Below are 57,671 nucleotides of genomic sequence, written 5' to 3'. Positions count from 1 at the left end.
TGCTGCAACTGTGGATAAATCACCAGCAGCAGGGTATCTGAATGAAGGGGTGAGTGTTCAGAAGGGCGCTACTTTTGACAATAATGGCACGGTCTATATTGGCCGCCAAGCCCAGCGTTCGCTAACTGATGTGGTTACCGATCTGGCCATCAAAACAGAGTCTTATGCGGTTAAATTAGTTCAAGACACCGTCAATTTGAGCAATATCGCCACTTTTATCAATAATGCGAGCGGTAAAATTATTATTGGCAGCAAAACTGAAAACTCCACTGCGATTATTGCACAAGGGGTCAGAACCGCTGTTAATCAAAACGGTACCATTGAGTTGAATGGTGCCGGGGCAACGCCAGGGCAAAACGCCGCGCAGAATGTGGGTATTTCTTCCAGTTCGAATGCCACTAATGTCTTCAATAACGGCGATATTATTATCAATGGTATTAATACCGTTGGGATGAAAGTGCTGACTAACAGTGCCGCGACGAATGCGGGCAACATTTATGTCAATAAAGGACTTGATGCTGCGACTAATCTGGCCAACTACGGTATTCAGGCGGTAGGGGCGGGGGCAGTCGCTAATCTTTCCGGTCGGGTTAATCTTACTGGCGACGGTGCTATCGGGGTGGTTGCGGAAGATAAAGGTACCATTAATGTCAGCGGTAGTGGTCAGGTTGAGTTCGTCTCTGGCACCAAACAAGTCGGATACCTGATTTACGGTGCAGGGGCGAGTGTGAATAAGACCACGGTGGGCGCTGAAACCGTTTCAACCGAAGGTTCTACTTTATATCGCGTTGATAAAGGGGCGTCTTTCGCAGGGACCACGGCTTCAACCATGAATGCCACCGGTAAGAACTCCTCTCTTATTCAAGTGACTGGCGCGGGCAGCAGCTTTAGCTCTGGCGCGTTAGATATGGTTCTCTCTGGTGAAGGTGCTACGGGGGTGAAAGTTGAAGGTGGAGCCACCGGCACCATAACAGCCGATGCCAGTTTGGAATTGAGCGGTGTCGGGGCTACTGCCGGTATCGTTGACGGTAATTACTACGGCCTTGATGGTGTTGCAACCGGTGTTACGGGCAACTCCGTTTTGACCAGTTCAGCGGTATTGACCACCGGTAACACCGCTTCTGGTGCTTATGGCTATATCGCCCGTAATGGCGGCGAGCTTATTCATAAAGGTTCCATTGACTTTACCCAAGCTGGCAGCACCGGTGTGTTGGTCAATGGCGGGATCTTGACCAACGAAAATAATATCTCTGTGAATGGCACTGCGGTGAATATTCAGGGCGCTAATTCGACAGTCAATAACTCGGGGACTGTCACTGCAACTGATGGTACGGCCGCTTATCTGCTGGGCGCTGGAGCCAGTTTGACCCTGTCCGGCAACGGTGAAACCAAAGCGGGCGGCACGGCCCATGGCGTGTTGCTCGATACCGGCGCTACTGCGCTGACGGTCAATGACGCGGCTATTACTATGACTGCCGGTGGCAGCGGAAATGCCATTGAAAACAAAGCAGAAATCTCAGGTATTCAGTTAAGCAATACCATACTGACAGTCGGCAATGGCGCAGGTGTGCGTACCGGTGCGTCCATGGCGGCGACCAACTCGGGCGTGATTAACGTCAATGGCAGCGGCACCGGTATTCTGTTTGCCAACAGCGGCGACACCATTACTGATAACACGCTGGACATGTCCAACTCTGCGAATCTGGTCATTAATGTGAATTCTGCTGCGGGCAAAGGGATCGTCACTAACTCCCGTCAGGATCTGAAAACCGGCGCTAGCGTCAATGTGAATGATGTTGCAGGCGGCGCTGCCCTGATTGTTAAAGGCACCACCGGCCGTGTTGAGCAGTCCGGTATATTGATATCAAAATCATTGACCAGCCCGGTGGTTGATATCAATAACGGTTATGTCACCAGCTTCGTCAACAGCGGTACCATTCAAGCCAACAGCGCCGCACAACAAGCGGTATTGACTAATACCGGAAACGGCGTGGCATTTACTAATGCCACCGGCGGTGAAATTGTTGGCCACGTCGATCTGTTGGCGGGCAACAACACTGTGACCCTGATGCAAGGGAGTAAAGGCACTGACTTCACCACCGGCAGCGGCGATGATGCCTTCATTCTGAAAGGGCTGACATTAGCCGATACCGGCGTGTTCAGTTCACTTAACGGCGGTACCGGCAGTGACGCCCTGACATTTGATAACTCGGTGTATGCGCTGAGCGATGCAGATGCTATCCAGAATATGGATTACATCAACCTTATCAATAACTCCACACTGACACTGGACAATGTCCTGTTGGCGCTGGGCAACGCGAAAGACGACAATGCCAACACCGGCTTTAATTTGGGTGACGGCAGCCTGTTGCAGGTTAAAAACCTGAATGCAGTGAATTTTAACAGCAAACTCAATGGCCTTGGCACTGTTGCGGTCAATACGACGGGTAACGCGTTTAACTTTACGGCTAACGCGGCACAGAATGCTTTTAACGGTGTACTGGCGTTAGGTCATGCGACCTTTGAATTGGCGGCGGATAACACCGCAGCATTAGTCAATGCCACCTTGAAACTGGGCGCGGACAGCATCACTACAGTCGGTGACGGCGTACAAACCATCGGTGGATTAATCTTTGACGGCGGGACTGCAAAATTTGACACCGGAACCCCGGGTGAGACGGTGGCGAAAAGTACCATTCATACCACCCAAGAGATGAATCTGCTGGGTACCGGGACTGTGCAAGTGAATATCGGCAGCATTGATAATACTAAGACTCAAGTCAATAGCAGCTTGCCCATTTTGCAACAAGACGACACCAACACCCAGTTACAACTGGCGGTCAGTGATGTGGTCGTACAAGGTGATGGCGGCAATCTGGTACTGAAAGACCAAAATGGCAATATTATTACTGATGCCACCACGGCAGATATTGCACAGAACGGCAGCACGGTGGCCAAAGGCACTTACGACTATCGCCTGACGAATGGCATCAATGATGACGGCTTGTATGTGGGTTACGGTCTGACTCAGGTTGAGTTGCTGGGCAGCGGCGCGGATGCGCTGGCACTGCATGCGGTCAATCAAACCGGTTCGGCGGCGGATTTGAGTGCCAAAGTGACCGGCAGCGGTGATTTGGCGATTGATACCGGCGCGGGACATACCGTGACGCTGTCCAATCTGGACAATGATTACACCGGTTCTACCGACGTCCGTAGCGGCACCTTAAAGATGCTGAATGATAATGTGCTGGGGCAGACCTCGCTGTTATCACTGGCGGCGAATACCGCCGTTGACATGAATGGTCACAGCCAGACTGTGGGCGAGCTAAATAGCACGGCAAATTCATTATTAGACCTCAAGGGCGGCAACCTGACCCTGAGTCAGGGCGGTGTTTCTGATGGAGAACTGACGGGCAGCGGTGCGCTGACAATTGCTGCTGATGTATTGACCGTGAATGGCGCGAATACTGGCCTGAGCGCCGTGACTACCATTGCCAGCGGGGCGCAAGCCTTACTGAACAATGCGGCGGGTTTGGGGAATGGCAATATTGTCAACGCCGGTCTGTTGACCCTGACAGGGGCTGCCGGCCAACTGGCAAATGCTATCAGTGATGCAGGGAATGTGGTGTTGCAGGATAACAGCGACATCACGGCCAGCGGTAATAACAGCCTGTTTAGCGGCCTATTTGACATCAACAATGGTAGCCAGTTGACGGTGTCCCTGGCAGAGAATCTGGGCAGCGCTGCGGTCACTAACAATGGTTCGCTAATCCTGAATTCCGCGTCTAATTGGGCGCTGGCAAACAGTGTTACCGGCACCGGCAGTCTGACCAAAAATGGCGCAGGCACTGTATCGTTAACACCATCAGCGGCCTATACCGGTCAAACCGACATTAATGCGGGTGGGATTATATTGGGCAGCAGTGCAGACCCAATGACGCTGGCTAGCCAGCAGGTGAATATTGCCAGCGGTGCCTTTATGGGCGGCTTTGGTGGCGTAGCCGGGGCGATTGATAACAACGGAACACTGTTTGTCGGCAACCCTGTGGCACCGGTGACTTCAGTGCTGAGCCGTTTGGCACCTGCCAGCAACGTGTTTACCGTCGGGACGGATTTAACCAACAGCGGCACAGTCTTTATTGGCAATAAAACCAGCAATGGCACTGGCACCACCGGCAATCAATTAGTGGTGAATGGCAACTATATTGGTAACAACGGTTTACTGCATTTCAACACCGCGCTGGGGGATGACAACTCCGCCACGGACAGCATGATAGTCAACGGCAACACCAGCGGCACCACCAATGTGAGTGTGGACAATGCGGGTGGTCTGGGGGCTAAAACGCTGAATGGTATTGAACTGATTCAGGTCAACGGCCAGTCAGACGGTGATTTCAAAAGTGGCCGTATTGTGGCGGGGGCGTATGACTATTCTCTGGTTCGTGGTGTAGGGCAAAATGCCACTAACTGGTATCTGACCAGCTTGAGTAATTTGCCGGTTGACCCAGAGAATCCGGTTGATCCAGAAAATCCGGTCAATCCAGGTGAAGAAACCAAACGTCCTGAAGCGGGAAGTTACACGGCTAACCTCGCGGCAGCTAACACCATGTTTGTCACCCGTCTGCACGATCGTTTAGGGGAAACTCAATATATCGACGCACTGACCGGCGAGCAGAAAGTGACCAGCATGTGGTTGCGAAATGAAGGCGGACATAACCGCTCACGTGATACCAGCGGGCAGTTGAAGACCCAAAGTAACCGCTATGTCATGCAACTGGGCGGCGATATCGCGCAGTGGAGCAATAATGACCTGAATCGCCTACATTTAGGGGTTATGGCCGGTTACGGTAACAGCAAGAGCAATACGCGCTCGACATCCGGTTACCAGTCAGACGGTTCTGTTGATGGCTACACCGCCGGTGTGTACAGCACCTGGTATGCCAACGATGAAGACAAATCCGGATTGTATGTTGACGGTTGGGCGCAATATAGCTGGTTCAACAACACCGTGAAGGGCGAAGGTCTGGCGACGGAAGAGTACAAATCGAAAGGGATAACCGCTTCGGTCGAGAGTGGCTACACCTTCAAAATCGGTGAAAATAAAGCGAAGAACGAAAGCTACTTTATCCAGCCCAAAGCGCAGATAACCTGGATGGGAGTGAAGGCAGACGAGCACCGTGAAGCCAATGGCACTCAGGTGAGCGGTCAGGGCGACGGCAATATTCAGACCCGTCTGGGTGTGCGTTCTTATATGAAAGGTCACCACGAAAGTGATAATGGCAAGGATCGCGAGTTCCAGCCGTTTGTGGAAGCGAACTGGATCCACAATACCAAAGACTTCGGCACCAATATGAACGCGGTGGATGTAAAGCAGGCCGGCGCGAAAAATATCGGAGAGTTGAAACTGGGTGTTGAGGGGCAATTGAACAAGCAACTGAATGTCTGGGGCAATGTTGGCCAACAATTGGGCGACAAAGGCTACAGTGACACCGCCGTCATGTTAGGGGTGAAATACAACTTCTAATCGTCATAACGTTTCATTAATAACGGTGCTTCGGCACCGTTATTAATGTACGACACATTAAATAGAATCCCATTCTGAATAAATTAAAACCACAGATAAGGAAAGATATAACGTCATGAGAGTTATTGTAATTAGTGATTGTGGCTTAACTAAATTATCCTTCGAGATCATTATCAAGGGAATAAAACTTGTTGTAGATAAAGGAAGAAATATCGATGTTGAGTTATATTACTCAGTCGATAATCAAAATGTATACAATCAATCAAATACACGAGATATTATTATTCTGGATGTTGATAGTATTCCTCCAATTAAAATTTTTAACACTATTAGTCAGGTAAGGGAATCAAACCCACTGGCATTTATTATGGTGTTTTGTCGTAAAGATGAACAAACTGAAGATTTTATTTATTTGTCCATCATATCTGATGGGATATTATGTAAAACAGCGTCTATTGATAGAATTGAAGGTTTGATCATTAAGTTATTATCATCACGTAAGATACCAAAGGAATTTAATCAGTCAGATTTAACCCGCAAGATAAAACGACAATTAACAAAAAGAGAAAATGAAGTGCTAGAATATATATTGCTCGGATTAACGAATGGGGATATTTCAAAGGCGCTTAATATGAAGAATAAAACAGCCAGTGCGCACCGGAGAAATATATACAGCAAGTTAGGGGTTAAAGCCATTAATGAAACCCTTAAAAACCTGCTGATTTTGAAATGAATCATGTTGATTCTTGTGGGGCGATATTTCCCAGCAGGATAAACATCCCTGATAACCAAGATAATTCTCAATTCCCACTTTTCTCATATATCCATTCTTGAAAAACCCCCTCATTATATCTTGTTGTCAACTTGCTGATGAAATGTTTTATTTGTGACGGAAAAAAATAATTAACCTTTCATTTTTTTGCACTGCGTCAATTTATCTAAATAAATTTAGGTTTTTTTGCTTTAAATTTCATTAGGTTGATCAACTGATTTATACAAATAATTTGAAATATAAAACCATTAATTCATAGAAATACGATCTATCCCGCCATTTCAACAACTTCGCATAGCATATTCAACTGGCATGACTAGTTATATCAGTGTTTAGATCTGACATATCGCAATTTGACAGCATAAAAGATCGCGATGTACAGTGTCCCTGCTACAAACGGTGGATTGCATTCTATTGAACAAATACCTCGGGTATCGCTATGCAAAAACGGCATGAATGATATCAGTATTAGGGGTCGCATATCCAATAGAAGGTTGAGTACTTATAAAGGATTAATGAGGGCATTTTATGAAAGCAGTGGCGATAGCAATATTGGTGGCAAGTGCGGTATTGGGAGGGTGCAGCACAAAAGCAAAGGTTGATTCCGAGCAACAAACCGCAGCCATTATTAAAAAAAGCACCAATGATCAGTGTGTCAATAATTTCTCTATGGTGAAAAAGCTGAATGAGAATGAATTCGGCGTATTTAGAGGGCAGTTCGATAAAATTAATGATATGTATGCATTCTTAGAACAAAATAGAAACATTTTAGATAATGACCCTAAGCAGCTTATCTCTCTTGAATTAGATTCAAAACTTAAAATGGTGTGTGCCAGAGTTAGAAATACTGCGTTTAATGAAGTCCAAAACAAAGTGAATTATCTCTCACGGATCTAATCAGCGATTGACTAGAGTGCCGTGGGTTCACTGTATAAAAATATGATAACAACGCCATGTGATAATACTTGTGGCTTGTATTTTATATTATATTTCTCATTTTCCGTGAAAACGAAAAGTGTATGATAATAATATATCTTCAGTATAGCCATTAGAATTAGGGCAGTTTAGTTAGCTAAATTGCTCATTTCTTTTCGTTAGTATGCTTTATTTCACCATTAATAAACTGAGTTTATTGGCGAGATAAAGAAAAACATTATTAATATTAATAAATGATGATTTTTCGGATATCTGTCAATAATAAAACGGCTTGTATCTATGCGATAACGGATATCGCCATTCAAAATCGGAACTTTGAATTCACTATGAACGGTTTCCATTCAAATAAATCACTTATGCGAGCGATTGCAATTAATACGTTATTAATGCAATTACTGCTCCCTATATCTATAGCATTCACACCGCTGATTTCGCTGTCTGTTCGGGCTGATGAACTAGACGAAATAATGACGAAAATGCGTTCGGCTGAGATATTAGTTGAGCCTACAACAGCGCCAGCCCCACTATATTCAGAGCAGCCAAATAGCCCTGTTGAGAAAACCGCGGCCCCGGACAGATATCAACAATCTAATCCCTTCATAGAGAAACAAGAGTCATCCCTTTTACCACCGGGAAATGCGCTACCTGATCTGGGTTCTACCGACCAGACATCAGATATTTCTGGCGGCAATAAATTTAATCTTACGGAAGATAATGTTGCCAATACGGCGACCCAATTTTGGGGCGTGATGGGCAGTGATAATTCAGCTAAAGCGGCGGAAAGTGCAGTAAGAGGCGTATCTTCTGGCCTGGCCTCACAGGCCGCTTCGGACTGGCTTAATCAATTTGGTCATGCCCGGGTTCAGCTCAACTCAGCTGGCACGGCTAATGCAGATATTTTGCTACCACTGGTTGAATCGACAGATAACCTGTTATTTGGTCAGTTAGGCGTGCGTTATGACGGATATCGGACGACAAATAATGCCGGTTTGGGTGTTCGTCAATTTACCGACAACTGGATGTTCGGGCTTAACAGTTTTTATGACTATGATCTGACAGGTAAAAATAGCCGTCTGGGGGTAGGGGCGGAAGCCTGGACTGATAATCTCAAGTTTTCTGCTAATGGCTACTTCCGTTTGACCGATTGGCACCAATCAGTGCTGTCGAACATGGAAGATTATAATGAACGGCCAGCCAATGGTTTTGATATCAGAGCCGCGGCATATTTGCCCGCTTATCCACAGTTGGGCGGTTCATTAATGTATGAAAAATACTTCGGCAAAGGGGTTGCCTTAAACAGTGGGAGCACCGGCCCTGATGACTTAGGTGACTCGCCATCTGCGGTGACGTTAGGGGTGAATTACACACCTATCCCATTGATAACAGTCGATGTTTCCCATAAGAAAGGCCAGAACACGGCCAATGATCTTCAGGTCGGGTTGAACTTTAATTACCGCTTCGGTGTGCCTTGGATTGATCAAATTAGCAAGGACACTGTCGGCTTAATGCGCAGCCTGGCAGGCAGTCGTTATGATCTGGTTGACCGTAATTACAACATTGTTATGCAGTATGAGAAACAGAACCTCATCAATCTGGCACTGCCAGCAACGATTTCGGCTCATGCGCTGGAAAATGTCACTCTGACAGGGACGGTGTCATCAAAATACGGCACTGACCGGGTCGAGTGGAGTGCGCCGGTGCTGATTACAGCCGGTGGTGCTCTGATACCGCAAACCATGGAGTCAGCTGCTGTTACTCTTCCAGCTTATCAGCACCTGCAAAACATCAATAGCTATCAAATCAGCGCGGTGGCTTATGACATTCGCGGCAATAAATCGAACACCGCAACCACTAACATTATTGTTCAGGAATCACCGCATCAGATAGCGCTTAACGTGATGGGCTCAAGTGCCTCGGCCACTGCCGACGGCACAGCCTTAGTGACATATCGGGCCTCTGTAGTCGATACCGCGAATGGTTCAAATACTCCTATGGCGGGTATGAATGTGTCATTCAATACCACTCTTGGTGATGTTGTCTCACCCAGTGCGACCACCGACAGCCAGGGAAGAGCCACGGTCTCTGTGAAGAGTATTTTGGCCGGAGGGGGACAGGTTCACGCGGTTTTAGACAATGGTAACCGGGCGCTGGCCGCAGTGGCGTTTGTTGCTGATGAAAGTACCGCCTCCATCCTGAGTGAGGATCTGGTTGTCCTGAAAAATAATGCTTTGGCCAATGGAGTAGCGACCAACAGTGTTAAAGCAACAGTGAAAGATGCCAATGGCAACCCTGTATCAAATCAACACGTTAGCTTCATCGCCGATAACAGCGCCACACTTTCACTCTCCAGCGGCATGACCGGTGCGGATGGGGCGCTCACCGTGACGTTAGTCAATGATACGACGGGCGTGACGACGGTCACCGCCATGCTAAATGGGGCAAGCCAAAGTGTACCGGTGAATTTTATCCCAGATAGCGGCACGGCAACGATTATTGATGGGGCGCTCACGATACTTGTCGATAATGCGCTGGCTAACGGCCGTGATCGCAACAGTGTAAAAGCGATTGTTACCGATGCTCGTGGTAACCCGATTCCTAATCAAGTGGTCAGTTTCATCGGCGACAATGGTGCAAATATTGCCGCGAGCGGAACCACAGGTCCGGACGGTGCAGTAACACAATCGCTAAGCAATATCACAGCAGGGGTGACGCGAGTCACTGCAATGATCAATGGGGCTAGCCAGAGTGTGGATGTGAACTTTACCCCAGACTCAAGCACGGCGACCATCCTGCGCGGGGCGCTCACCGTGACCCGAGATAATGCTATTGCGGATGGTTTGGCGGCGAATACGGTGCAAGCTATTGTGACCGATGCTACCGGTAACCGAGTGCCAAACCAAGTTGTGACATTCATTGCGGATAACAGCGCGACGGTGGCTGCCAGCGGCACGACGGATACTAATGGGGTTGTATCTATGCCCGTGACTAACACCATTGCAGGTGTGACTCAAGTGTCTGCGACGGTCAATGGTAACAGCCAAAACGCGAATATCACCTTTATTCCCGACGGCGGCACCGCGACTATCCTCAGCGGGGCGCTGACTGTCACTCAAGATAATGCGCTGGCTAATGGTTCTGCAACCAATTGGGTCAAAGCGATTGTCACCGATGCTACTGGCAACCGGGTGCCTAATCAGCTGGTGACATTCATCGCGGACAACAACGCAGTGATCGCGGCGAATGGCACGACCGGGTCAGATGGCTCTGTGACAGTGTCACTCAGTAATGCTATTGCGGGTGTGGCTCATGTGACCGCGACAGTGAACAGTAATAGCCAAAATGTGGATGTGAACTTTATTCCCGACAGCGGCACGGCGACTATCATCAGCGGGGCACTGACTGTCACTCAAGACAATGCGTTGGCTAATGGTTCTGCAACCAATTCCATCAAAGCGATTGTCACTGATGCCACGGGCAATGTGGTACCTAATCAGGTGGTGACATTCATTGCGGATAATAACGCGGTGATAGCAACCAATGGCACCACTGACAGTGCAGGTGTGGTCACCATGACTCTGACCAATGTGACTGCGGGCGCGGCTCGCGTGACGGCGACGGTGAACAGCAACAGCCAAAGTGTGGATGTGACCTTCATTCCCGACAGCGGCACCGCGACTATTATCAGCGGGGCACTGACTGTCACTCAAGACAATGCTTTGGCTAATGGTTCTGCAACCAATTCGGTCAAAGCGATTGTCACCGATGCTACTGGCAACCGGGTGCCTAATCAGATGGTGACATTCATCGCGGACAACAACGCAGTGATCGCGGCGAATGGCACGACTGGGCCAGATGGTTCTGTGACGGTGTCACTCAGTAATGCTATTGCGGGTGTGGCTCGCGTGACGGCGACGGTGAACAGCAACAACCAAAGTGTGGATGTTAACTTTATTCCCGACAGCGGCACCGCGACTATCATCAGCGGGGCACTTACCATCACTCAAGACAATGCGTTGGCTAATGGTTCTGCACAGAATGAAGTGAAAGCAGTTGTCACGGATGGCACGGGCAATGTGGTGCCCAATCAGGCGGTGACATTCATTGCGGATAATAACGCGGTGATAGCAACCAGCGGCACCACCGACAGTGCTGGTGTGGTCACCATGACACTGACCAATGTGACTGCGGGCGCGGCTCGCGTGACGGCGACGGTGAACAGCAACAGCCAAAGTGTGGATGTGACCTTTATTCCCGACAGCGGCACGGCGACCATTATTAGCGGGGCACTCACCATCACTCGTGATAATGCGCTGGCCAATGGCACAGCACAGGATGAGGTGAAAGTGATTGTCACGGATGGCACGGGCAATGTGGTGCCCAATCAGGTGGTGACATTCATTGCAGATAACAATGCAGTGATAGCAACCAGCGGCACCACGGACAGTGCAGGTGTGCTGATTTTATCTCTGACCAATGTCACTGCGGGCGTGACTCATGTGACCGCGACGGTGAACAGCAACAGCCAAAGTGTGGATGTGACCTTTATTCCCGACAGCGGCACCGCGACTATCATCAGCGGAGCACTCACCATCACTCATGATAATGCGCTGGCTAATGGTGTTGCACAGAATGAAGTGAAAGCGATTGTCACGGATGCTACTGGCAATGTGGTGCCTAATCAGGTGGTGACATTCATTGCGAATAATAATGCAGTGATAGCAACCAGCGGCACCACCGACAGTGCTGGCGTGGTCACCATGACACTGACCAATGCCACAGCGGGCGCGACTCGCGTGACGGCGACGGTGAACAGCAACAGCCAAAGTGTGGATGTGACCTTTATTCCCGACAGCGGCACGGCGACCATTATTAGCGGAGCACTTACCATCACTCAAGACAATGCGTTGGCTAATGGTTCTGCAACCAATTCCGTCAAAGCGATTGTCACCGATGGCACGGGCAATGTGGTACCCAATCAGGCGGTGACATTCATTGCGGATAACAATGCAGTGATAGCAACCAGCGGCACCACGGACAGTGCTGGTGTGGTCACCATGACACTGACCAATGTCACGGCGGGCGCGGCTCGCGTGACCGCAACGGTGAACAGCAACAGCCAAAGTGTGGATGTGACCTTTATTCCCGACAGCGGCACGGCGACCATTATTAGCGGGGCACTGACTGTCACTCAAGACAATGCGCTGGCTAATGGTGTTGCACAAAATGAAGTGAAAGCAGTTGTCACGGATGCTACTGGCAATGTGGTGCCCAATCAGGCGGTGACATTCATTGCGGATAACAATGCAGTGATAGCAACCAGCGGCACCACCGACAGTGCTGGTGTGGTCACCATGACACTGACCAATGTCACGGCGGGCGCGACTCGCGTGACGGCGACGGTGAACAGCAACAGCCAAAGTGTGGACGTGACCTTTATTCCTGACAGCGGCACCGCGACCATTATTAGCGGGGCGTTTAGTGTCGAGGATGACGGTGCGCTGGCTAATGGTGTCGCCACTAACAGTGTTAAAGCTGTGGTGACGGATGCGTTGGGAAATCGAGTGCCAAATCTGCTCGTCAATTTCAGCACCAATAATAATGCTGTGATGGCAACCAGTGGCACCACCGATGCAAATGGCTCAGTTATATTGACGTTGACGAATATCAAATCGGGCATAACCGAGGTGACAGCGGAGGTCAATAACCAAAGTTTGACCATAGATTCAACCTTTATACCTGATGTCAGCACGGCCACCGTTAGCCTTGAGGTCGTCACTCAAAATATGCCGGCGGATGGAACTGCACAAAATAGTGTTAAAGCCAAAGTCGTGGATGCTTTTGGGAATGTTATCCCAAATCAATCGGTTAGCTTCAATGCCACGAATAATGCGGCCATTGCTGCGAGCGGAACGACTGATATTAATGGCGACATTATCATGACGTTAACAAGCGCCAATCCAGGGGATAGCCAAGTAACGGCAACGGTCAATAGTAACAATGACTCTGATGTTGTGGCGTTTACGCCGGTGCCTTTCAGTGTCAAATTTACTTTGGCAATATAAATTAGACAAATAGAGAAACGATGATGAGGTGGTATTAACCGGTACTGTTAATACCATCCTCTCATTACTTAATAATTAAAAGTGAGTGTGTTCTTTACTTTAATTAATATCAGTTTTGCAGTAACTCTATTGTGGATGAATATGATGAAATCATTAAAGTTGTTTTTATTTTCGTTAGCGTTTTTAGTGTTACCAAATACAGTGCTAGGTCATTATGAAGTTAAAAATCCGCTAACCAGTTTGAATGAACTTTCATTCGACTTAGCGCATACTTATTGGGACGGAACAAATAACCCGCCCACTGCCGGTGATAGAAACTCTCATATGAGTCACCAGAATAGATGTAAGAGAGCAACAAGTACTGTTTCACTTGGTTCTTGTCTTTTGCGATATAACTTTAATATGGTGAACTCCAACGGGACCATTATTAGTCCGGCAATTCAATCATATGACGTGGATCTGCGAGGTAATGGATCCTACGATGATGAATTGATGAACGCAGCTACACACTACGATGCTGTTAAAATTGCGATTGCGCACGGCGTTATGGTTGACCAGCATGTCTCAATTCCTCGAGCTAATATTACTTCATTAGCCGGAGGTTCAGGAAAGTTTCGGGTGAGTACCTTCGGTGTGGGTAACGTCTGTAACAGCACTACCTCTTGCAACGCACCTTATTCAGAGACCTATACCACCAGTACAATTGATCTTATTCAGGAAAATCTGGATGTTGCCTGTGAAGCCAGTGCTGTGGGGGCCACGAATATTGAGAATATCCTAAGTGGTGAGCATATTTATTTACATAATAGTAATGAGTCACGGTTATCAGAGAATATTGGTGCTGTTAATTTATCCGTTAACTGTGTTAATTGGTTGCCGACAGCCAAAAGCAAAACATTAAACTTTACTATTTCACCCAATGTTGTGGTTGCAACCGGGGGCAATACTGAAGTGACCTGTGGTGCTTATATTAATGATACATCAACAACTCAGCCCGGTTACACCTTCTCCAGGAATATTAGCATTCCGGGTTATGACGGTATGGTAGATACCTATGATACTGATCCTATTTATTATGGGTTATATGTTTCAACTCCATCAACAACGGCTGAAACATCTCTCACGCTTAATTGCGGCCTCACGGGAGGATACTCACTAAATTAATACTGATTAAAGTCCCGGCAGAATTGTTCTTACGATCAATTCTGCCCTAATCACTGATTTAAATTAATTCTACGAATGAGGTTCTTATGAATAATAAAATTTCGGCGTTAATTATTGATCAGCACCCTTTGATTAGGCATGTAGTAAGAGGAATTATAGAGTGCAAGGGCGGGAGAGTTTATGAAACAGGCGGGGAACACGAATCAATAAAAATGGCGAGTGTTTATAAGCCTAATTTAATTATTGTGGATTTCGTGGGGTATAAAAACCTTCAACTTAACCTTATTCATAAACTAATGATTATGTCTCCCGAGTCAAAAGTACTTATCTATACTTCTTTGATATCAATTTATTACCTAAAAAAATGCCTCGAAATAGGTGTTCGTGGCTATGTCTACAAAAAGGACGACGTTATTAACCTCGACGGCGCTATTGATGCTGTTATATCGGGCTATTGTTGCTTTCCTCAAGCGGATTTACTGCTGAATACAGAATGTGCCCTGCAACTAGCTTAATGAAAAATAACCGTATATTGGATTTAATCCTATGAAAAAGTTGCTTTCATTGTCACTGTCTTTTTTCTGGTTTGTCTGGTTATTTTGTTTTTTCAGTTTGTTTATTGTTGAGACTTTTCCAGAGAGTATGCGCTATATGCATTCAATTTATTCGGGAATGATTGTATCGGAAGATACCTATGACTCTCTGATTGCGCTCTCACTGTGGCTGTCGTTTATCTCAGCGACCATTGCAATGTTTTTTATCAATTCATTTTTTAAAAAAGTAAGAAGATTTAGCTAAGTAACGTTCAATTTAAGTGTGTTATCAAAGGAAATAAGCGCTATGGAAGATAAGCTTGCGATCATTCAACACCCTTGTTCTTTTACCCGGTTTAGCCTGGAACGTATTTTAAAAAAGTTATTAATGAGTGAATCGGTAGATATTGTGGCCAGTGTTGGTTCGCTGACTGATTGCTATGATAATTTAGTTAAATTCCCTGCGACGCATTTAGCTATTTTGAGTTTACGTGGCGAGGATTATACGTCTGGCGATAGTCTTAGTTTGGTTGTTGACTGGTTGCGGATACACCGCCCAAACTGTCGCGTGATTGTTATAGCTGACGAGTTTTGTGTTGATCTATTGACTCAGTATTTTTGCGGTGTTGAGCAGGTGTATGCCGTTATCGCGCAAAATGCGTCTCTTAGCCAATTTGTGACCCAACTAAACCGAGCATTTTCAAGCTCGACAATACTGACGAAGAAGCGGCCCTGCTTATTATCGAAACGCGAGCGAACCGTGCTGGCTTTATTACTGCAAGGTAAATCAAACAATGATATTGCCGATCATTTGCAACTCAGTAATAAAACCATCAGCTACCACAAGCGCAGCGCTCTGGGTAAATTAGGTATCCCAACTTTACAACCGATGTTGATGAATGCAGGGATTGTCTCGCAACTATTGGAGAATATCGGCGTCGAGCCACAATATGCCACGGCGTAGTGCTTTGGTGAGCCGAGTTTGTTCTGCGGTATCCTTGAATTATCTAAAAATCTACCTTCGTCACTGACCTGCGCATTTGCCGGTATAATCCGGCAACTTCATTTCCGCTGCCGTACTACTTTTTGAATCCCTGACTGTGAAATTAGTGTAATATGTCCGGTCACGAACCAGCGTATAGGGGCATCTGCGCCATTTTCTGCGTGCCATGCTGTGTTCCAAAATGTATTACAATCAGTGAGTTCTGCTTGATTGTGAGCTTAACTTATTGATTACAATATATAACGCGACGCCTGTGAAGGCGACATTAGAGGTTGCTCAATGAGCGAGAAGTCAGAAGACCAAAAGTTAACAAACTCAAAGCCGCAAAGCCCTAAACCGCAGGGCGATAAAATTGTGGGTGAAAAATTACAGAAAATCTTGGCACGGGCCGGTCATGGCTCTCGTCGGGAAATCGAAACAATCATTCAGCAGGGCCGCGTTAGCGTTGATGGTAAAATATCAAAGCTAGGGGACCGTGTTGAAGTCACTCAGGCCACTAAAATTCGCCTGGACGGTCATCTTCTTTCTATTAAAGAATCTGAAGAAGCAGTGTGCCGTGTACTGGCGTATTACAAGCCGGAAGGTGAACTTTGTACCCGTAATGACCCTGAAGGCCGCCCAACCGTGTTCGACCGTTTGCCTAAACTGCGCGGTTCGCGTTGGGTTGCGGTAGGCCGTTTGGACGTGAATACCTCAGGTTTATTGCTGTTCACCACAGATGGTGAGCTGGCTAACCGCTTAATGCACCCAAGCCGTGAGGTTGAGCGCGAATATGCGGTGCGAGTGTTTGGCCAAATTGATGACGAAAAAATCAAGCAGCTCAGTCGTGGTGTGCAATTAGAAGATGGCCCCGCGGCATTCCGCACCATTAGTTTCCAAGGTGGAGAAGGGCTTAACCAGTGGTATAACGTCACGTTGACCGAAGGGCGCAACCGCGAAGTTCGCCGTTTATGGGAAGCGGTCGGTGTACAGGTGAGCCGCCTGATTCGTGTGCGTTATGGTGATATCAATCTTCCTAAGGGCTTGCCTCGTGGCGGCTGGACTGAATTGGATCTGAAAGCCACCAATTATCTGCGCGAGCTGGTAGAACTGAATTCTGAAACTGTCAGCAAATTGCCAGTGGAGAAAGACAGACGCCGGGTTAAGGCTAATCAAATCCGTCGTGCCGTTAAACGCCACACTGAAGTTGCTGGCCGTCAGGTCGCAGGGCGTCAAAGCTCGGCCCGTAAAGGTTCGACTCGTCAAAACGCGGGTAATGCAGCAGCACCCGCAGCAACAACTGGGCGTCGTGGTTCCAACAAGCGCGGTTAAGTTATATCAGGGAAGAAATCATTTTCTTCCCTTTTTTCCCTTCAAAATCCGATAATTACCAGTCAATACCTTGCTGTGCCTTAATACCGGCATCAAAAGCATGTTTAACTGGGCGCAATTCACTCACCGTATCCGCCATTTCTAACAGATCCCGATGACAACCACGGCCAGTAATAATGACGGTTTGATGGGCAGGGCGCTGTTTTAGCGCATCAACGACTTCATCCAGAGAGAGATAGTCATAAGCCACCATATAAGTCAGTTCATCCAACACGACTAAATCTAATGTCGGGTCCGCTAACATACGCTGAGCGTGTTGCCAAACCCCTCGACAGGCGGCTGTATCTGTTTCTCTATTTTGTGTATTCCAGGTAAAACCGGTTGCCATGACCTGAAACTCAACCCCATGTTGTTGCAGTAGATTTTTCTCGCCGTTCGGCCATTCACCTTTAATAAACTGTATCACACCCGCTTTCAGGCCGTGGCCAACCGCGCGGGTCACCGTACCGAATGCGGCCGTGGTCTTACCCTTGCCATTGCCGGTAAAAACAATCAAGATGCCGCGAATTTCTTGCGCTGCTGCAACCCGTGATTCAACCTTTTCTTTTATTTTTTGTTGACGCTGTTGGTGGCGTTCTTCAGACATGAAAGTTTCCTTTATTCTGCGGGGCCGGGTTTGCGGCCAGGTTGTGCATCGAAGCTAATACCGGTCTTCCTGCGGCTATCATCGCCCATTAGGTAGAGATACAGCGGCATAATATCTGCGGGTGTTTTTAGCTTGCTGGCATCTTCATCCGGGAAGGCGCTTGCGCGCATCTGAGTGCGAGTTCCCCCTGGATTAATACAATTAACTCTCAGGTTACTCTGCTTATATTCTTCAGCAAGCACCTGCATCATGCCCTCAGTGGCAAATTTTGACACCGCATAAGCTCCCCATCCCGCGCGCCCTTGACGACCAACACTGGAACTGGTGAAAACCAGAGAGGCGCTTGGTGATTTCAGCAATAAAGGTAATAGTGCTTGAGTGAGCATAAAAGTTGCATTGACATTCACTTGCATAACATCCTGCCAGACGGCGATATTTTGCTCGGCCATCGGGGCCACCTCACCTAATAAACCGGCATTATGCAAAAGACCGTCTAGCTGAGAAATCTGATGGCTGAGCGCATCGGCTAATTGCTGACAATCTTGCTCGGTCGCATGCAGTAAATCCAGCTGCCAAATGCTGACTGGCTGGCCACCGGCCTTGATAATCTGTTGTTGCACAGCAACAAGTTTGTGCATTGTGCGGCCAACGAGAATTAAGCGCGCACCAAAACGTGCGTAAGTCAGAGCCGCTTCGCGACCAATGCCATCACCTGCGCCTGTCACCAAAATAGTGCGATTGTCGAGCAGGTCATGCTTAGGTTGGTAATGCATAATTATTCCTCTTACTGGCGGCGGAAATTTTACTCATACATGCCGCGATATCTCTTATATTCTTATATTTAAGCGAAACCAATGCAATTTTTCATTTGCGCAAGACGCCAGCTTACGGGTTCGCTAGAATGCAGGTATCTCTTTAATAGCAGATGAATAAAGGCGGTATTTGTGGAGTTATTTTCTCTGTACGGACTGTTTCTCGCTAAAGTGGTGACCATCGTGGTTGCGATTGCTGCGATAGTATTGTTGGTTGTCAGCCAAGGAATGAGGAAACAAGGGCAACGGGGAGAACTCAATCTGGTTGACCTGGGTGAGCAATATAAGGATATGCAGCGCGAAATGCGCTTGGCGCGCATGAGTCATGCTGAGCAAAAAGCCTGGAGCAAAGAGTTTAAAAAGCAGCAAAAATCTGATCAAAAACTCAAAAAGCAGCGTGCTAAATCGGGTGCGGTAGCCGCCATCAAGCCTTGCTTGTATGTTATTGACTTCAAAGGGAGTATTGATGCCCATGAAGTAACGTCATTGCGTGAAGAAATTTCAGCGGTGCTGGCAGTGGCTACGGCCCAGGATGAAGTGCTGTTGAGGCTGGAAAGCCCTGGCGGCGTGGTGCACGGCTATGGTCTGGCGGCGTCACAATTGGAGCGCCTGCGCCACAAAGGTATTCGCCTCACTGTTGCGGTCGATAAAGTTGCCGCTAGCGGGGGCTATATGATGGCCTGTGTGGCTGATCGTATCATTAGCGCGCCTTTCGCTATTATTGGCTCAATCGGTGTTGTGGCTCAAATACCTAACTTCCATCGTTTACTGAAAAAGAACGATATTGATGTTGAGCTACATACCGCAGGTGAATTCAAGCGAACCCTTACATTGTTCGGTGAAAATACGGAACAAGGGCGCGAAAAATTCCGTGAAGATCTGAATGAAACTCATCTACTCTTCAAGCAGTTCGTTCAGCAACAACGGCCTTCTTTGGATATCGACGCTGTTGCCACGGGCGAACATTGGTTCGGGACTCAAGCCAAAGAGAAAGGGCTGGTTGATGCCATCGGTACCAGTGATGATTTACTGATTGCTGAAATGGATAATCACGAAGTCATTGGTGTGCGTTATACCCGCCGTAAACGTCTGATGGATCGCTTTACAGGGAGTGCCGCAGAAAGTGCCGACCGCCTATTATTACGCTGGTGGCAACGCGGTGAGAAGCCCTTGTTATAACCCGATGTAATCCGAATTCGGTGCAATAAAAGCAGGGGGCTTGGCCCCCTGTTATTTTTGGTGCAGCGGCTAAAAGAGGGCGCTGCAAAGGGAATAATCTGCAATTAGTCGATTAAATGATATTTAGCCGATAAAACGTGTGCGAGATGTTTAAACATATTAAATACCGCAGTTGTTTTTGCGGTAGGTAATCCCTCGTCATCAAGGAAAAACTCTCCGCGAAATACTAATACCGGGCCTTTTTGCTCAACCTCGGTTGCCTTCATACCCTGTAGATAATCTTCATGTTGACGAATAATCTCATTGGCTTCTGTCAATAATTTATTACGCTCAATAGGTGCTGTGTTTCCGATCATTATATTTCCTCACAACAATCATATTCCCTCAGAACAAGGTAATTTCTCTTATCTATTGTACTGCGGGTTAGCATTTGTTCGCAAACCGACTAAGGTTTATTCGAGTCATTGATGGCTTTGTCACCACTATTGGATAAATTCAGATTCCGAGCTAATTAGGTTGCGTGTCGCTTTTTATCAGGTACAGTGTGGGATTTTATACTATTAGGTGGCAGGTTTTGTTGACGCCATGAGGCAGAATTCACTGCTGTAGCACTGGGCGCAGGCAAAGATCTTGAGAGATAGCCAACTGAACTTCGGAAAGCGCTTTTATGACTCCGATTAAAAAAACAGGTTGATCTCCTGAAAAAGTACCGCAATATAAAAAAGAGATTCAGAATGCCGCAATACGGCAAGATAAAAACCTTCTTTTAGAAGAAATAATTTAGGTAAAGGTAATTATGGGTAAAGCTCTCGTAATAGTTGAGTCCCCGGCAAAAGCCAAAACTATTAATAAATACTTAGGGAATAACTACGTGGTTAAGTCCAGTGTCGGTCACATTCGTGATTTGCCGACCAGTGGCTCAGCCAGTAAGAAGAGCGCTAACTCAACTGAAGATAAAGCCAAGAAAGCCGACAAGCCCAAAACTAAAGTAAAGAAAGACGAAAAGGTTGCATTAGTTAACCGCATGGGCGTCGATCCTTATCATGGCTGGAAAGCGCAGTATGAAATTTTGCCCGGCAAAGAAAAGGTGGTTGCCGAGCTGAAAGCATTAGCCGAAAACGCTGACCACATCTATCTCGCAACCGACCTTGACCGCGAAGGAGAGGCTATTGCCTGGCATTTGCGGGAAGTGATTGGTGGTGATGATAAGCGTTTTAGTCGTGTGGTATTTAACGAAATCACAAAAAACGCTATCCAACAGGCTTTTAATCAGCCTGGTGAATTGAATATTAACCGGGTTAATGCCCAGCAAGCTCGTCGCTTTATGGACCGGGTTGTGGGTTATATGGTTTCTCCACTGTTGTGGAAAAAAATTGCCCGTGGTCTGTCTGCTGGGCGAGTGCAGTCGGTCGCCGTGCGTTTAGTGGTTGAACGCGAACGGGATATCAAAGCATTCGTTCCTGAAGAGTACTGGGAATTGCATGCTGATTTGCTGGCGAAAGGTGAAGTTCCTATCCAAATGGAAGTCACCCATGCTCACAATAAACCCTTTAAACCGGTCAATCGTGAACAGACCCACGCAGCGCTTAAATTGCTGGAAAACGCGCGCTATAAAGTGCTGGATCGTGAAGACAAACCGACCAGCAGCAAGCCGGGTGCGCCGTTCATTACTTCTACATTGCAGCAGGCTGCCAGTACCCGCCTGAGCTTTGGTGTGAAGAAAACCATGATGATGGCGCAGCGCTTGTATGAAGCGGGCCATATCACGTATATGCGTACTGACTCGACCAATTTAAGTCAGGATGCGTTGACGATGGTGCGCGGATATATTGGTGATAATTTTGGCGATAAATACTTGCCATCCGCACCCAATCAGTACAGCAGCAAAGAGAATTCACAAGAAGCGCATGAGGCTATCCGCCCTTCTGATGTGAATGTATTGGCTGAACAGTTAAAAGATATGGAAGCCGATGCCCAGAAGCTGTATCAGCTGATTTGGCGTCAGTTTGTGGCCTGTCAGATGACTCCGGCCAAGTATGATTCGACCACCTTGACAGTACAGGCAGGCGATTTCCAACTGCGGGCGAAAGGCCGAACTTTACGATTTGATGGTTGGACGAAGGTGATGCCAGCACTGCGTAAAGGGGATGAAGACAGGACTCTGCCAGTGATTGAAGTGGGCAGTGACTTGGATTTACAAAAGCTAATCCCAAGCCAACACTTCACCAAGCCGCCAGCGCGTTACAGTGAAGCGTCATTGGTCAAAGAATTAGAAAAACGGGGCATTGGCCGCCCATCTACCTATGCGTCGATTATTTCGACCATTCAAGACCGTGGCTATGTCCGCGTAGAAAACCGCCGTTTCTATGCTGAGAAAATGGGTGAAATTGTAACCGACCGTCTGGAAGAGAACTTCCGTGAGTTGATGAATTACGATTTTACCGCGCGCATGGAAAGTGGTCTGGATCAGGTTGCTAACAATCAGGCCGAGTGGAAGGCAGTACTGGATGGTTTCTTCGCCGAATTCAGCGAGCAACTTGAAAAAGCCGAAAAAGATCCTGAGGAGGGCGGTATGCGCCCGAATCAAATGGTCATGACCAGCATTGATTGCCCAACTTGTGGCCGTCAGATGGGGATTCGCACTGCCAGTACTGGGGTGTTCCTGGGTTGTTCAGGTTATGCATTGCCGCCGAAAGAGCGCTGCAAAACCACTATAAATCTGGTGCCGGATGCTGAGATTCTTAATATCCTGGAAGGTGATGATGCGGAAACCAACGCATTACGCGCCCGCCGTCGTTGCCAGAAATGTGGCACAGCCATGGATAGCTATCTAATTGATAACAAACGTAAGTTACATGTTTGCGGTAATAACCCAGCATGTGATGGTTATGAGATAGAAGAAGGTGAGTTCCGCATCAAAGGGTATGAAGGCCCAATCGTTGAGTGCGAAAAGTGTGGTTCTGAAATGCACCTGAAAATGGGGCGTTTTGGCAAGTACATGGGTTGTACTAATGATGAGTGTAAAAATACCCGTAAAATTTTGCGCAGTGGCGAAGTTGCACCGCCGAAAGAAGATCCAGTCCCTTTGCCAGAACTTCCTTGCGAAAAGTCTGATGCCTATTTTGTGTTGCGAGATGGTGCTGCTGGCGTATTCTTGGCAGCCAATACCTTCCCTAAATCGCGCGAAACCCGTGCGCCATTGGTAGAAGAGTTGGTGCGTTTCAAGGACAGATTACCTGAGAAATTACGTTACCTGGCTGATGCGCCAGTGACGGATAAAGAGGGTAATAAAACCATGGTGCGCTTTAGCCGCAAAACCAAGCAACAGTACGTTTCGTCAGAGAAAGATGGCAAAGCCACCGGTTGGTCTGCTTTCTATATTGATGGCAAATGGGTTGAAGCTAAAAAATAGGTATTTTGACAAGCAGTTGAATGCTTCTTCGTGGCGTTTTTATTGCTGAGCATGACAGCTATTCGTTGTGTAAAATACTGAGTTGTACATCTAAAAACCAGCCTTAGTGGCTGGTTTTTTATTGGGCTAATCTATCCAAGTGCTTTATAGTCTTGGTCAAACTGTTGAAGTTATCAATCGTTAACGATTGTCTGCATTGAGTCAAAAACACTATTATTTTTAAGCTAATATTCTATAAATTAAATCATTAACAGCTCAAGTATGCGCGCGGACTTATATCGGTGATTAGGCTGAGATAAAGCTAACATAACAAGGGTGTATACAGTTGCAGATGAAATGATATAGTAGTTATATAAAATATTTTTTTATCACCTAATGTTATTATAAGGTCAATACTGACCACTTTGGCATCATGCAGTTACGGGTTTCAGTTAATCACTTCTCGGCATACCGGCTAATACCGATATACCAAACTGTGGGCCTCCCGCAGTGTTTAACCTAGGATGGTATAGATATGAAATTGCAACAGCTACGCTATATTGTTGAGGTGGTGAATCATAACCTTAACGTATCGTCCACTGCAGAAGGCCTGTACACCTCACAACCTGGGATCAGTAAACAGGTCCGAATGTTGGAAGATGAGCTGGGGATTCAGATTTTTGCCCGCAGTGGTAAGCATCTCACTCAGGTAACCCCTGCGGGGTTGGAAATCATCCGTATTGCCCGTGAAGTATTATCAAAAGTTGATGCCATTAAAGCGGTTGCCGGTGAACATACTTATCCTGATAAAGGTTCTTTGTATGTTGCAACAACACATACTCAGGCGCGTTATGCATTGCCCAATGTGATTAAAGGCTTCATAGAGCGCTATCCCCGTGTATCGTTGCATATGCATCAAGGGTCACCCACACAAATCGCGGAAGCGGTCTCCAAGGGGAGTGCTGACTTCGCTATCGCCACGGAAGCACTGCATTTGTATGATGACCTGATTATGTTGCCGTGCTATCACTGGAACCGTGCGGTAGTGGTGAAACCCGATCACCCATTAGCAGGGAAAGCCCATGTTAGTATTGAAGAACTAGCCGCTTATCCTATTGTGACCTATACCTTTGGTTTTACAGGGCGTTCTGAATTGGATACTGCATTTAATCGTGCGGGTCTGACGCCACGAATTGTCTTTACCGCGACAGATGCGGACGTGATTAAAACTTACGTGAGATTAGGTCTGGGTGTTGGTGTTATTGCCAGCATGGCGGTTGACCCAATCCAAGATCCAGATCTGGTGACGGTTGATGCGCGAGACATCTTTACTTACAGCACCACGAAAATAGGTTTTCGCCGCAGTACCTTCCTGCGCAGTTATATGTATGATTTTATTCTACGTTTTGCCCCTCATTTGACGCGGGATGTGGTGGATAAAGCGGTGGCGCTGCGTTCGAATGATGATATCGAGGCGATGTTCAAAGACATCAAACTGCCGACGAAGTAATGCACCTTACAGTTAAAAAAGCCCCTCGAAAGGGGCTTTTTTATGCTTAGCGTTCTTTATTTGCCTGGGCGAGTACAGACCCGGCCAGCGTCTTGGTTTGTTCACTGGACTCAGGATCTGCCAGCACTTGTGCCGCAACATCTTCCATATGAGCACCGGTCTGGTTGTTAGTGCTAGATTGAGAGAGTGCCGAGCCAGCCAGACTTTTTTCAATGGCCGAGGCATTAGGATCTTTGAGTATTTTTGCCGCCTGCGCAGCTACCGACGCTGATGTTTTCTTTTTATTTTTTGACATTATTTAATCTCATTTTGTGTGTAGGGTGTACCTGATGTTATGTTTTAACAACACAACATATTATTTATTACTGTATAAAAAAGCAGTGTGATATTCAAATTAAATTGCCTGAAAATATAGTTTATAACCTTAATTGAAGAATTAATTTTATTTCAATAACGAAAATAATAAGTGTAAATTCAAAAGATATTTTAAAATTAGTTTGATATTTTATTGATATGTAATCTTGTTTTTATATAAACATAGTCAAGAGGAATAAATGTCTAGAATATCTTATCCAATAGAGTCTCTGGGGCTAACTAATACAGTTAGTGCATTAAAGAGTAACAATACTCCAATTGAAAAAAAACAATTTTATATTGATGGGGAATGTTCGGGTGGCTATAAAAATATTAAGGAGGTATTAGAACGCTTGGTTCATAAAGGGTGGTTAAAAGCAGGCACTGACGATGATGATAAGAGGAGAATTGCTGTACTGAATGTAGTGAGTCGATATTCAATGGCAACAGTTGCTCTGGAGCATGCCAAGAGAGGGCATCCTTATTTACATCATGATGATATTTCAATGGAATTCAAGCTCGATAGGCACCACGGACTTGAAATGCATTATTCAGTACCTTATACCGATGGGGCTCAACTTTTATTCACTTTGGACTGTCAACTATTTTTAGGTAAAGACTTTACGTTAAATGAAGAGACGTCGCGCATTTTTTTTAAGTTTGAGGAACAGTGTTCTAGCGAATTAAGACGTGACGTAAATCGCAACGGTATAATAAAAATGATTTTAGAGTGGTTTAAAGAGTTATTTACCCCCAACTCTTATGCTATAGCTAATACTATGCCAGGTTCAAAAAATCCAACTGAAATAGGCACTCCGAAACTGGCATATGCAAACCTTGGAATTATTGAATCAGAAAATTATGAACAAGTTGAAGAGATTTTTTCAGAATGTGATTTTGTATTTGAAGAAGATAGTTACTCTGAGGACGATATACTTGAAATTGAAGATAAAGATAGTGGCTCAGAAAAAAGCTATGTAGCAGGAGAAAACGTGGGATATGTTAATGGCTTTATTGACGGAGTAAAAGAGCGCAAAAATTATATTTAGGCCGTCTATCATAGCAATCGCCATTGTTGCCAAAATGTTAATGTTTCTTTGTGTTATATTTAATCTAGACCTCATAATTTCAAGGGATTAGTCTTGTTGAGATGAATGTTGTTTAGAACACTATAAGAAACAATGGAGGCGCTATGTCGTTGGATTTGCGGAAAACGAGTATGGCCAAGTTGGTCGCCCTCAATCACGAATATCACTATTACAGCCTGCCGCAACTTGCGGCAGAGCTTGGGGATATTGACCGATTACCCAAATCACTGAAAGTGTTGCTTGAAAACTTGCTCCGCCACTTAGATGGTGAACAGGTTCAGGAGGATGACCTTAAAGCTATTATTGCCTGGCAACAGACTGGGCATGCCGAGAAAGAAATTGCTTACCGGCCCGCACGCGTATTAATGCAAGACTTTACCGGCGTCCCGGCGGTGGTGGATTTGGCCGCGATGCGCGAAGCCGTAAAACGCCTGGGCGGGGATGTCGCGCAGGTTAATCCATTATCCCCGGTGGATTTGGTTATCGACCACTCGGTAACCGTCGATGAATTTGGTGATAAAGCGGCATTCGGTGAAAACGTTCGATTAGAAATGGAACGCAATCACGAGCGCTATATTTTCCTGCGCTGGGGGCAAAAAGCCTTCGGCCGTTTCCGTGTGGTGCCACCGGGGACGGGGATTTGCCATCAAGTTAATCTGGAGTATCTGGGGCAAACCGTTTGGCATGAAGAGCAGGGCGGCAAGCAGGTTGCCTATCCTGATACGTTGGTGGGGACGGACTCTCATACCACCATGATTAACGGCTTGGGAATTCTTGGCTGGGGTGTTGGCGGCATTGAAGCTGAGGCGGCGATGCTGGGCCAGCCGGTCTCTATGCTTATCCCTGATGTGGTCGGCTTCAAAATGACCGGTAAAATGCGCGAAGGGATTACCGCCACTGACTTGGTGTTGACCGTCACACAGATGCTGAGAAAACACGGGGTGGTCGGTAAATTTGTTGAGTTTTATGGTGATGGATTGGCGGATTTGCCCCTCGCTGACCGTGCCACTATTGCCAATATGTCACCGGAATATGGTGCCACCTGCGGTTTCTTCCCGGTCGATGACGTGACATTGAGTTATATGCGCTTAAGCGGCCGTAGCGACGAACAGATTGCATTGGTAGAAACCTATAGCAAAGTACAAGGATTATGGCGTCATCCGGGGGATGAGCCGGTATTCACCAGCCAGTTATCTCTGGATTTAAGCACGGTGGAGTCCAGTTTGGCCGGGCCAAAACGCCCGCAAGACCGAGTTGCATTGCCAAAGGTTCCTTTGGCGTTTCGCGCTTTTGAAGAGCTGGAAATCAACAGCAAAAAAGACAAAGTTCGCCACGTTCCCTTCACTTTAGACGGAAAAACCCACGAATTGGAGCATGGCGCGGTAGTCATCGCCGCAATTACCTCCTGTACCAATACCTCCAATCCTAGCGTGCTGATGGCTGCGGGTTTGCTGGCCAAAAAAGCCTCAGAAAAAGGCCTTAAAACCCAACCTTGGGTAAAAACATCACTGGCCCCCGGTTCAAAAGTTGTCACTGAATATCTCAATTCTGCGGGTTTAACGCCCTATCTTGACCGTTTAGGCTTCAATCTGGTGGGCTACGGCTGCACGACTTGTATCGGTAACTCAGGCCCGTTGCCCGATCCGATTGAAAAAGCGATTAAAGAGGGGGATTTAACCGTCGGCGCGGTGCTCTCTGGCAACCGCAACTTTGAGGGGCGTATCCATCCTTTGGTGAAAACTAACTGGTTGGCATCGCCGCCGCTGGTGGTGGCCTATGCTTTGGCTGGGAACATGAATGTCAATTTGACACAGGACTCACTGGGCAATGACCCTGAGGGCAATCCGGTCTATCTGAAAGATATCTGGCCAACGGGGCTTGAAATCGCCAAAGCGGTTGAAGAAGTTAAAACCGATATGTTCCGAAAGGAATATGCAGCGGTGTTTGATGGTGATGAAGATTGGCAGGCAATTCAAGTTGATAGCACGCCAACCTATGACTGGCAGAGTGATTCCACTTACATCCGCTTGCCGCCTTTCTTCAGTGATATGAAGACATTACCAGAACCGGTTCAGGATATTCATCATGCTCGCATTCTGGCGATTTTGGCAGACTCGGTCACCACCGACCACATATCACCGGCCGGTAATATCAAGCTCGACAGCCCAGCAGGCCGTTATCTGCGAGATCGTGGGGTAGAGATTAAAGAGTTTAACTCCTACGGTTCCCGCCGTGGTAACCATGAAGTGATGATGCGCGGCACGTTTGCCAATATCCGCATCCGTAATGAAATGGTGCCCGGTGTTGAGGGGGGAATGACTCGTCATATCCCATCACAAAACCAGATGGCTATTTACGATGCGGCCATGCGTTATCAGCAGGAAAATGTGCCATTAGCCGTCATTGCCGGTAAGGAATATGGCTCAGGTTCTAGTCGTGACTGGGCTGCTAAAGGGCCAAGGTTATTGGGTGTTCGAGTTGTTATCGCAGAGTCTTTCGAACGTATTCACCGCTCCAATCTCATTGGCATGGGCATTCTGCCACTCGAATTCCCACCAGACGTAAATCGCAAAACATTGGGTCTGACTGGGGATGAATCTATTAGTGTCAGTGGGTTACAGCGTTTGTCTCCCGGGCAAACGGTGCCAGTGACACTAACCTATGCAGATGGACGGCAACAAAAAATTGATACTCTCTGCCGCATAGATACAGGCACTGAATTGGTGTATTTCGAAAATGGCGGCATTTTGCATTATGTTATCCGCAAAATGTTATGATGAGATAGTGACAGTGTCACCATTTGCTTAAATGATGAAAAAGGGAGCCGCGCGCTCCCTTTTTACAGGCAAAAATCCTGAAAAGCCAAGGTGATTTACTTAGTCAATAAATGGCCCATTTTGGCGGCTTTAGTGGCCATATAATGTTCATTCTTAGGGTTTTGCCCAACAATTAAAGGCACACGTTCGACGATATTGATCCCCGCTTCGGAGAGAATTTCCACTTTCTTAGGGTTATTCGTCAACAAGCGCACGGCTTTAACACCCAATAATTTATACATATCAGAACACAGTGTGAAATCGCGCTCGTCGGCGGCAAAACCGAGTTGATGATTGGCTTCAACCGTATCGGCCCCCAGATCCTGCAAAGCATAAGCCCGAATCTTATTCAGTAAACCAATATTACGACCTTCCTGACGATGGTAAATCAACACACCACGGCCTTCTTCGGCAATATGTGCCAGTGCCGCCTCTAACTGGAAGCCACAATCACAACGCAGGCTAAACAGGGCGTCGCCCGTCAGGCATTCAGAATGAACACGAGAGAGCACCGGCTCATCGCCACTAATATCACCAAATATTAATGCCAGATGGTCATGTCCGGAGGCTAACTCTTCGAAACCGACCATCAGAAAATCACCCCAAGGCGTCGGCAATTTGGCTTCCGCTACACGTTTTAGCTGCATCTTACTGTTCATATTATAACTTCATGCCCTTAGGAAGGTTGTTGCTATCCTACCGTGAATGCCCGTTTTAACCCGCTACACCCCGTATTTTAGGGTATAAGGTTAAATAAAAAATTTTCCGCGATCATTATTAGCTATATTGCCATAACTTTTGGCTTGCTGCTGTTCAACAAAGCAGCAAGAAGGTTGGCGTGAATGTTCATCTGGGACTTATTTCGGTAGTGACAAAAATTTGTGTATGTTATCAATGGTTAGAGAGACTTATATTATATAGCTATAGCACTCATACAAATAGTGCTATCACCATGGGTGATATGTTGTGGGAATTGCCAGCAAGAAAGGGCCTCAGATGTGGAATATAGCAAAACGAATTACCGTGGGAGCACTTATTTTACTGCTGCCAACATTCGCCATTTGGCTCTCCGGCTGGCAGTGGCACCCCGGCGGCGGTGGAAACTGGCTAAAAGGTTTTTTTTGGGTGACAGAAACAGTTACAGCGCCATGGGGGATGCTGACCAGTGCGCTCCTCAGTGGCTGGTTTTTGTGGTGCTTGCGCTTTAGGATCAAACCGGCTATTGGGCTGCTAGTCATACTGGGTGTGGTCATTATTTTGGGGCAGGGCCTGAAATCATTGATTAAAGAGCATGTGCAGGAGCCTCGGCCATTCGTTGTGTGGCTGGAAGCTGAACATCATATTGATAACCGTTTTTTCTATTCCTTACCCCGTGTCGAACGTAGCGAGTTGGTCAGGCAGCAACTTCAGAACCAATCTATCATTCCACCTTGGCTGAGTCGCCACTGGCAATTTGAAACCGGTTTTGCTTTTCCATCCGGTCATACCGTTTTTGCCGCCAGTTGGGCATTATTAGGTGTGGGATTGTTATGGCCCCGGCGGCATTACAAAACAGTTATTTTATTGATGCTCTGGGCGCAGGGTGTAATGATGAGCCGTCTGGTATTAGGTATGCATTGGCCTGGCGACTTGATGGCAGCGACGATTATCAGTGGTTTGTTAGTCGCCATTGTATGCAGCTTGGTGCAGCGGTGGTTTGGTCCATTCACTATTCCACCTCAAGAACAGCAGGAGATTGAAAAACGCGAGCATGAGGAAAACTAAACGATTAACTATTATTCGCCGTTAAGTTGCTTAAAATAATCTCAATTAAGCTCGGGTTCAGCGCTTTATCTTGGTGCAGGCTTTCTTTGCTGGGTAAGGAAGTGCTAATTTATTAAGTAAGGACGCCACATTTTTGGCATAATTCATCAGGTTGATTCGGCCTTTAGGAAAAAACGTGAAATATTTGCTGATTTTTTTGTTAGTGCTCGTGATTTTCGTGATATCAGTCACGCTCGGAGCAAATAACGATCAGGTCGTTACCTTCAATTATTTATTGGCTCAGGGCGAATACCGGGTATCTACCTTGTTGGCAACGCTTTTTGCCGCTGGTTTGGTTCTGGGATGGATTATTTGTGGGCTTTTTTATCTGCGGGTTCGAATTTTATTGGGCCGCGCTGAGCGGAAAATCAAACGCCTTGAATCACAGCAAGAGCTACCGACTGAACCGAATGCGACTGCATCCACACCTGCCGTCAGCAAGGAATAATTTTCTATGTTAGAAATGCTGTTTCTGCTGTTACCAGTCGCTGCCGCCTATGGTTGGTATATGGGGCGTAGAAGTGCTCAGCAGGATAAACAGCAGGATGCTAACCGCCTGTCTCGTGAATATGTGGCCGGGGTTAACTTCCTTCTCTCAAACCAGCAAGACAAAGCGGTTGATCTGTTTCTTGAAATGCTGAAAGAAGACAGTTCAACGGTTGAAGCGCATCTGACGTTAGGTAATCTTTTCCGCTCGCGTGGTGAGGTTGACCGCGCTATCCGCATCCATCAGGCCTTGATGGAAAGTGCCTCCCTGACATTTGAACAACGGTTGCTGGCTATCCAGCAACTGGGTCGCGATTACATGGCGGCGGGTTTATATGACAGGGCGGAGGATATGTTCAATCAATTGGTTGAAGAGCAAGATTTTCGGCTAGGTGCCTTACAGCAGTTATTAGTTATCCACCAAGCAACCAGTGACTGGAACAATGCCATTGAAGTGGCAGAGAAGCTGGTCAAAATGGGCAAAGATAATCAGCGGCTGGAAATTGCCCATTTTTATTGCGAACTGGCTTTGCAAGCCATGGGAAGTGATGATCTTGATAAGGCAATGAATCTGCTGAAGAAAGCGGCCTCAGCGGACAAACAGTGTGCTCGGGTGTCTATCATGCAAGGCCGGGTGTATTTGGCCAAGGGTGAGTATGCGAAAGGCGTCGAAGCGCTGGAGCGCGTGTTAGAGCAAGATAAAGAAGTGGTCAGCGAAGCATTGCCAATGCTCAGTGAATGTTACCAGCATCTCCAGCAACCCGAGGCTTGGGCGAATTTCCTCAAACGCTGTGTTGAAGAGAATACTGGTGCGGCGGCTGAGTTAATGTTAGCAGAAATTATTGAGCAGCATGAAGGCCGTGATGTGGCGCAAACCTATATTAATCGCCAGTTACAGCGCCATCCAACCATGCGTGTTTTCTATCGATTGATGGATTATCACCTGGCTGATGCAGAAGAAGGGCGCGCGAAAGAGAGTTTGCTGTTGCTACGCGATATGGTTGGGGAGCAAATTCGCACCAAACCGCGTTATCGCTGCCATAAATGTGGTTTTACCGCGCATTCACTCTACTGGCATTGTCCATCATGCCGTGCGTGGGCTTCGATTAAGCCAATCAGAGGGTTAGACGGGCAATAATTGGCGCGTCTATCGGCGATCGGGTGAATGTATCACCCGACGGCCAGATAGGGCTGTTTGATAAAATGATCTATTTTTTCTTCTGCGGTGCTTTCAGCAGTTGGCGCAGTTTCTTCAATTCTTTCTGGCTCAACGGTTGTTCTGAAATCTCTTCTACGCCTTGGTTATCAATCTCGCTGTGATGCAATTTGGCCTCTTTGCGGCTGCTTTTACTGCTTTTAACATCAACCTCAAAGCTTTGTTCTAATCTTTCGCAAACTTCGGTACTCAGAGAAAACTGTTTTTCTAAGGCAGCAGCTTTAATTTTCTCTTTTAATTCCAGAGGGATTTTAATGGTTAAGGTAGATATTTCGCTCATCATATAACCTTCAACTTAGGGGAAAATACCAAGCTAAGCGAGGGAAGCGAAACTGTCTAGGGGATAACACAACTGTCACAAAAAATTCACATTGGCCGTTAGCGAAAAAAACCATTAATTGGCAGATAACACCCATCCGGCTGACTTATAGTGATAAATGAATGTTACGGACGACTGTGCGGATAATGGATCAGATCGTGGAAACGCACAGAATGACGGCTTTCATTACGGTAGGCGTGCGGGCAATCGGCGGCAAAACGGAGCGCCTCACCGGTGCTAAGTGTGCGGGTTACGCCCTCGACGGTCAGCGCCAGCTCGCCGTCAATCACAATGACATGTTCAATGACACCCGCTTCGTGAGGTGTTGATTCGCTGCATCCGCCCGGCTCCAGATCGATAACAAACATATCCATACGCAATGTTGTGTCATAAGGAAATAGCGGCACGACGCGCATTCCCGAGGTTTCGCTGTTGAACGTGGTCAGTAAACCGTGGCGATGCAGCGCCGCCGATTGTGCGGGGGGCGTTTCGAGGAACTCCGAAAAAGAGACATTCAGGCCACTGGCAATTTTCCACAGTGTTGCCACTGTGGGGCTGGATTCGCCACGCTCGATTTGCCCCAACATCGCTTTACTCACGCCAGTGTGTTCTGCCGTCTGGCTCAAACTCCAGCCCCGTTCGCGCCGAACTGCTTTCAACTGGCTGCCAATATGGCGGGTGAGTTCTTGCATCCTGACTCCTTTGGAAACCCGGTTTACCGATTGTCATTGTGCGTTATAACGCACGGTGCTATGTTGAGCGCACTATCTGTGCGCTATAACGCACAATAGCATACCGCTTGTGCCCAATAATCAGAAGGATTTTTCCCGATGGCATCGCGCTTTCGTATACAAGATTTAACTTTTTCGGCAGTTATCGCCGGATTTGTGGCGGTTTTGGTCGGTTATACCAGTTCCGCGGCGATCATCTTTCAGGCGGCGGAAGCCGCAGGGGCCAATGCGGCGCAAATCGGCGGCTGGCTGAGTATGCTTGGGTTAGGAATGGGGGTGACCAGCATTGGCTTGTCGCTTTATTACCGCACGCCGGTAGTCACCGCCTGGTCAACACCCGGCGCGGCACTGCTGGTCACCAGTTTGCCCGGTACGCCAATCAATGAAGCGATTGGTGTTTTTGTGTTTGCCACCGGACTCATTTTGTTATGCGGTGTGACAGGTTTATTTGCCAGACTTATGCACTACATTCCTCAAGCTCTGTCGGCGGCGATGTTAGGTGGGATTTTGCTGCGCTTTGGTCTGGACGCCTTTACTTCACTGCAAAGTCATTTTGCACTGGCGGGCACTATGTGTCTGGTATATCTGCTAGCGAAACGCGTGTTACCGCGCTATGCAATTGTTCTTGCACTTATTTCTGGGTTGCTGGTGGCCGGATTTCAGGGCGATATTGCGCTACATGGCCAGACTCTGACCTTCGCCATACCGACATTTGTGATGCCGCATTTCACACTCTCAACCATTCTCGGTATCGGCGTTCCGTTTTTTATCGTGACGATGGCCTCGCAAAATGCGCCGGGCATCGCCACATTGAAGGCTCATGGCTATCATTTACCGGTTTCGCCCCTCATTTCATGGACAGCATTGACCGCGTTAGTGTTGGCCCCATTTGGCGGATTTACTATTTGCATCGCCGCTATTACGGCGGCAATTTGTATGGGTGAAGATATTCATCCGGATGCAAAAAAACGCTATATGGCGGCGGTGGCCGCTGGGTTTTTCTATCTGATCGCCGGTGTGTTTGGTGGCTCTATCGGTATGCTCTTTACGGCGCTGCCGGTGGCATTGATCCACACTATTGCGGGGTTGGCGCTGCTCGGCACGATTGCTGGCAGCTTGTATCGCGCATTGGAAAATGAACATCAGCGCGATGCGGCGATTATCACGTTTCTCATCACCGCCTCCGGCGTTACGCTATTGGGCGTCGGTTCTGCGTTTTGGGGGGTGGTCGGTGGTGTCATCACACATCTGATTCTTAGTCTTCCAGCACGCAAGGTGGAGCACAGCAAGGGGAAAATGTGAGTTGTGAGGGAGTATGGGCTTGCAGCGGTTGCTACAAGCCCAAATATATGCAATGTGAGCCGTTACACTTAGCGGTAAATGATTGCAGTGCCGTGCAATTTATTATTACCGGTTGCAGAGGTAATCAGGAATGAGGTTGCACCGGCTTGGTCTGCTTTTTTAGCCAATGCATTTTCTAATTCGGTCAATGTTCCGGCATTACTGGCTGAGATAATGCCAATTTCATTTGCCCCTGTAGAGGGCGCATGCTGAATTTGGGTTGCAGCAACGCTGGCAAATGAAGCGAAAGAAAGTGCCAATGCAGGGATAATATATTTAATATTTTTCATAGAGAACTCCAGTTTCATATTTATTTTTAAATAAAAAAATAATGATTTAAATCATCACGTAGTTAGTCGGTGTCTTGCTATGGGGTGTATGATACTGCACTGATGTTTAAATAAAATCACAAAAAACTGAATTCAATAATCAAATTATTTGATTGAGTTTTTACGTTTCTTGAAGCTTTTTTACTTAACTGCGGTTATAGGCCGGATATCTGCTTTACCTGAATTGACTTATCCAATCAAACTCTGACAAATAAGGCGCAGCTTCTGCGCGGCCCCGAATGCTGTAATTTCGGTGTTACACCCTGTAGAATATGATTGTTATCATGACTAACTGACTGAAAAAGGCTTGAAAATGACGTCTGCAACTCACACTAATAACAGTGGCCCAATATCTTCCCCGATCGTTGTTGCACTGGATTATGCCAATAAAGATGCGGCGCTAGCCTTTGCTGATCGTGTTAATCCGCAGGATTGCCGGCTAAAAGTGGGCAAAGAGATGTTTACCTTATACGGCCCGCAATTTGTTCGTGACCTGCAACAGCGCGGCTTTGAGGTTTTCCTTGATTTGAAATTCCACGATATTCCCAACACCACTGCCCGGGCTGTTGCGGCGGCGGCAGAGCTTGGGGTGTGGATGGTCAATGTCCATGCCAGTGGTGGCGCGCGCATGATGACTGCGGCAAAAGAGGCGCTATTACCTTATGGTCAGCAAGCTCCGTTGCTGATTGCCGTGACGGTGCTGACCAGCATGGATGGCGAAGATTTGCGTGATATTGGCATTAATATCACCCCAGCGGAGCATGCTGAGCGCTTGGCGAAGCTGGCGTGGGATTGTGGTCTGGATGGCGTGGTGTGCTCAGCCCATGAAGCGGTGCGCCTGAAACAGGTGTGTGGGGCGGACTTCAAGCTGGTGACGCCGGGGATTCGCCCTGAAGGCAGCGAGGCGGGTGATCAGCGCCGTATTATGACTCCAGAACAAGCGGTTGTGGCTGGCGTGGATTATATGGTGATAGGGCGTCCGATCACCCAATCTGCGGATCCGGAAAAAACGCTGACTGACATTCTGGCGTCCCTGGCTAAGGGGGCATAATGAGTAATGATAATAGCCGTTTGGTTTATTCAACCGACACTGGCCGTATCACTGAATCTGAGGTAAAACCGCCGCGGCCTAAAGGCGATGGTATTGTCCGTATCCAGCGCCAAACCAGTGGTCGCAAGGGAAAAGGCGTGAGTCTGATTACCGGTATTGATGGCAGTGATGAAATGCTGGAGAAACTGGCGGCGGAATTGAAGAAGAAATGCGGCTGTGGTGGGTCGATTAAAGACGGCATCATTGAGATTCAAGGAGATAAACGCGATCTTCTTAAGCAACTGCTCGAAGCTAAAGGCATGAAAGTTAAACTGGCGGGGGGCTGAGAATACCGTTCAGTGGCAAGAATAAAAGAAATTATTCGAAGTTATTGGGTCGGTAGCCGGACGGTAAATGGATGAGCCTCAAGGGTGAGGCTCATTAATCGCGATGAGCTGACTTATGTCAGTGATTCGGGCGCATGAGAACTTCCAACAGCGCGACAGTCTCAAGACCAAAGGACAAAGTTATTTACCAACCTGATGGCCAATGACCCCACCGATAGCCGCACCGCCTAACGTCCCCAGTGTACTGCCAGTCAATACCGCACCACCAACAGCACCGGCACCGGCACCAATCGCGGTGTTACGGTCACGTTTGGACATGTTAGAACAAGCGGACAGAGATAAAGCCAGAGTAAGTGCCAGTGCGGCAGTTGCAAATCGTTTATTGATTATCATCATCATTCTCCAGACAGTGGCTAAATACGGATAGAGCAGGTGATATATCTGTAGCTTATATGCCCTGACCTATCCGTATCAAAATGATCTTGCCTTACTAAGTATAGGCATTATATCAATCTTAGCCGAAGTCTTATTAGGTTAGTGTTTAGAATAAAAAATGGCGTTTGGATTTAAATTCAGGATTAATGCTGAAAACTGGTTTTATCGCCAATAGAAACCAGTATAAATATCCGTAAAACATTTAATAGGTAAATAGTCTTAATTTGTTCGGCGCAGGGGCGGGATTCAGGATTATCTGAGGCCAAAGGCCGAATTAACTCGTTGTCTATGCTCAACAAAACGCGGCTACCGGGAGCGCGCATCTCTCAGACTGCACTTTCTAGCTGATCTGCACGCAGTTTATAGCGATTTATCCCATACCGGTTCTCTCCTGTCGCGCTGAAAATGAGACAAATTCAGTTATTCAGGATACGACGATGCTCAACGAACTGAAGCAGCAGGTGCTTGCCGCTAATTTGGCCCTACCGCGCTACAATCTGGTCACATTCACATGGGGAAATGTCAGTGCCGTTGACCGGCAAAGTGGGCTACTGGTGATTAAACCTTCGGGCGTGGAGTATGACGTCATGACCGTGGATGACATGGTGGTGGTCGAGTTGGAAACCGGCAAAGTGGTGGAGGGCAGCAAGAAACCGTCATCTGACACGGATACGCATCGGGTGCTTTACCTTAATTTCCCACAAATTGGCGGTATTGTTCACACCCATTCGCGCCATGCCACCATCTGGGCACAGGCGGGTCTGGATTTACCCGCTTGGGGCACCACCCATGCTGATTATTTCTATGGCGCGATTCCCTGCACCCGTCTGATGACACAAGCAGAAATTGCGGGCCGTTATGAATGGGAAACCGGCAATGTTATTGTCGAGACATTCCAAGAGAGGGGAATTAAGCCAGAAGATGTGCCCGCTGTTTTAGTAAATTCACACGGGCCATTCGCATGGGGAACCAGTGCGGATAATGCTGTCCACAATGCTGTTGTATTAGAAGAACTGGCCTATATGGGCATTTTTTCGCGTCAGTTGAACCCACAATTGGCGAATATGCAGCCACAATTGCTGGATAAACATTACCTCCGTAAACACGGGAAAAATGCGTATTACGGGCAATAATAACCGGATACTGAAAGCCGCCCGTGCTCAGTCTTGCACGGGTTTTTCCAGCCATAATATGGCGTCACTGATATCGAGCATTTTTGCTTCGATTTGTGTGATGGCATCATTGATTCCCTGATTGTAAAAATGCGCGCCCAACTCACGACTGATAAATTGCAGTAAAAACTCCGCATCAAAGTCTTCCAATTCTATATGGTGTTCTTGCTCCAGATAGCGCTGAAGTTTGTACGCCATTCGCTGTGTTTGTTCGCGAGTAAAAGTAATATCTGCCACGGTTATGACTCCAGCAAGGTGATCTCGATAATAAAAAGTGTTTGATTATTCGCTTAAAATGTCGACTTGAACACCTTCGGCGGTTAATTGTTGTTGATAGCAAGCCGGGAGGCGATTATCAGTAATCACTCTGCTGACGCAAGAAATTGGCGTCAGTAAATTTTGATGTACCTGACCAAATTTTGATGCGTCAGCCAGAATGATATTTTCGGCCCCTTTAGCCAATACACTGTTGATAACCTCCGCTCGCAGCACATCGCGCCCGGTGAATCCGGTGTCTAGTTGGTAACCATCGATGCCAATAAATGCTTTACTGAAATTGACATGACGTAAGCATAATTGTGTCAGCGGGCCAACCATGCTGTCACTTTTCTTCTGATAAATTCCCCCCAAAAGAATGACTTCGCAGGCCGAGTCTTTTAATTGCCGAGCAATATAGCCGCTGACTGTCACCAGCGTGATGCCCGGGCGCTGTGCTAATTGGTGGGCTAGCAGGGCGTTGCTGCTACCACTTTCAATAAAGATGGTTTCCCCGTCATTGACTAGTGAGGCCGCATGATTGGCCATTTTTTGCTTTATGGGAAAATGGCGCATCATCCGGACATCAACATCATCACTCTCAAGGGCAATAGCCGAGCCATGCACGCGCTTGAGTAAGCCCCGCTTCTCCAGCAGATTGAGATCCTGGCGGACAGTGACCTCTGATACATTAGTCATCTGTGATAATTCGCTGACACTCATCCGCTTGCAATCATTCACCAACTGTAAAATTGTTTGCTGTCTTAGGTTCATAATAGGTCTGCCAGATAAATAAAATTTCGTTTGAAGTATAAATTACTTTCGAATGAAAGATGCTTGATAGAGATCACGTTATGGATTAATGGTTGGTCTATGATTGCGGCTAATGATTCTTTGTCATGCTATTTGCTTCGCTGGTCACTTGATTAACCAGTTAGGCTGCTTAAATAATCCAAATCGGAGGTTGTTATGGAGCTTTATCTCGACACAGCAGATGTGGCCGCAGTTAAACGTCTGGCGCGCGTTCTGCCTTTGCAGGGGGTGACGACCAATCCCAGTATTTTGGCCAAAGCAGGTAAACCTATCTGGGAAGTGCTTCCAGCATTACGTGATGCATTGGGGGGAACCGGCAAACTTTTCGCACAGGTTTTAGCCAGTGACAGTGAGTTGATGGTCTCCGAGGCGGTATTATTGTCGCAACGCGTGCCGGGTTTGGTTATCAAAGTGCCCGCCACCGCTGAAGGGCTGGCAGCCATTAAAAAATTGAAATCCATGTCAATCCCGACACTGGGCACGGCGGTCTACGGTGCTGGGCAAGGGCTGTTGTCTGCCTTAGCCGGTGCCGAATATGTCGCACCTTATGTCAATCGGCTGGATGCTCAGGGCGGGGATGGCATCGCGATGGTGCGTGAGTTGCAACAGTTGCTGACCTTGCATGCTCCGGGCGCTAAAGTATTGGCTGCCAGTTTCCGAACTCCGCGCCAGGTGCTCGATTGCTTATTGGCCGGTTGTCAGTCGGTCACCATCCCTGTGGATGTGGCAGAGCAATTTATTAGCACGCCAGCGGTGAAAGCTGCAGTTGAACAGTTTGAACATGATTGGCAGGGTGCATTTGGCTCGGCAATCTTGAGCTAATGCGGTCATCGACGAACTAAAACATAAGAAAACGCCCTGTGAGCAAACCACAGGGCGTTACAGTGTCACTTACTAGAGTAGAATAAAGCAGTTTTTATCCTAGCAAGGGCATTTTCCCAGCTTACCCCCTTTGCTAGGGAAACGGGCCTCCAGGCAATAACGGTGGAAATCACGTTCAGTCATTGGCGGCGTATCTGGATGATGGCGACGCATGTGATTAACATAATTGCCGTAATCTTGTACGCCAACCATCAAGCGGAAACTTTGTGCCACACGATGCGCAATCAGACGTACCCAAGCCCATAACGTGGTCGGGTGAGTGACCACGGGAACCAGCGGTATGCAGCGCGTAATCTGACGTGATGTGGTGTGTGAAACACCGCGTCGGTTGCGAAACGGAACTCCTGCATTAACCACGAACAGTCTCCTCACGGAATACAATTTCAGTCTCATGCGTTGTTGGCTTGCTCGATTTCAGCGCGCGACGAACGACGAAGAAAGATGAAATCAACATCGTCACCGCCACCAGCATAAAGAAAGCACACAGGGCGGCGTTGACCTGGTTGTTAAACACAATAGTTTCCATGTCCTTAATACTCTTGGCTGGGGCAATCAATATCCCTTGCTCGACACCCGCCGAGAATTTTTTCGCCTGAGCCAGGAAGCCAATGCTCGGTTTTTCATGGAAAATTTTCTGCCAGCCCGCCGTCATTGAGGTAATAAACAGCCAGATTGTGGGCAGGATGGTTACCCAAGCATAGCGCTGCTTCTTCATTTTAAACAGAACGACCGTTCCTAAAATCAACGCCATTGATGCCAGCATCTGGTTACCGATACCAAATAATGGCCACAAGGTATTGATACCGCCCAGTGGGTCGATTACGCCTTGATAAACAAAGTAGCCCCAACAGGCAACAGCTACCGTGGTGCCGGATAAGTTACCAAACCACGAACGGTTATTGGCCAGGCTTGGTACCACCACACCCACCAAATCTTGCACCATAAAGCGGCAGGCGCGGGTGCCCGCATCAACGGCGGTCAGGATAAACATAGCTTCAAACAAAATGGCAAAGTGATACCAAAACGCCATCATGTTGCGGCTATTAAAGACTTCACTGATGATATGTGCCATCCCGACGGCAAAGGTCGGTGCGCCGCCAGCACGAGATAATATCGAATTCTCGCCGACATCTTTGGCAATCATAGTTAGAATTTCAGGTGTGACTGCAAATCCCCAACTGTTGATGGCCAGTGAGGCACTTTCTACGGTGGTACCAATCAACGCGGCGGGTGAGTTCATGGCAAAGTAAACGCCTGGGTCGATAACTGATGCACAAATCAGCGCCATAATGGCAACAAATGACTCCATCAGCATCGCGCCATATCCGATAAAGCGGGTATGACTTTCGCGTTCAATCAGTTTTGGCGTCGTGCCACTGGCAACAAGCGCATGGAAGCCCGAAATAGCGCCGCAGGCAATAGTGATAAACAAGAACGGGAATAGGCTGCCGGAGAATACCGGGCCGCTACCATCAATAAAGCGAGAGACCGCCGGCATTTTCATTTCTGGCATGGCGAACACAATACCGATGGCCAGACCGATGATGACGCCAATTTTCAGGAAAGTGGACAAATAATCCCGAGGGGCCAACAGTAGCCATACCGGCAGCACTGAGGCAATAAAACCATAAATAACCAGCACCCAAGTCAGTGTGGTGCCGTGTAATGTGAAGAGAGGGCCCCAGTATGGGTGTGCGGCAATATTCCCGCCGTAAATAATTGCCGCCATCATCAGCACAAAACCAATTAATGACACCTCAGCGATTTTTCCGGGGCGGATAAAGCGCATATACATGCCCATGAACAGCGCAATTGGGATGGTCGTCGCAATAGTAAACAGGCCCCATGGGCTATCTGCCAGGGCTTTGACCACCACTAATGCCAGTGCAGACAAGATGATAATCATCACCCCTAATGCCCCCAGCATGGTGATAACACCAGCAAAAGCACCTAACTCTTGTTTGGCCATTTCCCCCAGAGAGCGGCCATCGCGGCGGGTGGAGATAAACAGGATCAGGAAATCCTGTACTGCCCCGGCCATCATTACCCCAACCAAAATCCAGATAGTGCCTGGCAAGAACCCCATTTGGGCGGCCAGTATTGGCCCCACGAGAGGCCCGGCACCGGCAATAGCCGCAAAGTGGTGGCCAAAGAGCACCCATTTATTGGTCGGAACATAATCCAGACCATCATTACGCCGTTCAGCCGGGGTTAAACGGCGGTCATCAAGCTCAAAGACATTCTTGGCAATAAACAGGCTGTAAAACCGGTATGCGATGCTGTAGCAAGCCACCGATGCAATCACCAGCCAGATGGCGTTGACGTGTTCGCCGCGGCTAAGTGCCAGCATGGCAAAAGCAAAAGCACCAATTAACGCCACGGTCAGCCAGATGACGACAGTCTTGACGTTTTTCATGGATAACGACTCCTTGTTATGTGAGGAATTTAACGGTTATATGCATCCGTTTTGGGAAAAAGATGCAAACTGTTAGTTAACATAGGAGCTTTAATGTGAAATAAAAGTAGCGAAAGTAAGAAATGTGATGTGCTAATTGTTTTTTGCACATCATTGGTATCATTTGCTTACATATTGTGACAGCTATCTGACTGTTTGGGCAGAGGGTTAAAATAATGCGCGGCGGGGCATAATGAACATAAAAAAGCCGTGGGATGTTATGCATCCCACGGCGCTATAAAGGTAATGCTGTTTGATAAATCAGTCACTCGTGCTAAGCAGGCTAATCTATCAAATCAGACTACCGGGCGGGCAACCACATTGCGCGTTTCCATCCGGACTTCGGCAATGCGCACCTCGATTTTGTCGCTCTGGCTGTAAACCGTTTCACCTTTGATTTGTACAGTACCGGTTTCCTGGCTACAGACCATTTCATCACGAACCGCGTGAATAAATGGCGCGGGAATAAAGGCGACAGCGCCATTATCCAGTAAGCGCACCCGCAGACCACCGCGAGTGATATCAATGACTTCCGCCGGGAATTTGGTATCAGTCCCTGCCATTGGCTGCAAGTAACGGGCATACAGCCAATCACCTACATCGCGTTCAGCCATGCGATTTAACCGGCGGCGTTCGGCCAGTTGAATCGTGATTTCATCCTGTGGTTTTTCCGCTTGCTGACCGGTAATAATGGCTTTCAGCAGACGGTGGTTGACCATATCGCCATATTTACGAATTGGCGATGTCCAGGTGGCGTAGGCCTCAAGCCCTAAACCGAAATGTGGACCGGGAACGGTGCTGATTTCCGCAAAAGTCTGGAAACGGCGGATGCGGCTGTCGAGGAACTGCGTCGGTAGCGCATCAAGATGACGGCGCAACTCACAGAATCCGGGCAGAGTCAGCAGTGCTTGCGGAGAAGCTTCGACCCCATTGGCTTGCAATACATTGGCCGCTTGTTCAACCAGCGCCGGATCAAACCCGGTATGCACGTTGTAAATGCCAAAACCAAGATTATCACGCAGCGCAATGGCGGCGCAGACGTTGGCGGCAATCATGCACTCTTCAACAATACGGTTGGCAATGCGGCGGTGTTCGACAATGATATCCAGCACTTCGCCTTTTTCGCCCAATACGAAGCGATAGTCAGGCCGGTCTTTAAACACCAGCGCGTGCTCCTGACGCCAACTGCTACGGGTTTCACACACGCGTTTTAGTAATGTGATTTGCTCAGCAATATCAGCATTCTGCGGTTGCCAGTCGCCAAGCCCCTCTAACCAATCTGAAACTTCGTCATAAACCAGCTTGGCTTTTGACTCAACCCAAGCGGCAGAGAAGTGGATGTCATCACCGAGCGCGCCATCAGCAGCAATAGTGACTCGGCACACCAACACTGGGCGGCGTTCATTCGGGCGCAGCGAACAGAGATTGTCAGATAAATCCCGTGGCAGCATGGGGATGTTGAAGCCCGGCAGATAGTTAGTAAATGCGCGCTTGCGGGCAATTAAATCCAACTCACTGTTTTCATCGACATAAGCAGTAGGGTCGGCGATGGCAATGGTCAACAACACGGAACCGTCACCGTTGTCTTTCACATGCAAAGCATCGTCCATATCTTCGGTGCTGGCGCTGTCAATAGTGACAAAATTAAGCGCGGTCAAATCTTCCCGTTGAAGCTGGCCATCATGCAGAGCAGATTCGACCATCGCGGGCGCTTCACGCTCCAGATTATGACGTGCCAATGTTACCCACCAAGGGACGAAATGATCTTCACCATTAGTAATAAATGCAGTCAAATCAGCATTAAAGGCCCGGTCACCTTTTAATGGGTGACGGCGCATTTCAGCCACAGCCCAATCACCGGTCTGGAAATCGTGTGTCAGTTCCCGCTCCGGACGACATTGGATAGCATCACGCAGCAAAGGGTGGTCAGGAACGATAAACAGGCGGTCATCTTTTCGTTGAACCCGGCCCACAAAGCGAGATAAAAATGGCTCAACCAGGGTTTCCGGCTCAGCAATTTCACGATCTTTATCGGTGTGAAGGGTGGCAATAATGCGATCGCCATGCATGACTTTTTTCATCTGCGGCGGCGGAATAAAGTAACTTTTCTGCCCGTCTACCTCAAGAAAGCCAAAGCCTTTCTCAGTACCTTTAACGACGCCTTCGACGCGCGGAGTCTGAGTGTGAAGTTGCTGTTTTAGCTGCGCCAGCAGCGGGTTATCTTGAAACATATCGTCCAGTGAATGGTGTAGTGAGTGGGATTAATCCGGCTGACAGTTTTACGCGAATCAGCCCCGTCGGGCAAGCGGCATATCACCTTGTGAGGGAATTCCTTGTTAAAGTCAGGGGCATATAGGCCGCTCTTGATTCGCCGTCACTCGCGATAAATTGGCCCCGACAAATACAGGGCCAGCTTTATGACGGTATTCACGCAATGCGCAACGTTTGCGGCGGCTGCCAGCGACGCACTGTCACCGGCACCGATTTCGATGTTGGCGTATGGGTTTCATCACCAAAACTGGATAGGGGCACCAGCGGGTTGGTTTCAGGGTAGTAGGCGGCCAGATTCCCGCGAGGAATATCATAGCTAACCAGTTTGAATCCGCTCACTTTGCGGGTAATTCCATCATTCCACAGGGTTTCAATTTCAACTAAATCGCCATCTTCTAATGCCAGCGCCGCCAAATCTTGCGGGTTAATAAACAGCACTTCCCGCTGCCCATAAACCCCCCGGTAGCGGTCATCAAGACCATAAATGGTGGTGTTGTATTGATCATGCGAGCGCAGAGTCTGCAGTACAAAAGGGGCCTGAACCCCAGCAATTTGCGGGAATAAACTCTCGGGCAGCATTGATGCGCAAAATTCGGCTTTACCACTTGAGGTATTAAATTGCATTTGGGCCGCCGCACTGCCCAGATAGAAACCGCCGGGCTGCTCACAGCGGGCATTGAAATCATCAAATCCGGGGGTTGTGGCGGCAATGTGGTCACGAATTAAATTGTAATCATCGGCTAATGCCAGCCAATTCAGCTGGTTACCCTCAACCGGCTGGTGGGCAAAAACCGCGTTAGCGATACCGCAGACAATGGCCGTTTCGGAGTGCTGAGTTTCTGCCAGTGGTTTGCCCACACCTTCAGAGGCATGCACCATGCTAAATGAATCTTCAACCGTAATAAATTGTGAACCGGTGGTTTGCATATCGCGCTCCGTGCGGCCTAACGTCGGCAGGATAAGCGCTTGGGCGCCGGTAATCAGGTGGCTGCGATTGAGTTTGGTGCTGATATGCACCGTCAGGTCACAGCAACGTAATGCTTGAGCTGTGCGTTCGGTGTCCGGCGCGGCAGCGGCCAGATTACCACCAAGGGCTATCAACACTTTGACTTCACCGCGCAGCATGGCTTCCAATGCTTCCACGGTATTATGTCCCGCCGCCTGAGGGGGTGTGAAACCAAAATGCTGGCCCAAACGCGCCAACATGGCCGCTGAGGGTTTCTCATCAATCCCCATGGTGCGGTTGCCTTGAACATTACTGTGGCCCCTGACCGGGCATAAACCTGCACCGGGTTTGCCTAACTGACCAAACAGCAGTTGCAGATTGGCCAGTTCTCTTACGGTTATCACGGAATGTTTGTGCTGTGTGATACCCATCGCCCAGGTCAGAATAACGCGTTCTGCATGCTGGTAAATCTCGGCCGCATGGCGTATCTGTGCTTCAGTCAGGCCCGATTGCTGGGTAATTTTAGCCCAAGAGGTATTATCAACCGCCGCCAGATACTCATCTACCCCTTGGGTATGAGTACGAATAAATGTCTCATCAAATAAGCCGGGTTGAGCCTGTGCCAGTTGTTGGCGATGTGTTTCCAGCAAGGCTTTCACCATGCCGCGCACCGCCGCCATATCACCGCCCAAATTAGGTTGGAAATAGGCCGAACTGATCGGAGAGGATTTTGGGGTCAACATTTCAATCGGGTTTTGCGGGTCAGCAAACCGTTCTAGCCCACGTTCACGTAAGGTGTTGAAGCTGACAATCCTCGCGCCGCGCTCTTTAGCATGGCGCAAACTGTGTAACATTCTTGGGTGGTTGGTGCCCGGATTCTGCCCGAAGACGAAAATGGCGTCAGCCAATTCGAAGTCCTGCATACGAATGGTGCCTTTACCGACCCCAATACTCTGTTTCAGCCCTGTGCCGCTGGCTTCATGGCACATGTTTGAGCAATCGGGGAAGTTATTTGTCCCCAGCATGCGGCCAAAGAGTTGATAAAGGTAAGAGGCTTCATTACTGGCACGGCCTGAAGTGTATAGCTCCAACTGATTTGGGCTATCCAACCCATTAATATACTTAGCAATTAATTCAAGGGCACTTTCCCAACTGATGGGTTGATAGCGGTCAGTTTGGGGGTTATAGCGCATTGGGTGGGTTATACGCCCTTGATACTCAAGGAAATAGTCACTTTGCTGGCGCAGGGTCGTCAGGCTATGTTCGGCAAAAAACGCCGGCTCCACCGCCTTGCGAGTGGCTTCCCAACTGACCGCCTTCGCGCCATTTTCACAAAAACTGAATGTGCTGTGATTGTCATCTCCCCACGCACAGCCAGGGCAGTCAAAACCTTTGACTTGGTTGATACGCAGCAAATTACGAATATTTTTCAATGCTTGCTTGCTGTCCAAAACAAAGCGCGTGGTTGCTTCAAGGGATCCCCAGCCACCAGCTGCGCCGGTATAGGGTTTTATTGCCGATTTAAATTTCATGATGAGACGCCGCAGGTGTTTATTTGTTTCAAGTAAGTAAAGAAATGATTAACTACTTGAGTTTATTTTGTCACAAGTCTAGTGGGGCGAGGCACCAGCGTCTAATCGAATACCGCAATCGCGGCATAGAGGGGGCTTATCACAGGCTAGTTAGCCGGGTGCTATGGCATAGCAGATGAGGATATTTATTCAGTATGGGACCCTAACTAAGTCGATAAAATTAAGAATGTTTAAAATATAGATTTAACTTAAATTATTAATTTGCTAATCAACTTGGGAGGAGGATGAGACTATTTGATTAAAGCCCTGTTTAATCAAAATAAATTAATCTCTTTAATGATATTCTTATCTTAATTACTCTCTTGCCTAGATTATTAGACTGATATTTATATTATAACAGTCTAATAATCTGGTTTAAATGATGGAAATATCATTTAACTGCTCTATCATTGAATAATAGATGGCTTGTTCAATATAAAGCTAAATATAAATAACCCAAAGTAGCTACTATTATACTTAAACCATGTTGCTGTGTTCGCTGGTTTATCATATCTCATTATAAACACCATGTTCATGATAGTCATCATAAAATAATAATAACAGTGATGCTCACATTGCTGTTGAAATATAAAGGCAAGTTTTTACCTGCCTTTACTCGTTTATACCCATGATTATTTCGGTGAGGATAATATAATGACACAAACACAACTGGCTATTGATAATGTCTTGGCAAGTGCTGAAAGCACAGTGAAAATTAATGAGTTACCGGAAGTTGTCCTGGATTTTATTACCGGGGAACAAACGGGTGTTGCGCGCGCTGGCGGTATTTTCACCAAAGAGGACTTAATTAACCTCAAGCTTTATGTCAGGAAGGGGCTCTCTTTACCCATCAAGCAGGATGAAGTAGAAACTTACCTTGGATATAAAAAAATAGATATTCCAGGACTTGAACCGATAGATATTAAAAATTTATTTTATGATATTCATAATCATGCATTAAATTGGAGTGATGTTGAACAAGGTGCATTACAGCAGAGCCTGGATTTGGATATTGCCGCCAAGAACATCGTCAGTACTGGTGATGAAATTATCAATGTAATAAATCAAATGCCAATAACAGTGCGAGTCAAAACCTTGCTGGGTGATATTACAGACAAACAGTTGGAAGATATCACTTATGAATCTGCTGATCATGAAATAGCCACGGCATTAAAAGATATACTTGATGACATGAAAACGGATATCAATAGACACCAGAAAACAACTGAAAACATTAGACAAAAGGTATCAAATTATAGAATCACCTTGACTGGTGGTGAACTATCATCAGGAAATAAAGTGAATGGATTGGAACCGCAGGTCAAAGCAAAATATGACCTGATGGAAAAAAACAACATGAGAAAGTCAATAAAGGAATTAGACGATAAAATAAAAGAGAAGAAACAGAGAATTGAGCAATTAAAGAAAGACTACGATAAGTTTGTCGGTCTATCTTTTACCGGGGCAGCCGGTGGCATAATAGGCATTGCTATTACTGGTGGGATATTTGGTGCTAAAGCCGAAAAAGCCAGAAAAGAAAAAAACGCATTAATCCATGAGGTTTCTGAATTAGAAAAAAAAGTTAGCCATCAAAGAACATTGCAAACCTCGTTAGAGACACTTTCTCTGTTATTCAGTGATATTGGCATTCGGATGGTTGATGCCGAGTCTGCACTTAACCATCTGGATTTTATGTGGTTATCTGTTCTCAATCAAATCAATGAATCTCAGGCGCAGTTCAGTACGATTAATAATGCATTGCGCCTGACTAGTTTCGTTAATAAATTCCAGCAGGTGATCACCCCATGGAAAAGTGTGGCAGACTCTGCCCTCCAACTGGTGCATATATTTGATGAAGCAATAAATGAATACAAAAAAGTATATGGCTAATTAATTTTACCCTGTTTAATTATTTATTATGAGGATTATTACTATGGCTGAAATAAGCACATTTCCGCACAGTGCCCTAAATTATCCAGACGTTAACATTAAAGCTTTAAACCAAGGAGTTAAAAATATATCACATCTTGCTCAATTGAAAACGGAAGGCGTTGAAGTATTACAGGAAAAAGCGCTACGAGTTGGTTTATATTCGCAAAGATTGGGTGTTAATGTGCGCGAGTCACTATCAAGCCTACAGGTTAAATTGAAGAATATTCTAGCACAAACCTATTTCACTACCCTAGAGGAAATCGATGAGGCACTTGTAAGTAATGATATTGATGAAGAAAGTAAATCTGAAATGCGTAAAGAGCGTCTTGATTTGATTAAAAGTTTGGGTAATGACATCGCTCAACTGCGGAAACTCTTTATCGAAAAAACAGAGTTATTAGATAAATCGGCTGCTGATCTTCATAATGTAATCATTATTGAGGGAACCGATAAAGTTTTGCAAGCTGAGCAATTACGCCAAAAGCAACTGACAGAAGATATTGGTATAAAAGAACTGGAAATAAAAGAGATAGAGAAGAAAAGGGATAAGATAATAGAGGCTTTGGATATTATCCGCGAGCATAATCTCATTGATGCATTTAACGATCTTATTCCGACAGGTGAAAATTTAAGTGAGCTAGACCTGGCTAAACCTGAGTTGGAGTTGATCAAACAGTCATTAGAGATTACCAAAAAAGTATTGGGGCAGTTTTCTGCGGGTTTAAAGTACATAGATTTAACTGAAGCACGGAGAAAACTGGATAACCAAATAGATACAATTTCCACCCGTTTAACAGAGCTAAATCATCAGTTAGAAAAATCAGATGAATTAGTTTCTGGTATTAATGCTGTGATTAAAATTGATAAAGAGAAAAGTGTTGTTGTTGCTGAAGCCGAAAAACTTAGCCACGCATGGCACCTTTTTATTAATGAGATAGCGGCATTGCAGGGTACGGCACTGAATGAAATTGGATTATCTAAGCCACTAATAAAACAACAGAGTTATTTAGAGTCATTAATCAAACAGTTTGTTCAGTTATAACTCAATAAGTGTGGTTCTATTATGGTAATGACTCATTTAAGGCGATGCTCATAAATGAGATTTTATTTCACTAATGTTCTATTTCACTGATATTATCGAGGTTATTTATGCCTAAATATATGGTTCAGTCAATGGATTCTGGCACGTTGGGTAAAGTAAAATATTATCGTAAACAGACGATAGATCACCCTCATCACAAAGAGACAGGGGCATTTACCCAGGCGGCTAAAGATGCTTATGCCAGTAGTCATAATATTGATGCTAAACAGGTGGAGGTCGGCAAATTTATGAGTGGTCAGCCTGAGCCTAGTAACGCAGTGTCAGTGTAGTCGGCAGTCTATTTAAATCACCAGCCCAGCTATTTTACTGGGCCTGGTGATTAATGCTCAGGATAGACTTTCTCTTTAAACTCGCACAAATCTTCAATGATGCATGAGCCACAGCGCGGTTTACGGGCCACACAGGTGTAACGGCCATGCAAAATAAGCCAGTGGTGGCAGTCCAGTTTAAATTCAGCCGGAACCACTTTGAGTAATTTGGTTTCAACCTGATCCACATTACTGCCGGGGGCAAAACCGGTGCGGTTACATACGCGGAAGATATGGGTATCAACCGCAATCGTCGGCCAGCCAAAGGCGGTATTCAGTACCACATTGGCTGTTTTGCGGCCCACGCCCGGCAGAGCTTCAAGTGCAGCGCGATCCTCTGGCACTTCGCCTTGATGTTTTTCCAGCAAAATGCGGCAGGTTTTTATCACATTCTCAGCTTTAGTGTTAAACAGACCAATTGTTTTGATGTAGGGTTTTAGCCCCTCAACCCCCAGCGCCAATATGGCCTGCGGGGTATTAGCCACAGGATAGAGCTTGGCTGTGGCCTTATTCACACTGACATCTGTCGCCTGTGCTGACAAGAGCACCGAAATGAGCAGCTCAAAGGGCGTGCTGTAGACCAACTCGGTGGTGGGATGTGGGTCGTTATCTCGCAGGCGGGTCAAAATAGCGACGCGTTTTTCTTTATTCATTAGGTTTTATCTACCACGATATTTTGAGCTTGTGGCGCTGCCGCGAATGCCCGAGCTTTGCGCGCTTTCATTTTTTCATCAATGACATATTTACCGGCTAACAGCAGGCCCAAGCCGATAAAAGCGCCGGGTGGCAGCATGGCTAATAGGAATGGGCTGTCCAGATGCAAGACTTCAATACGGAGCACTTTTGCCCAGTTACCGAGCAGCATATCTGCGCCGTCGAAGAGAGTACCGTTGCCCAGAATTTCGCGCAGGGAACCCAAAACAAATAGTGCGCAAGTTGCTCCCAGCCCCATCGCTAAGCCATCTAACGCAGATAGGCCCACAGGGTTTTTAGCGGCGTAAGCTTCCGCCCGGCCAATCACAATACAGTTGGTCACAATCAGTGGGATAAATATTCCTAAAGATTGATATAAACCAAAGGCATAGGCATTAATCAGCATTTGTACGGTACTGACCACCGACGCAATAATCATGACGTAAATAGGAATGCGGATTTCATTCGGCACCCAGCGACGTAGCGCCGATACGGCTGTGTTGGTGCAGACTAAAACTAATGTGGTAGCTAAACCTAAGCCGAGCGCGTTGGTTGCCGTTGACGAGACGGCCAGCAGAGGGCAGAGGCCCAGCAGTTGTACCAAAGCTGAGTTATTTTTCCATAGCCCTTGGGCTAATAGCGCTTTTGCTTCACTCATTGACTCTCTCCACAGACGGGCAAACTATCAAGCTTTGCCGGCAGAGTTTCTAAATACAGTGCCGTATTTTTCACGGCCCGAACCACGGCTCTTGGGGTGATGGTCGCCCCGGTGAACTGATCAAAATCTCCGCCGTCCTTTTTCACTGCCCAGCGCTTATCTTGTTCATTATCCACATGTTGGCCGCTGAAATGACTGATCCAATCAGAAATGCGGATATCAATTTTATCACCCAAACCGGGGGTTTCGTGATGTTCAATCACCCGGCTGCCCAGCACGTTGCCGTGAAAATCGGCCCCAACCAGCAGTTGGATAGCCCCGGAATACCCGTCTGGTGCGGTAGTTTCAATCGCGGCGGCGACCGGTTGCCCCTCTTTACGGGCCAGATAAAGGCGGTGAGGGGACATGTTACCCAGCGCAGAATCCGTGACAACGTAACATTCAGCTTGCATGTCATTATCATAATGCTCTGCCGGAACGACCTGATCCAGCAAGGCTTTTTGCTGCAAAGCCGCCTGATGGGCGATAGTCGTCTCGGTCAGTGAGTTAACTATGGCTGTCAATCCGGTGGCACCGGCGGCAAATAATGCCAGAGTGATGCCGTGACGCTTCATCGTATTTAGCATAACGGCTCCTTATTTGCGCCCACGGTTATGACCATAAACGCGTGGCTGAGTATAGTGGTCAATCAGCGGAACAGTAATATTGGCCAGTAGCACGGCAAATGCGACGCCATCAGGATAACCGCCGTAAACACGAATGAGCCATACGAGAATACCGATCAATGCGCCGAAAATCAGCCGACCTCTGGGGGTTGTTGATGCGCTGACAGGATCGGTGGCAATAAAAAACGCCCCTAACATGGTGGCACCGGAAAACAAATGCAGCATAGGCGGCGCAAAACTTTGTGGCGCTATCATCCAACTGAGGGTGGCGCAACCCGCCAAAGCCAACAGAAAACTCACGGGAATATGCCAGTGAATAGCTTTGCGCCACAGCAGTAATAAGCCACCCGCCAGGAAACCGAGGTTAATCCATTGCCAACCCACGCCCGCCAAACTCCCGCCAAAGATAGGTTGTTGCAGAATTTGCTCTGCCGGTTGGGAGCGAAGCGCCGTTTTGAAGCTATCGAGCGGCGTGGCCTGACTGACACCATCAAAGCCAACTTGAAGTTGGTGAATATCTGCGCCGCTATGGGTAAACCCCGTGAAAATGGTCAGCAAACTGTCATAAAACCCGACAGGTGTCCCCTGTAATGGCAGCGGGGGGAGCCAACTGGTCATTTGTACCGGGAATGAAATTAGCAAAACGACATAGCCGACCATGGCGGGGTTAAACGGATTTTGCCCCAATCCGCCGTAGAGTTGTTTGGCAATAACAATCGCGAATAAGGTTCCTAATACAATCATCCACCACGGGGCCAGAGGGGGCAGACTTATTCCCAACAGTAACCCAGTGAGCAGGGCAGAATTGTCCTGTAACCGTATCAATACCGGTTGTTTTCGTAATTGCAACACCGCGCCTTCAGCCAGCACTGCGGTCACCATGGCCAGCGCAACCTGTATCAGACTGCCGTACCCAAAGAAGATAGTCTGGGCGATAATCCCCGGAATGCAGGCCAAAATAACCAGCAGCATAATACTGCGGGTGCTGCGCTGATTATGTGTAAAGGGGGAACTGGCTATCTGCAACCCTTTGTTCTGGGTCGATGTAACGGGCCTGAATTTCATGAAATTGCAACCATATGTCGAATTCTTAACAAGGTTCTCAAACGCAGGCATTGCGCGGGTAAGTCAATACTTACGGGCGTCAATACACTCAGCCGTCAGGGAGTAATATGAGTGGCGCATTCTACCCTATTCAGACAAAGTGTAATACGCCTTAATCATAGGGTTATTAATCATCATATGGCGCGGCATTAAGTAATAGAGGTTAATAAACAGCACTAATCAAAAAAATTAACTTGCAATTCATATCTGAATAGTTACAGGGAAATAGTAAGAAATACGGTTTTCTCTATGGGAATAATTAGACTTTAGCCCGTGAACAAGAGGCTTAACAACATGATTACAATAGAGATAGGTAATGAGGATTTATTTGTAATTAATTGTAATTTAACGATTTCTTAACGGTCGAAATGAGAACTAAGAAAAGCATTGGCATAATGATAGATTAATGTAGTATGCAGTGTGATTATATATTTAAAGAACAATGAAATGATAAACGAAGACATATTGTTTATAGATGAATTAATTGAATGGATTGAAATCAATTTAGAAAAACGGCCGACATTGGATGATGTGGCAAAGATTTCTGGATATTCAAAATGGCATCTGCAACGGAAATTTAAAAGTATTGTAGGGTTACAATTAGCCTCCTACATACGTGGACGAGTGTTGACGCGTTCGGCGGTGGCTTTGCGTATATCACGCCGGCCAATCATTGCAATTTCAGATGAGTTGGGGTTCGATTCGCAACAAACGTTTACTCGTACCTTTAAGAAGCGCTTTGGTGTTACCCCCAACAGTTTTCGCCAAATGGAGCAGTGGGATGTGAAGGGGATGCTTCCCCGATTCAATTTCTATGAGAATTATACGCCAGAAATCAAACGTATATCTTTGCCAGAGAAAGAGTTAGTGGGCTTTACGCGGCGGCTGGATTTCGATGAGCACAATCATTGCAGTGGTCAGCATTCATCTTGTATGGCAATGAAAAATGAAATTTTGCTCGATTTCTTTAAAGAAGTTAACTTTTCTTGCCAGCGGGTATATTCCCTGTTTTCGGCCAATAAGTGTCAGCAAGGGCAGAACAGTGTGTACTATTCGACCGCCATTGATAAAGATAAACGGCATGAAATTCAAGGGCATCGCGAAATAGATCATCTTTCTATCCCAGCTGGCGAATTTTTGTCTATATCTCATCAGGGCAACGCCAAAGAATGTATAAAGTTTTCTATATACTTATTCAACGAAGTATTGCCTAAGCTGCGAGATGAGTTTGGCGGCGGTGTAGAAATGGAAGTTATTGAAATAGATAATTGCCATGCAGAATCTAAAATGCGCGATATTACAGCTGCTTATACATACCTGATGTCAGTGAATTGACACCTTATTCCAAGGCGTCAGTTCAGTCTGAATTGTATTTTAATCTGGATTTACGGCTGCCTGAGCAGCTTTTTTAGCCTTAACGCGAGCAATAGCCGCAGCCACGGCGGCTTTGCGCGGATCTTCCTCCGCCACTTCATTTTCAACTTTCACCGCAGATTCAAGCTGTGCCTGAGCAGCTTTTTTGGCCTTAACGCGAGCAATAGCCGCAGCCACGGCGGCTTTGCGCGGATCCTCCTCCGCCACTTCATTTTCAACTTTCACCGCAGATTCAAGCTGTACCTGAGCAGCTTTTTTGGCCTTAACGCGGGCAATAGCCGCAGCCACGGCGACTTGACGTGGGTCTACCGCTTGCGTTGTTTCTTCGGTCACCGTTGTCGGTTTTTTCTCTGCCTGACGGGCTCTGACTTGCGCTTTGCGGGCTTCGCGAGCCGCAATAGCGGCGCTGTTATCCGGCGCTTCTCCAAGGGTTACACTGATAGCTGAATCTGGATTGTCTGATTCGCGAGCCAGGCGGCTGACAGCGGCTTCAACCCTTTGTTGGTCAACATCACTGAGCTTGACCGCGGCTTGTTTATGGCGCAGTTCCCGCGCCAGTTTTTCCCGCTGGAGACGCGCTTGTTTAGCTTCAAAACGCGCTTTGGCCTCTGCAGCCCGCGCATTTTCTTGATCAAGGGCGCGAATTTCGGCCTTTTCCTGGCGATAATACTGCACCAGCGGAATATTACTCGGGCAAACATAGGCGCAGGCACCGCACTCAATACAGTCGAATAAGTTATGATTGCGGGCTTTCTCATGCTCTTCACCCCGACTAAACCAATAGAGTTGCTGGGGTAATAGGCCCGCCGGACAAGCATCCACACATAAACCACAGCGAATGCAAGATTGCTCGGGTTCGGATAACCCCATTTCAGCTTCGGCGGGTGCCAAAATACAGTTACTGATTTTAACAATCGGGACATCCAGGCTGGGCAGGGTAAAGCCCATCAGTGGGCCGCCCATAATAACCATGGGGTGATTTTGCGGCACAAAACCGGCCAGTTTTAACAAGTGTATGACGGGAGTGCCGATTCTGGCCCAGAAATTCCCCGGTTTAGTCAATGCATCGCCGGTTAATGTCACGACTCGTTCAATTAAAGGCTCATCGTCAATAATCGCCCGTTTGATTGCCACCACAGTACCGACGTTCTGCATTAATACGCCAATAGATGAAGAATGCTGGCCGAAAGGCACTTCTTTGCCGGTGAGGATCTTGGTCAGTTGCTTGGCACCGCCTGACGGGTATTTCGTGGGGATCACGCGCAGCTGTATGAGGTTCTGACCGCGCAGCGCCTGTTGCACAGCGGCGATAGCTTCAGGTTTATTATCTTCAATGCCAATCAGCACCTGCTGAGGTTGCAGCAGATAGATTAAAATCTGAATACCCAAGACCAACTCTGTAGCATGGTCTTGCATCAAACGGTCATCGGCAGTGATATAAGGCTCGCACTCAGCCGCGTTGATAATGAGTGTGGTAACGTTATTTAAACCGCCTTGTAACTTACTGGCTGTTGGAAAACCAGCACCGCCCAAACCGGCGATACCCGCCTGATGGATTCTGTCCAGCAGGGCAGTTTTATCTCGCTCAGAGTAATCGGCCCATGGCTGTTGCTCGCGCCAGCGATCCTCGCCATCAGGGGTGATATGCACGCACAGCTCCGCTAAACCGGAGGGATGGGCGGTGGTGTGCGGGGCAATGGCGGTAATGACACCGGAAGTCGGCGCATGCACCGGAACTGTGCGGCCACGGCCCACGGTCAGTGGTTGCCCTTTTAACACTCGCTCACCGGTTCTGACGCGCAGTTCACCTTCCGGCCCGAGATGCTGTTGCAATGGAATAATCATGTGTTCAGGTAAAGTCGCGATGCGCATCGGCACCGTGCTTGACTGCAACTTCATTTCCGGCGGATGGATCCCCCCGTCGAAATCCCAGATGTTATCGTGCTGACGGGCAGTAAACAGCTTAAACATGTTGCTCCACATCTATCATTTTCACCGGAATCATCTGCGAAGCAGCTAACTGTTTAGGAAGGTTCTTGACTGGGATAGTGCTCAAATCCCACTTCCAGTTGGCGGTGGTGGTAGCAACCGGGATCATTTCTATACAATCGGTCGGGCACGGCGAGACGCAAAGGTCACAACCGGTACAAAGATCTGGCAGCACGGTGTGCATTGCGCGAGTCGCGCCAACAATGGCATCAACCGGACAGGCCTGAATGCATTTAGTGCAACCAATGCAATTGGCCTCATCAATAAAAGCGACTTTGCGCTGAGGATGGGCGGCAGTTTCGTCACCATCCAGCGGTTGCGGCTCGACGGCCAGCAACTCGGC

46 protein-coding genes (2 of these 46 only partly in view) are annotated in these 57,671 nt (G+C 47.4%); 25 read left to right on the top strand and 21 right to left on the bottom strand.

Annotated features, from left to right (window positions below; genetic code table 11):
- The 8 genes from F0T03_RS11105 to rluB all read left to right on the top strand — a co-directional run.
- Positions 1-5,524, top strand: the 3' portion of a protein-coding gene (locus tag F0T03_RS11105) for an autotransporter outer membrane beta-barrel domain-containing protein (RefSeq protein WP_159678377.1). Its footprint begins 1,544 nt before the window's first position; 5,524 of the gene's 7,068 nt are visible here — the last part of the coding sequence; its start codon lies off the left edge, out of view; it ends in the stop codon at positions 5,522-5,524.
- Between the two features lie 115 nt (positions 5,525-5,639).
- Positions 5,640-6,257 (top strand): helix-turn-helix transcriptional regulator, encoded by a 618-nt coding sequence (locus F0T03_RS11100; RefSeq protein ID WP_159678375.1) that lies wholly within the window; start codon positions 5,640-5,642, stop codon positions 6,255-6,257.
- A 567-nt stretch (positions 6,258-6,824) separates the two neighbouring features.
- Positions 6,825-7,193: a hypothetical protein gene (locus F0T03_RS11095; RefSeq protein WP_145555481.1), complete on the top strand. Its 369-nt coding sequence runs from the start codon at positions 6,825-6,827 to the stop codon at positions 7,191-7,193.
- A gap of 395 nt (positions 7,194-7,588) precedes the next feature.
- Entirely contained in the window at positions 7,589-13,294 is a 5,706-nt protein-coding gene (locus F0T03_RS11090; protein ID WP_159678373.1) for an Ig-like domain-containing protein, read from the top strand.
- Between the two features lie 141 nt (positions 13,295-13,435).
- Positions 13,436-14,458 carry a heme utilization protein gene (locus F0T03_RS11085; RefSeq protein ID WP_246169886.1) on the top strand — a complete coding sequence of 341 codons (1,023 nt, stop codon included), beginning with the start codon at positions 13,436-13,438 and terminating at the stop codon, positions 14,456-14,458.
- Positions 14,459-14,544: 86 nt separating this feature from the next.
- Positions 14,545-14,973, top strand: a complete 429-nt coding sequence (locus F0T03_RS11080; protein ID WP_159678371.1) for a response regulator — start codon at positions 14,545-14,547, stop codon at positions 14,971-14,973.
- A gap of 325 nt (positions 14,974-15,298) precedes the next feature.
- Positions 15,299-15,955 (top strand): helix-turn-helix transcriptional regulator, encoded by a 657-nt coding sequence (locus tag F0T03_RS11075; RefSeq protein ID WP_145555585.1) that lies wholly within the window; start codon positions 15,299-15,301, stop codon positions 15,953-15,955.
- Positions 15,956-16,273: 318 nt separating this feature from the next.
- A complete protein-coding gene (gene rluB / locus F0T03_RS11070) occupies positions 16,274-17,305 on the top strand; it encodes a 23S rRNA pseudouridine(2605) synthase RluB (RefSeq protein ID WP_159678369.1) in 1,032 nt (343 codons plus the stop codon).
- Positions 17,306-17,360: 55 nt separating this feature from the next.
- Here rluB and cobO read toward each other — a convergent pair whose 3' ends face one another.
- Positions 17,361-17,951 (bottom strand): cob(I)yrinic acid a,c-diamide adenosyltransferase, encoded by a 591-nt coding sequence (gene cobO / locus F0T03_RS11065; RefSeq protein ID WP_145555588.1) that lies wholly within the window; start codon positions 17,949-17,951, stop codon positions 17,361-17,363.
- A gap of 11 nt (positions 17,952-17,962) precedes the next feature.
- A complete protein-coding gene (locus F0T03_RS11060) occupies positions 17,963-18,724 on the bottom strand; it encodes a YciK family oxidoreductase (protein ID WP_145555589.1) in 762 nt (253 codons plus the stop codon).
- Between the two features lie 171 nt (positions 18,725-18,895).
- On the opposite strand from F0T03_RS11060, the gene sohB reads away from it, so the two are divergent.
- Positions 18,896-19,942: a protease SohB gene (gene sohB, locus F0T03_RS11055; RefSeq protein WP_145555591.1), complete on the top strand. Its 1,047-nt coding sequence runs from the start codon at positions 18,896-18,898 to the stop codon at positions 19,940-19,942.
- Between the two features lie 104 nt (positions 19,943-20,046).
- On the opposite strand, the gene F0T03_RS11050 is transcribed toward sohB, so the two are convergent.
- Positions 20,047-20,298 (bottom strand): YciN family protein, encoded by a 252-nt coding sequence (locus F0T03_RS11050; RefSeq protein WP_145555592.1) that lies wholly within the window; start codon positions 20,296-20,298, stop codon positions 20,047-20,049.
- Positions 20,299-20,738: 440 nt separating this feature from the next.
- On the opposite strand from F0T03_RS11050, the gene topA reads away from it, so the two are divergent.
- Both topA and cysB read left to right on the top strand, forming a co-directional pair.
- On the top strand, positions 20,739-23,354 hold the full coding sequence (gene topA, locus F0T03_RS11045) for a type I DNA topoisomerase (protein ID WP_159678367.1): 2,616 nt from the start codon (positions 20,739-20,741) through the stop codon (positions 23,352-23,354).
- A gap of 514 nt (positions 23,355-23,868) precedes the next feature.
- Positions 23,869-24,843: an HTH-type transcriptional regulator CysB gene (gene cysB, locus F0T03_RS11040; RefSeq protein WP_050318384.1), complete on the top strand. Its 975-nt coding sequence runs from the start codon at positions 23,869-23,871 to the stop codon at positions 24,841-24,843.
- Positions 24,844-24,889: 46 nt separating this feature from the next.
- On the opposite strand, the gene F0T03_RS11035 is transcribed toward cysB, so the two are convergent.
- Positions 24,890-25,138 carry a hypothetical protein gene (locus F0T03_RS11035; RefSeq protein WP_145562030.1) on the bottom strand — a complete coding sequence of 83 codons (249 nt, stop codon included), beginning with the start codon at positions 25,136-25,138 and terminating at the stop codon, positions 24,890-24,892.
- Between the two features lie 259 nt (positions 25,139-25,397).
- Between F0T03_RS11035 and F0T03_RS11030 the strand changes: the two genes are divergently transcribed.
- Positions 25,398-26,246 (top strand): hypothetical protein, encoded by an 849-nt coding sequence (locus tag F0T03_RS11030; RefSeq protein ID WP_159678365.1) that lies wholly within the window; start codon positions 25,398-25,400, stop codon positions 26,244-26,246.
- A gap of 143 nt (positions 26,247-26,389) precedes the next feature.
- Positions 26,390-29,062, top strand: coding sequence for an aconitate hydratase AcnA (gene acnA, locus F0T03_RS11025; protein WP_159678362.1), 2,673 nt, complete (start codon positions 26,390-26,392; stop codon positions 29,060-29,062).
- Between the two features lie 95 nt (positions 29,063-29,157).
- Here the strand turns inward: acnA and ribA are convergent, their stop codons facing one another.
- Positions 29,158-29,748, bottom strand: coding sequence for a GTP cyclohydrolase II (gene ribA, locus F0T03_RS11020; protein ID WP_145556822.1), 591 nt, complete (start codon positions 29,746-29,748; stop codon positions 29,158-29,160).
- 349 nt (positions 29,749-30,097) lie between these two features.
- Here ribA and pgpB point away from each other — a divergent pair, with 349 nt between their 5' ends.
- The 3 genes from pgpB to lapB all read left to right on the top strand — a co-directional run bounded on the left by pgpB (position 30,098) and on the right by lapB (position 32,528).
- Positions 30,098-30,865: a phosphatidylglycerophosphatase B gene (gene pgpB / locus F0T03_RS11015; protein ID WP_159678360.1), complete on the top strand. Its 768-nt coding sequence runs from the start codon at positions 30,098-30,100 to the stop codon at positions 30,863-30,865.
- Between the two features lie 175 nt (positions 30,866-31,040).
- A complete protein-coding gene (locus tag F0T03_RS11010; protein WP_145556819.1) occupies positions 31,041-31,352 on the top strand; it encodes a LapA family protein in 312 nt (103 codons plus the stop codon).
- Between the two features lie 6 nt (positions 31,353-31,358).
- Positions 31,359-32,528 (top strand): lipopolysaccharide assembly protein LapB, encoded by a 1,170-nt coding sequence (gene lapB, locus F0T03_RS11005; RefSeq protein ID WP_145556818.1) that lies wholly within the window; start codon positions 31,359-31,361, stop codon positions 32,526-32,528.
- Positions 32,529-32,598: 70 nt separating this feature from the next.
- Here lapB and F0T03_RS11000 read toward each other — a convergent pair whose 3' ends face one another.
- Both F0T03_RS11000 and F0T03_RS10995 read right to left on the bottom strand, forming a co-directional pair.
- Entirely contained in the window at positions 32,599-32,886 is a 288-nt protein-coding gene (locus tag F0T03_RS11000; RefSeq protein ID WP_162527030.1) for a hypothetical protein, read from the bottom strand.
- Between the two features lie 164 nt (positions 32,887-33,050).
- Positions 33,051-33,617: a helix-turn-helix domain-containing protein gene (locus F0T03_RS10995; RefSeq protein ID WP_159678358.1), complete on the bottom strand. Its 567-nt coding sequence runs from the start codon at positions 33,615-33,617 to the stop codon at positions 33,051-33,053.
- A gap of 138 nt (positions 33,618-33,755) precedes the next feature.
- Between F0T03_RS10995 and F0T03_RS10990 the strand changes: the two genes are divergently transcribed.
- The gene (locus tag F0T03_RS10990; protein ID WP_159678355.1) at positions 33,756-34,958 is read left to right on the top strand and encodes a benzoate/H(+) symporter BenE family transporter; all 1,203 of its coding nucleotides are present in this window, start codon (positions 33,756-33,758) and stop codon (positions 34,956-34,958) included.
- A gap of 68 nt (positions 34,959-35,026) precedes the next feature.
- Here F0T03_RS10990 and bhsA read toward each other — a convergent pair whose 3' ends face one another.
- On the bottom strand, positions 35,027-35,287 hold the full coding sequence (gene bhsA, locus F0T03_RS10985) for a multiple stress resistance protein BhsA (RefSeq protein WP_159678353.1): 261 nt from the start codon (positions 35,285-35,287) through the stop codon (positions 35,027-35,029).
- A gap of 352 nt (positions 35,288-35,639) precedes the next feature.
- On the opposite strand from bhsA, the gene pyrF reads away from it, so the two are divergent.
- Both pyrF and yciH read left to right on the top strand, forming a co-directional pair.
- The gene (pyrF, locus tag F0T03_RS10980) at positions 35,640-36,377 is read left to right on the top strand and encodes an orotidine-5'-phosphate decarboxylase (protein WP_159678351.1); all 738 of its coding nucleotides are present in this window, start codon (positions 35,640-35,642) and stop codon (positions 36,375-36,377) included.
- Positions 36,377-36,703, top strand: a complete 327-nt coding sequence (gene yciH / locus F0T03_RS10975) for a stress response translation initiation inhibitor YciH (RefSeq protein ID WP_159678348.1) — start codon at positions 36,377-36,379, stop codon at positions 36,701-36,703. The genes pyrF and yciH overlap by 1 nt, the downstream gene beginning before the upstream one ends.
- A 180-nt stretch (positions 36,704-36,883) precedes the next feature.
- Here yciH and osmB read toward each other — a convergent pair whose 3' ends face one another.
- Complete coding sequence (gene osmB / locus F0T03_RS10970) at positions 36,884-37,099, bottom strand: osmotically-inducible lipoprotein OsmB (RefSeq protein ID WP_002210611.1); 216 nt, start codon at positions 37,097-37,099, stop codon at positions 36,884-36,886.
- 476 nt (positions 37,100-37,575) lie between these two features.
- Here osmB and araD point away from each other — a divergent pair, with 476 nt between their 5' ends.
- Complete coding sequence (gene araD / locus F0T03_RS10965) at positions 37,576-38,271, top strand: L-ribulose-5-phosphate 4-epimerase (protein ID WP_145556811.1); 696 nt, start codon at positions 37,576-37,578, stop codon at positions 38,269-38,271.
- 27 nt (positions 38,272-38,298) lie between these two features.
- On the opposite strand, the gene F0T03_RS10960 is transcribed toward araD, so the two are convergent.
- The gene (locus F0T03_RS10960) at positions 38,299-38,547 is read right to left on the bottom strand and encodes a DUF2164 domain-containing protein (protein WP_159678346.1); all 249 of its coding nucleotides are present in this window, start codon (positions 38,545-38,547) and stop codon (positions 38,299-38,301) included.
- 45 nt (positions 38,548-38,592) lie between these two features.
- Positions 38,593-39,339 carry a DeoR/GlpR family DNA-binding transcription regulator gene (locus F0T03_RS10955; RefSeq protein ID WP_145556809.1) on the bottom strand — a complete coding sequence of 249 codons (747 nt, stop codon included), beginning with the start codon at positions 39,337-39,339 and terminating at the stop codon, positions 38,593-38,595.
- Positions 39,340-39,534: 195 nt separating this feature from the next.
- On the opposite strand from F0T03_RS10955, the gene fsa reads away from it, so the two are divergent.
- On the top strand, positions 39,535-40,200 hold the full coding sequence (gene fsa, locus F0T03_RS10950; RefSeq protein WP_145556808.1) for a fructose-6-phosphate aldolase: 666 nt from the start codon (positions 39,535-39,537) through the stop codon (positions 40,198-40,200).
- 99 nt (positions 40,201-40,299) lie between these two features.
- Here fsa and F0T03_RS10945 read toward each other — a convergent pair whose 3' ends face one another.
- The 4 genes from F0T03_RS10945 to F0T03_RS10930 form a co-directional block, all read right to left on the bottom strand.
- A complete protein-coding gene (locus tag F0T03_RS10945; RefSeq protein WP_159678343.1) occupies positions 40,300-40,617 on the bottom strand; it encodes a YbdD/YjiX family protein in 318 nt (105 codons plus the stop codon).
- Positions 40,610-42,676, bottom strand: coding sequence for a carbon starvation CstA family protein (locus F0T03_RS10940; protein WP_159678341.1), 2,067 nt, complete (start codon positions 42,674-42,676; stop codon positions 40,610-40,612). The genes F0T03_RS10945 and F0T03_RS10940 overlap by 8 nt, the downstream gene beginning before the upstream one ends.
- Positions 42,677-43,011: 335 nt before the next feature.
- Complete coding sequence (locus tag F0T03_RS10935) at positions 43,012-44,946, bottom strand: exoribonuclease II (RefSeq protein WP_159678339.1); 1,935 nt, start codon at positions 44,944-44,946, stop codon at positions 43,012-43,014.
- Between the two features lie 196 nt (positions 44,947-45,142).
- Positions 45,143-47,464: an FdhF/YdeP family oxidoreductase gene (locus F0T03_RS10930; RefSeq protein ID WP_159678337.1), complete on the bottom strand. Its 2,322-nt coding sequence runs from the start codon at positions 47,462-47,464 to the stop codon at positions 45,143-45,145.
- A 693-nt stretch (positions 47,465-48,157) separates the two neighbouring features.
- On the opposite strand from F0T03_RS10930, the gene F0T03_RS10925 reads away from it, so the two are divergent.
- From F0T03_RS10925 to F0T03_RS10915, 3 genes are all read left to right on the top strand, one after another.
- Positions 48,158-49,393 carry an alpha-xenorhabdolysin family binary toxin subunit A gene (locus tag F0T03_RS10925; protein WP_159678334.1) on the top strand — a complete coding sequence of 412 codons (1,236 nt, stop codon included), beginning with the start codon at positions 48,158-48,160 and terminating at the stop codon, positions 49,391-49,393.
- A 43-nt stretch (positions 49,394-49,436) separates the two neighbouring features.
- Positions 49,437-50,477, top strand: coding sequence for an alpha-xenorhabdolysin family binary toxin subunit B (locus F0T03_RS10920; RefSeq protein ID WP_159678331.1), 1,041 nt, complete (start codon positions 49,437-49,439; stop codon positions 50,475-50,477).
- A 107-nt stretch (positions 50,478-50,584) separates the two neighbouring features.
- Positions 50,585-50,806 (top strand): hypothetical protein, encoded by a 222-nt coding sequence (locus tag F0T03_RS10915; protein WP_049557374.1) that lies wholly within the window; start codon positions 50,585-50,587, stop codon positions 50,804-50,806.
- Positions 50,807-50,856: 50 nt separating this feature from the next.
- Here the strand turns inward: F0T03_RS10915 and nth are convergent, their stop codons facing one another.
- The 4 genes from nth to rsxD are packed head-to-tail and all read right to left on the bottom strand — an operon-like array spanning position 50,857 to position 53,926.
- Positions 50,857-51,498, bottom strand: coding sequence for an endonuclease III (nth, locus tag F0T03_RS10910; protein WP_159678329.1), 642 nt, complete (start codon positions 51,496-51,498; stop codon positions 50,857-50,859).
- Positions 51,498-52,196 carry an electron transport complex subunit E gene (locus tag F0T03_RS10905; RefSeq protein ID WP_159678327.1) on the bottom strand — a complete coding sequence of 233 codons (699 nt, stop codon included), beginning with the start codon at positions 52,194-52,196 and terminating at the stop codon, positions 51,498-51,500. Before F0T03_RS10905 ends, nth begins: the two co-directional genes overlap by 1 nt.
- Positions 52,193-52,822 (bottom strand): electron transport complex subunit RsxG, encoded by a 630-nt coding sequence (rsxG, locus tag F0T03_RS10900; protein ID WP_159678324.1) that lies wholly within the window; start codon positions 52,820-52,822, stop codon positions 52,193-52,195. The genes F0T03_RS10905 and rsxG overlap by 4 nt, the downstream gene beginning before the upstream one ends.
- 9 nt (positions 52,823-52,831) lie before the next feature.
- Positions 52,832-53,926: an electron transport complex subunit RsxD gene (gene rsxD / locus F0T03_RS10895; RefSeq protein ID WP_162526937.1), complete on the bottom strand. Its 1,095-nt coding sequence runs from the start codon at positions 53,924-53,926 to the stop codon at positions 52,832-52,834.
- Positions 53,927-54,412: 486 nt separating this feature from the next.
- On the opposite strand from rsxD, the gene F0T03_RS10890 reads away from it, so the two are divergent.
- Positions 54,413-55,300, top strand: coding sequence for a helix-turn-helix domain-containing protein (locus F0T03_RS10890; protein ID WP_145553379.1), 888 nt, complete (start codon positions 54,413-54,415; stop codon positions 55,298-55,300).
- A gap of 39 nt (positions 55,301-55,339) precedes the next feature.
- Here the strand turns inward: F0T03_RS10890 and rsxC are convergent, their stop codons facing one another.
- Together rsxC and rsxB are read right to left on the bottom strand one after the other, a co-directional pair.
- Positions 55,340-57,310, bottom strand: coding sequence for an electron transport complex subunit RsxC (rsxC, locus tag F0T03_RS10885; RefSeq protein WP_159678322.1), 1,971 nt, complete (start codon positions 57,308-57,310; stop codon positions 55,340-55,342).
- Positions 57,303-57,671, bottom strand: partial view of an electron transport complex subunit RsxB gene (gene rsxB, locus F0T03_RS10880; RefSeq protein ID WP_159678319.1) — the 3' portion only. Its footprint extends 255 nt past the window's final position; the window shows 369 of its 624 coding nt (coding positions 256-624); the start codon falls outside the window, past its right edge — the gene reads right to left on this strand; it ends in the stop codon at positions 57,303-57,305. Before rsxB ends, rsxC begins: the two co-directional genes overlap by 8 nt.

It is taken from the genome of Yersinia canariae (assembly GCF_009831415.1).
GTDB classification, from domain to species: Bacteria; Pseudomonadota; Gammaproteobacteria; order Enterobacterales; family Enterobacteriaceae; genus Yersinia; species Yersinia canariae.
This window is presented reverse-complemented; position numbering and strand designations above follow the sequence as displayed.

Excerpts from the sequence above, each read along its gene's own strand:
- F0T03_RS11100 (WP_159678375.1), top strand. The coding sequence starts at position 5,640 with ATGAGAGTTATTGTAATTAGTGATTGTGGCTTAACTAAATTATCCTTC.
- F0T03_RS11095 (WP_145555481.1), top strand. The coding sequence starts at position 6,825 with ATGAAAGCAGTGGCGATAGCAATATTGGTGGCAAGTGCGGTATTGGGA.
- F0T03_RS11090 (WP_159678373.1), top strand. The coding sequence starts at position 7,589 with ATGCGAGCGATTGCAATTAATACGTTATTAATGCAATTACTGCTCCCT.
- F0T03_RS11085 (WP_246169886.1), top strand. The coding sequence starts at position 13,436 with ATGATGAAATCATTAAAGTTGTTTTTATTTTCGTTAGCGTTTTTAGTG.
- F0T03_RS11080 (WP_159678371.1), top strand. The coding sequence starts at position 14,545 with ATGAATAATAAAATTTCGGCGTTAATTATTGATCAGCACCCTTTGATT.
- F0T03_RS11075 (WP_145555585.1), top strand. The coding sequence starts at position 15,299 with ATGGAAGATAAGCTTGCGATCATTCAACACCCTTGTTCTTTTACCCGG.
- rluB (WP_159678369.1), top strand. The coding sequence starts at position 16,274 with ATGAGCGAGAAGTCAGAAGACCAAAAGTTAACAAACTCAAAGCCGCAA.
- cobO (WP_145555588.1), bottom strand. The coding sequence starts at position 17,951 with ATGTCTGAAGAACGCCACCAACAGCGTCAACAAAAAATAAAAGAAAAG.
- F0T03_RS11060 (WP_145555589.1), bottom strand. The coding sequence starts at position 18,724 with ATGCATTACCAACCTAAGCATGACCTGCTCGACAATCGCACTATTTTG.
- F0T03_RS11050 (WP_145555592.1), bottom strand. The coding sequence starts at position 20,298 with ATGATCGGAAACACAGCACCTATTGAGCGTAATAAATTATTGACAGAA.
- topA (WP_159678367.1), top strand. The coding sequence starts at position 20,739 with ATGGGTAAAGCTCTCGTAATAGTTGAGTCCCCGGCAAAAGCCAAAACT.
- cysB (WP_050318384.1), top strand. The coding sequence starts at position 23,869 with ATGAAATTGCAACAGCTACGCTATATTGTTGAGGTGGTGAATCATAAC.
- F0T03_RS11035 (WP_145562030.1), bottom strand. The coding sequence starts at position 25,138 with ATGTCAAAAAATAAAAAGAAAACATCAGCGTCGGTAGCTGCGCAGGCG.
- F0T03_RS11030 (WP_159678365.1), top strand. The coding sequence starts at position 25,398 with ATGTCTAGAATATCTTATCCAATAGAGTCTCTGGGGCTAACTAATACA.
- acnA (WP_159678362.1), top strand. The coding sequence starts at position 26,390 with ATGTCGTTGGATTTGCGGAAAACGAGTATGGCCAAGTTGGTCGCCCTC.
- ribA (WP_145556822.1), bottom strand. The coding sequence starts at position 29,748 with ATGCAGCTAAAACGTGTAGCGGAAGCCAAATTGCCGACGCCTTGGGGT.
- pgpB (WP_159678360.1), top strand. The coding sequence starts at position 30,098 with ATGTGGAATATAGCAAAACGAATTACCGTGGGAGCACTTATTTTACTG.
- lapB (WP_145556818.1), top strand. The coding sequence starts at position 31,359 with ATGTTAGAAATGCTGTTTCTGCTGTTACCAGTCGCTGCCGCCTATGGT.
- F0T03_RS11000 (WP_162527030.1), bottom strand. The coding sequence starts at position 32,886 with ATGAGCGAAATATCTACCTTAACCATTAAAATCCCTCTGGAATTAAAA.
- F0T03_RS10995 (WP_159678358.1), bottom strand. The coding sequence starts at position 33,617 with ATGCAAGAACTCACCCGCCATATTGGCAGCCAGTTGAAAGCAGTTCGG.
- F0T03_RS10990 (WP_159678355.1), top strand. The coding sequence starts at position 33,756 with ATGGCATCGCGCTTTCGTATACAAGATTTAACTTTTTCGGCAGTTATC.
- bhsA (WP_159678353.1), bottom strand. The coding sequence starts at position 35,287 with ATGAAAAATATTAAATATATTATCCCTGCATTGGCACTTTCTTTCGCT.
- pyrF (WP_159678351.1), top strand. The coding sequence starts at position 35,640 with ATGACGTCTGCAACTCACACTAATAACAGTGGCCCAATATCTTCCCCG.
- yciH (WP_159678348.1), top strand. The coding sequence starts at position 36,377 with ATGAGTAATGATAATAGCCGTTTGGTTTATTCAACCGACACTGGCCGT.
- osmB (WP_002210611.1), bottom strand. The coding sequence starts at position 37,099 with ATGATGATAATCAATAAACGATTTGCAACTGCCGCACTGGCACTTACT.
- araD (WP_145556811.1), top strand. The coding sequence starts at position 37,576 with ATGCTCAACGAACTGAAGCAGCAGGTGCTTGCCGCTAATTTGGCCCTA.
- F0T03_RS10955 (WP_145556809.1), bottom strand. The coding sequence starts at position 39,339 with ATGAACCTAAGACAGCAAACAATTTTACAGTTGGTGAATGATTGCAAG.
- fsa (WP_145556808.1), top strand. The coding sequence starts at position 39,535 with ATGGAGCTTTATCTCGACACAGCAGATGTGGCCGCAGTTAAACGTCTG.
- F0T03_RS10940 (WP_159678341.1), bottom strand. The coding sequence starts at position 42,676 with ATGAAAAACGTCAAGACTGTCGTCATCTGGCTGACCGTGGCGTTAATT.
- F0T03_RS10935 (WP_159678339.1), bottom strand. The coding sequence starts at position 44,946 with ATGTTTCAAGATAACCCGCTGCTGGCGCAGCTAAAACAGCAACTTCAC.
- F0T03_RS10930 (WP_159678337.1), bottom strand. The coding sequence starts at position 47,464 with ATGAAATTTAAATCGGCAATAAAACCCTATACCGGCGCAGCTGGTGGC.
- F0T03_RS10925 (WP_159678334.1), top strand. The coding sequence starts at position 48,158 with ATGACACAAACACAACTGGCTATTGATAATGTCTTGGCAAGTGCTGAA.
- F0T03_RS10920 (WP_159678331.1), top strand. The coding sequence starts at position 49,437 with ATGGCTGAAATAAGCACATTTCCGCACAGTGCCCTAAATTATCCAGAC.
- F0T03_RS10915 (WP_049557374.1), top strand. The coding sequence starts at position 50,585 with ATGCCTAAATATATGGTTCAGTCAATGGATTCTGGCACGTTGGGTAAA.
- nth (WP_159678329.1), bottom strand. The coding sequence starts at position 51,498 with ATGAATAAAGAAAAACGCGTCGCTATTTTGACCCGCCTGCGAGATAAC.
- F0T03_RS10905 (WP_159678327.1), bottom strand. The coding sequence starts at position 52,196 with ATGAGTGAAGCAAAAGCGCTATTAGCCCAAGGGCTATGGAAAAATAAC.
- rsxG (WP_159678324.1), bottom strand. The coding sequence starts at position 52,822 with ATGCTAAATACGATGAAGCGTCACGGCATCACTCTGGCATTATTTGCC.
- rsxD (WP_162526937.1), bottom strand. The coding sequence starts at position 53,926 with ATGAAATTCAGGCCCGTTACATCGACCCAGAACAAAGGGTTGCAGATA.
- F0T03_RS10890 (WP_145553379.1), top strand. The coding sequence starts at position 54,413 with ATGATAAACGAAGACATATTGTTTATAGATGAATTAATTGAATGGATT.
- rsxC (WP_159678322.1), bottom strand. The coding sequence starts at position 57,310 with ATGTTTAAGCTGTTTACTGCCCGTCAGCACGATAACATCTGGGATTTC.